The 57326-nt window shown below is 69.2% G+C and carries 52 protein-coding genes and 2 pseudogenes (2 of these 54 cut by a window edge); 26 read left to right on the top strand and 28 right to left on the bottom strand.

Annotated elements, in window-relative coordinates; genetic code table 11:
- Together OO52_RS26125 and OO52_RS26115 are read left to right on the top strand one after the other, a co-directional pair.
- Window positions 1-201, top strand: the final stretch of a protein-coding gene (locus tag OO52_RS26125) for a hypothetical protein (RefSeq protein ID WP_030647101.1). 267 nt of this gene lie to the left of the window's left edge; only the last 201 of its 468 coding nucleotides appear in the window; its start codon lies off the left edge, out of view; it ends in the stop codon at window positions 199-201.
- A 425-nt stretch (window positions 202-626) separates the two neighbouring features.
- Complete coding sequence (locus OO52_RS26115) at window positions 627-1268, top strand: uracil-DNA glycosylase (protein ID WP_030647106.1); 642 nt, start codon at window positions 627-629, stop codon at window positions 1266-1268.
- A gap of 495 nt (window positions 1269-1763) precedes the next feature.
- On the opposite strand, the gene OO52_RS26110 is transcribed toward OO52_RS26115, so the two are convergent.
- The 3 genes from OO52_RS26110 to OO52_RS26100 form a co-directional block, all read right to left on the bottom strand.
- The gene (locus OO52_RS26110) at window positions 1764-2786 is read right to left on the bottom strand and encodes an LLM class flavin-dependent oxidoreductase (RefSeq protein WP_030647108.1); all 1023 of its coding nucleotides are present in this window, start codon (window positions 2784-2786) and stop codon (window positions 1764-1766) included.
- A gap of 274 nt (window positions 2787-3060) precedes the next feature.
- A complete protein-coding gene (locus OO52_RS26105; protein WP_030647112.1) occupies window positions 3061-4104 on the bottom strand; it encodes a zinc-binding dehydrogenase in 1044 nt (347 codons plus the stop codon).
- Window positions 4105-4578: 474 nt separating this feature from the next.
- On the bottom strand, window positions 4579-5367 hold the full coding sequence (locus OO52_RS26100; protein WP_030647116.1) for an SDR family oxidoreductase: 789 nt from the start codon (window positions 5365-5367) through the stop codon (window positions 4579-4581).
- 188 nt (window positions 5368-5555) lie between these two features.
- Between OO52_RS26100 and OO52_RS26095 the strand changes: the two genes are divergently transcribed.
- Window positions 5556-6443 carry a helix-turn-helix transcriptional regulator gene (locus OO52_RS26095; RefSeq protein WP_037629505.1) on the top strand — a complete coding sequence of 296 codons (888 nt, stop codon included), beginning with the start codon at window positions 5556-5558 and terminating at the stop codon, window positions 6441-6443.
- A 520-nt stretch (window positions 6444-6963) separates the two neighbouring features.
- Window positions 6964-7863, top strand: a complete 900-nt coding sequence (locus tag OO52_RS26090; protein WP_030647122.1) for an aminoglycoside phosphotransferase family protein — start codon at window positions 6964-6966, stop codon at window positions 7861-7863.
- A 366-nt stretch (window positions 7864-8229) separates the two neighbouring features.
- Here OO52_RS26090 and OO52_RS26085 read toward each other — a convergent pair whose 3' ends face one another.
- Entirely contained in the window at window positions 8230-9699 is a 1470-nt protein-coding gene (locus tag OO52_RS26085) for a hypothetical protein (protein ID WP_158712565.1), read from the bottom strand.
- Window positions 9700-10506: 807 nt separating this feature from the next.
- On the opposite strand from OO52_RS26085, the gene OO52_RS26080 reads away from it, so the two are divergent.
- Together OO52_RS26080 and OO52_RS26075 are read left to right on the top strand one after the other, a co-directional pair.
- Window positions 10507-11130, top strand: a complete 624-nt coding sequence (locus OO52_RS26080; protein ID WP_078876981.1) for a YrhB domain-containing protein — start codon at window positions 10507-10509, stop codon at window positions 11128-11130.
- Entirely contained in the window at window positions 11130-12137 is a 1008-nt protein-coding gene (locus OO52_RS26075) for a hypothetical protein (protein ID WP_030647129.1), read from the top strand. Before OO52_RS26080 ends, OO52_RS26075 begins: the two co-directional genes overlap by 1 nt.
- Before the next feature lie 546 nt (window positions 12138-12683).
- On the opposite strand, the pseudogene OO52_RS26065 reads toward OO52_RS26075, so the two are convergent.
- Window positions 12684-13025 (bottom strand): annotated as a pseudogene (locus OO52_RS26065) (phosphatase); the annotation flags it as partial.
- A 797-nt stretch (window positions 13026-13822) separates the two neighbouring features.
- On the opposite strand from OO52_RS26065, the gene OO52_RS26060 reads away from it, so the two are divergent.
- The 3 genes and pseudogenes from OO52_RS26060 to OO52_RS49945 form a co-directional block, all read left to right on the top strand.
- Window positions 13823-14098: a hypothetical protein gene (locus OO52_RS26060; protein ID WP_030647135.1), complete on the top strand. Its 276-nt coding sequence runs from the start codon at window positions 13823-13825 to the stop codon at window positions 14096-14098.
- A 345-nt stretch (window positions 14099-14443) separates the two neighbouring features.
- On the top strand, window positions 14444-14650 hold the full coding sequence (locus OO52_RS26055; protein WP_030647138.1) for a hypothetical protein: 207 nt from the start codon (window positions 14444-14446) through the stop codon (window positions 14648-14650).
- Between the two features lie 301 nt (window positions 14651-14951).
- Window positions 14952-15113 (top strand): annotated as a pseudogene (locus OO52_RS49945) (IS1380 family transposase); the annotation flags it as partial.
- 154 nt (window positions 15114-15267) lie between these two features.
- Here OO52_RS49945 and OO52_RS26050 read toward each other — a convergent pair.
- From OO52_RS26050 to OO52_RS52175, 4 genes are all read right to left on the bottom strand, one after another.
- The gene (locus tag OO52_RS26050) at window positions 15268-15735 is read right to left on the bottom strand and encodes a signal peptidase II (RefSeq protein WP_234337799.1); all 468 of its coding nucleotides are present in this window, start codon (window positions 15733-15735) and stop codon (window positions 15268-15270) included.
- 156 nt (window positions 15736-15891) lie between these two features.
- Window positions 15892-16188: a transposase gene (locus OO52_RS53040; protein WP_234337798.1), complete on the bottom strand. Its 297-nt coding sequence runs from the start codon at window positions 16186-16188 to the stop codon at window positions 15892-15894.
- Complete coding sequence (locus tag OO52_RS53035) at window positions 16086-16712, bottom strand: hypothetical protein (RefSeq protein WP_234337797.1); 627 nt, start codon at window positions 16710-16712, stop codon at window positions 16086-16088. The genes OO52_RS53040 and OO52_RS53035 overlap by 103 nt, the downstream gene beginning before the upstream one ends.
- A gap of 24 nt (window positions 16713-16736) precedes the next feature.
- On the bottom strand, window positions 16737-16988 hold the full coding sequence (locus OO52_RS52175) for a helix-turn-helix domain-containing protein (protein ID WP_199819965.1): 252 nt from the start codon (window positions 16986-16988) through the stop codon (window positions 16737-16739).
- A 502-nt stretch (window positions 16989-17490) separates the two neighbouring features.
- Between OO52_RS52175 and OO52_RS26040 the strand changes: the two genes are divergently transcribed.
- Window positions 17491-18963, top strand: coding sequence for a sialidase family protein (locus OO52_RS26040; protein WP_030647143.1), 1473 nt, complete (start codon window positions 17491-17493; stop codon window positions 18961-18963).
- A gap of 289 nt (window positions 18964-19252) precedes the next feature.
- Here the strand turns inward: OO52_RS26040 and OO52_RS26035 are convergent, their stop codons facing one another.
- Window positions 19253-20110 (bottom strand): hypothetical protein, encoded by an 858-nt coding sequence (locus tag OO52_RS26035; RefSeq protein ID WP_030647145.1) that lies wholly within the window; start codon window positions 20108-20110, stop codon window positions 19253-19255.
- A 236-nt stretch (window positions 20111-20346) separates the two neighbouring features.
- Between OO52_RS26035 and OO52_RS53030 the strand changes: the two genes are divergently transcribed.
- The 4 genes from OO52_RS53030 to OO52_RS26020 all read left to right on the top strand — a co-directional run bounded on the left by OO52_RS53030 (window position 20347) and on the right by OO52_RS26020 (window position 25126).
- Complete coding sequence (locus OO52_RS53030) at window positions 20347-20613, top strand: ferritin-like protein (protein ID WP_234339760.1); 267 nt, start codon at window positions 20347-20349, stop codon at window positions 20611-20613.
- Between the two features lie 64 nt (window positions 20614-20677).
- Window positions 20678-21052 (top strand): hypothetical protein, encoded by a 375-nt coding sequence (locus OO52_RS53025; protein WP_051818609.1) that lies wholly within the window; start codon window positions 20678-20680, stop codon window positions 21050-21052.
- 1661 nt (window positions 21053-22713) lie between these two features.
- Entirely contained in the window at window positions 22714-23613 is a 900-nt protein-coding gene (locus OO52_RS26025) for a DMT family transporter (protein WP_030647148.1), read from the top strand.
- 256 nt (window positions 23614-23869) lie between these two features.
- Window positions 23870-25126, top strand: a complete 1257-nt coding sequence (locus OO52_RS26020; protein ID WP_030647152.1) for a L,D-transpeptidase — start codon at window positions 23870-23872, stop codon at window positions 25124-25126.
- A gap of 501 nt (window positions 25127-25627) precedes the next feature.
- On the opposite strand, the gene OO52_RS26010 is transcribed toward OO52_RS26020, so the two are convergent.
- The 3 genes from OO52_RS26010 to OO52_RS26000 all read right to left on the bottom strand — a co-directional run bounded on the left by OO52_RS26010 (window position 25628) and on the right by OO52_RS26000 (window position 28142).
- On the bottom strand, window positions 25628-26158 hold the full coding sequence (locus OO52_RS26010) for a GNAT family N-acetyltransferase (protein WP_030647159.1): 531 nt from the start codon (window positions 26156-26158) through the stop codon (window positions 25628-25630).
- 240 nt (window positions 26159-26398) lie between these two features.
- Entirely contained in the window at window positions 26399-27118 is a 720-nt protein-coding gene (locus tag OO52_RS26005) for a hypothetical protein (RefSeq protein WP_030647164.1), read from the bottom strand.
- A gap of 544 nt (window positions 27119-27662) precedes the next feature.
- Entirely contained in the window at window positions 27663-28142 is a 480-nt protein-coding gene (locus OO52_RS26000; RefSeq protein ID WP_051818611.1) for a winged helix-turn-helix transcriptional regulator, read from the bottom strand.
- 59 nt (window positions 28143-28201) lie between these two features.
- Between OO52_RS26000 and OO52_RS25995 the strand changes: the two genes are divergently transcribed.
- Both OO52_RS25995 and OO52_RS25990 read left to right on the top strand, forming a co-directional pair.
- Window positions 28202-29668 carry an MFS transporter gene (locus OO52_RS25995; protein WP_078876986.1) on the top strand — a complete coding sequence of 489 codons (1467 nt, stop codon included), beginning with the start codon at window positions 28202-28204 and terminating at the stop codon, window positions 29666-29668.
- 218 nt (window positions 29669-29886) lie between these two features.
- The gene (locus tag OO52_RS25990) at window positions 29887-31113 is read left to right on the top strand and encodes a PP2C family protein-serine/threonine phosphatase (RefSeq protein ID WP_030647173.1); all 1227 of its coding nucleotides are present in this window, start codon (window positions 29887-29889) and stop codon (window positions 31111-31113) included.
- 719 nt (window positions 31114-31832) lie between these two features.
- Here the strand turns inward: OO52_RS25990 and OO52_RS25985 are convergent.
- Window positions 31833-32315, bottom strand: a complete 483-nt coding sequence (locus tag OO52_RS25985) for an Lrp/AsnC family transcriptional regulator (protein WP_234329018.1) — start codon at window positions 32313-32315, stop codon at window positions 31833-31835.
- Between the two features lie 88 nt (window positions 32316-32403).
- Between OO52_RS25985 and OO52_RS25980 the strand changes: the two genes are divergently transcribed.
- Together OO52_RS25980 and OO52_RS25975 are read left to right on the top strand one after the other, a co-directional pair.
- Window positions 32404-33423 (top strand): DMT family transporter, encoded by a 1020-nt coding sequence (locus tag OO52_RS25980; protein WP_051818613.1) that lies wholly within the window; start codon window positions 32404-32406, stop codon window positions 33421-33423.
- A 489-nt stretch (window positions 33424-33912) separates the two neighbouring features.
- The gene (locus tag OO52_RS25975; protein WP_030647182.1) at window positions 33913-34818 is read left to right on the top strand and encodes a YceI family protein; all 906 of its coding nucleotides are present in this window, start codon (window positions 33913-33915) and stop codon (window positions 34816-34818) included.
- 578 nt (window positions 34819-35396) lie between these two features.
- Here the strand turns inward: OO52_RS25975 and OO52_RS25970 are convergent.
- Window positions 35397-35684, bottom strand: a complete 288-nt coding sequence (locus OO52_RS25970; protein ID WP_030647184.1) for a DUF4190 domain-containing protein — start codon at window positions 35682-35684, stop codon at window positions 35397-35399.
- A 591-nt stretch (window positions 35685-36275) separates the two neighbouring features.
- On the opposite strand from OO52_RS25970, the gene OO52_RS25965 reads away from it, so the two are divergent.
- Together OO52_RS25965 and OO52_RS25960 are read left to right on the top strand one after the other, a co-directional pair.
- Window positions 36276-36482, top strand: a complete 207-nt coding sequence (locus OO52_RS25965; protein WP_037629511.1) for a hypothetical protein — start codon at window positions 36276-36278, stop codon at window positions 36480-36482.
- 7 nt (window positions 36483-36489) lie between these two features.
- Window positions 36490-37056: a hypothetical protein gene (locus OO52_RS25960; protein ID WP_234339762.1), complete on the top strand. Its 567-nt coding sequence runs from the start codon at window positions 36490-36492 to the stop codon at window positions 37054-37056.
- 541 nt (window positions 37057-37597) lie between these two features.
- On the opposite strand, the gene OO52_RS25955 is transcribed toward OO52_RS25960, so the two are convergent.
- Entirely contained in the window at window positions 37598-38071 is a 474-nt protein-coding gene (locus OO52_RS25955) for a MarR family winged helix-turn-helix transcriptional regulator (RefSeq protein ID WP_030647193.1), read from the bottom strand.
- Between the two features lie 182 nt (window positions 38072-38253).
- Between OO52_RS25955 and OO52_RS54275 the strand changes: the two genes are divergently transcribed.
- Both OO52_RS54275 and OO52_RS54270 read left to right on the top strand, forming a co-directional pair.
- Complete coding sequence (locus OO52_RS54275) at window positions 38254-38643, top strand: alpha/beta fold hydrolase (RefSeq protein WP_324608294.1); 390 nt, start codon at window positions 38254-38256, stop codon at window positions 38641-38643.
- Window positions 38606-38959, top strand: coding sequence for an alpha/beta fold hydrolase (locus tag OO52_RS54270; RefSeq protein WP_324608295.1), 354 nt, complete (start codon window positions 38606-38608; stop codon window positions 38957-38959). Before OO52_RS54275 ends, OO52_RS54270 begins: the two co-directional genes overlap by 38 nt.
- 136 nt (window positions 38960-39095) lie before the next feature.
- Here OO52_RS54270 and OO52_RS25945 read toward each other — a convergent pair whose 3' ends face one another.
- The 9 genes from OO52_RS25945 to OO52_RS25905 form a co-directional block, all read right to left on the bottom strand.
- Entirely contained in the window at window positions 39096-39659 is a 564-nt protein-coding gene (locus OO52_RS25945; protein WP_030647196.1) for a dihydrofolate reductase family protein, read from the bottom strand.
- A 193-nt stretch (window positions 39660-39852) separates the two neighbouring features.
- Window positions 39853-40164 carry a hypothetical protein gene (locus OO52_RS25940; RefSeq protein ID WP_158712564.1) on the bottom strand — a complete coding sequence of 104 codons (312 nt, stop codon included), beginning with the start codon at window positions 40162-40164 and terminating at the stop codon, window positions 39853-39855.
- Between the two features lie 629 nt (window positions 40165-40793).
- The gene (locus tag OO52_RS25935; RefSeq protein WP_030647205.1) at window positions 40794-41114 is read right to left on the bottom strand and encodes a DUF6191 domain-containing protein; all 321 of its coding nucleotides are present in this window, start codon (window positions 41112-41114) and stop codon (window positions 40794-40796) included.
- A gap of 379 nt (window positions 41115-41493) precedes the next feature.
- Window positions 41494-41898, bottom strand: a complete 405-nt coding sequence (locus OO52_RS25930) for a hypothetical protein (RefSeq protein WP_030647208.1) — start codon at window positions 41896-41898, stop codon at window positions 41494-41496.
- Between the two features lie 124 nt (window positions 41899-42022).
- Window positions 42023-44950 (bottom strand): glycoside hydrolase family 2 TIM barrel-domain containing protein, encoded by a 2928-nt coding sequence (locus tag OO52_RS25925; protein WP_030647211.1) that lies wholly within the window; start codon window positions 44948-44950, stop codon window positions 42023-42025.
- A complete protein-coding gene (locus OO52_RS25920; RefSeq protein WP_030647215.1) occupies window positions 44947-45810 on the bottom strand; it encodes a carbohydrate ABC transporter permease in 864 nt (287 codons plus the stop codon). The genes OO52_RS25925 and OO52_RS25920 overlap by 4 nt, the downstream gene beginning before the upstream one ends.
- Before the next feature lie 14 nt (window positions 45811-45824).
- The gene (locus tag OO52_RS25915; RefSeq protein ID WP_030647218.1) at window positions 45825-46781 is read right to left on the bottom strand and encodes a carbohydrate ABC transporter permease; all 957 of its coding nucleotides are present in this window, start codon (window positions 46779-46781) and stop codon (window positions 45825-45827) included.
- Window positions 46781-48067: an ABC transporter substrate-binding protein gene (locus OO52_RS25910; protein WP_030647220.1), complete on the bottom strand. Its 1287-nt coding sequence runs from the start codon at window positions 48065-48067 to the stop codon at window positions 46781-46783. The genes OO52_RS25915 and OO52_RS25910 overlap by 1 nt, the downstream gene beginning before the upstream one ends.
- A gap of 54 nt (window positions 48068-48121) precedes the next feature.
- Entirely contained in the window at window positions 48122-49144 is a 1023-nt protein-coding gene (locus OO52_RS25905) for a carbohydrate kinase family protein (RefSeq protein ID WP_030647223.1), read from the bottom strand.
- A 127-nt stretch (window positions 49145-49271) separates the two neighbouring features.
- Between OO52_RS25905 and OO52_RS25900 the strand changes: the two genes are divergently transcribed.
- The 4 genes from OO52_RS25900 to OO52_RS25885 are packed head-to-tail and all read left to right on the top strand — an operon-like array spanning window position 49272 to window position 55719.
- Window positions 49272-50042: a DeoR/GlpR family DNA-binding transcription regulator gene (locus OO52_RS25900; RefSeq protein WP_030647225.1), complete on the top strand. Its 771-nt coding sequence runs from the start codon at window positions 49272-49274 to the stop codon at window positions 50040-50042.
- Window positions 50039-51376, top strand: coding sequence for a 6-phospho-beta-glucosidase (locus OO52_RS25895; RefSeq protein ID WP_030647228.1), 1338 nt, complete (start codon window positions 50039-50041; stop codon window positions 51374-51376). Before OO52_RS25900 ends, OO52_RS25895 begins: the two co-directional genes overlap by 4 nt.
- 44 nt (window positions 51377-51420) lie before the next feature.
- Window positions 51421-54465: an alpha-mannosidase gene (locus OO52_RS25890; protein WP_030647231.1), complete on the top strand. Its 3045-nt coding sequence runs from the start codon at window positions 51421-51423 to the stop codon at window positions 54463-54465.
- Between the two features lie 3 nt (window positions 54466-54468).
- Window positions 54469-55719: an alpha-L-fucosidase gene (locus OO52_RS25885; RefSeq protein ID WP_030647234.1), complete on the top strand. Its 1251-nt coding sequence runs from the start codon at window positions 54469-54471 to the stop codon at window positions 55717-55719.
- Between the two features lie 192 nt (window positions 55720-55911).
- Here the strand turns inward: OO52_RS25885 and OO52_RS25880 are convergent, their stop codons facing one another.
- The 3 genes from OO52_RS25880 to OO52_RS25875 all read right to left on the bottom strand — a co-directional run.
- The gene (locus tag OO52_RS25880) at window positions 55912-56598 is read right to left on the bottom strand and encodes an SDR family oxidoreductase (RefSeq protein WP_030647236.1); all 687 of its coding nucleotides are present in this window, start codon (window positions 56596-56598) and stop codon (window positions 55912-55914) included.
- 281 nt (window positions 56599-56879) lie between these two features.
- The gene (locus OO52_RS51015; protein WP_158712563.1) at window positions 56880-57035 is read right to left on the bottom strand and encodes a hypothetical protein; all 156 of its coding nucleotides are present in this window, start codon (window positions 57033-57035) and stop codon (window positions 56880-56882) included.
- A gap of 126 nt (window positions 57036-57161) precedes the next feature.
- Window positions 57162-57326, bottom strand: the 3' portion of a protein-coding gene (locus OO52_RS25875) for an ADP-ribosylglycohydrolase family protein (RefSeq protein WP_030647238.1). Its footprint extends 765 nt past the window's final position; the window shows 165 of its 930 coding nt (coding positions 766-930); the start codon falls outside the window, past its right edge; its stop codon occupies window positions 57162-57164.

The raw sequence follows: 57326 nt of genomic DNA, 5'->3' as shown, positions 1-57326 counted from the left end.
TTCGCCACACTCGCCGTAGTGGTCCCCTGCTGCGGCACCGCGACGTCGCTGGACGCACTGGACTACGACTGGCCTTGTGGCTTTGCTCGATTCGAGATCGCCATCTGGAACCCCGAGCGTGTCTGGTTCAGCGACGATGAACTGACTGCCATAGGGCACGCACTCGGACATCCGGTCCAGCAAGTCAGGGCCCATATCTGACGCACGTCAGCCCGCGAGGAACCCGACATGGTGGAAACGGCCACCGCGTGGTGCGTTTTCGGCATCGGGCTCCGTCACAGCCCATAGCCGTGGTCCTGCGCATCCTCACCAGCTGGGCCACCGGCACCGCCCCGGACCCCGGCCGTCCCGGTCACGGGGCCCCAGGCCGCGGGCAAGGGTGCCGACGAGGCCGTGGGCGGCGACAACGAGCAGACGGTCGTCGGGGAGGAGAGCATCAAGTAGACCCGGTCGTCCACATCAGTGAGGGGTAGCGTCATTGCATCAGCGTGTTGTTCACGAGGGTTCGCGACGGCACCCAGCTCAGAGGCAGCCCGCTCACTCGACATTCCGCGCCCTCTGCCCATGCCAGTGGCATAGCCGGCAGGGCGCGTCGGTACCACGTGGACTCACTGGAGGAGGGCTTCATGAAAACGGTCGACACCGAAGAATTCTGGACGCTCTTGCATAGTCTTCCTGTCCCTGACGATGCCGAATTCCTCTATGGTCCGCAGGAGGACGGCCAGCTGCGGGAGCGCAACCTCCGCCTGTACCTAGAGCTCATGGAGGAAGCCGGGTCCAGCATCCTGCTCGTGGGCGAGGCCCCCGGCTACCGAGGACACTCCGTTACGGGCATCCCGTTCATGAGCGTGCGCGAGCTTGCTGCCCGGCCGGGTCTCATCACCGGCAACGAGGAGGGTGATGGATTCGAACTCCCCGTAGCCCCCGCGGCGCAGTGGGAGTCCTCGTCGGCCACTGTGTGGAAAACCATGGCAGGGTGGCGCGGTCCCTTGCCGATCTTCTGGCCGGTCTACCCGAACCACCCTCATGAGCCGGGGAACCCCGCCACCAACCGCGCTCCACGAGCCGAGGAGATCACGGCCGGGACGCCTGTCGCCCTGGCCTTGGCCGAAGCTTTCGGTGTCACCACCATCGTCGCCGTGGGCCGCAAAGCGCAGACTGCATTGCAACGCAGCGGCGTCGCCGCCGAAACCGTGCGTCATCCAGCCCAGGGCGGCGCACGGGTCTTCGCCAGCCAGCTCGCCGCACTCAATGAGGCCCTGTCCTAGTACTCCAGGCGAAGTCCTGTATTTGTGCTGGTCAACGGGCTGGGTGTGGGGAATGTTGCGAAGGCACGGTGTGCGTGGGACGGTCTTGGGCCTGCCGTCCCACCAACGTGTGGCGCGCCGCATGTAACGGGCCGCACTCGTTCTTCGGGCTCGGGAATTGAGCTGGGTGCGACCGTCGTAGGCCTGGTGCGCGTTGCCCGCCGCCGCTGGAAGCCCGAGAAGTGAGCCCGACCGTGACCGTTGCTGCCGCACGCTCCGTGGTAACGCTGAAGATTGTTCGCCGGGCGTCCGGCTCCGGCCCGTACAGGAGCCCGGTGCAGTTTCCGCAGAGGCGTCGCTGAGCACCACGTCGACATCACCTCGCGGGCACACCATCCGATCGACATGTGCGTGATCACCAGCCGGAGCACCCCGCACGAAGGGCACAGTCCGTGTCCGAGGTGGGGCCGCACCGCTGGTGCGGGATGGCGCGTCGGCCGGTGACGGTGATGGTGGTCAGCGCCAGCCCAGTTCCGGTGCCACGTGCGTGAGGATACTTTCCAGTACGTGGGTGTTGTAGTCGACTCCAAGCTGATTGGGGATGGTCAGCAGGAGGGTGTCGGCGGCTTGGATGGCTTCGTCGTTCCGCAGCAGTTTCACGAGTACGTCCGGTTCTTCGGCGTACGAGCGGCCGAAGATGGAACGGGTGGTGTCGTCGAGCATGCCGACGTAGTCGTGGGAGTCGCGGTCGCGGCCGAAGTAGGCGCGGTCGAGGTCGTTGGTCAGGGCGAAGATGCTGCGACTGACCGACACCCGTGGCTCGCGGGTGTGGCCGGCTTTGCGGTAGGCCTCACGGTATGCCTCGATCTGTTTGCGCTGCTGGACGTGCAGTGGCTCGCCGGTCTCGTCCTCCTTGAGGGTCGAACTCTGCAAGTTCATGCCCAGCTCGGCGGCCCAGACGGCGGTCGCGTTCGATGCGGAGCCCCACCAGATCCGGTCGCGCAGTCCTTCCGAGTACGGTTCGATCCGCAGCAGTCCGGGCGGGTTGGGGAACATCGGCCGCGGGTTGGGCCGGGCGAAACCTTCGCCGGTGAGGACCTGGAGGAACGCCTCGGTGTGGCGGCGGGCCATGTCGGCGTCCGTCTCGCCCGGCGCGGGGCTGTAGCCGAACAGCCGCCAACCGTCGATCACCTGTTCCGGTGAGCCACGGCTGATGCCCAGTTGCAGCCGCCCGGCCGAGATGAGGTCGGCGGCGCCCGCGTCCTCGGCCATGTACAGCGGGTTCTCGTAACGCATGTCGATCACGCCAGTGCCGATCTCGATCTTCGAGGTCCGCGCACCGATCGCGGCCAGCAGCGGAAACGGGCTGGCCGCCTGCCGGGCGAAGTGGTGCACCCTGAAGTACGCGCCGTCCATGCCGATCTCCTCGGCGGCCACGGCGAGGTCGATGGACTGATGCAGGACGTCCGAAGCCGACCGGGCATGGGAGTGCTCGTTGGGCGACCAATGACCGAAGGAGAGAAAACCGATCTTCTTCACCATGTGTCCAGCGGTTGAGGTTTGTGTTTGATTCCCACCCCTGGTCGTGGTCCCGGGTGTACGTCGGGTTCGGGTGCCAGGTTCTTTCGTCCCGTGTCCGTCCCGTGTCCCTCCCGGTCGGCCGGCAAGGAGTCTCGTCCGGTGGGTTGTTGAAGGGAACGGTGACGGCGGCGGGGCCAGGTGGTGACCTACAGTGCTCCTCCCGGTTCCGTGTGCGGGAGCGCGGCGGGGTCGGGGGTGCGGTCTGCGCCGGCACCCCCGCCTGCGTCCGGGGTCAGGGTTTGACGAGTACCTTCAGGCTCTTGCGGTCGGCCATGTCCTTGTAGCCGGCCGGGACGCCGTCGAGGTCGGTGGTGACGTCGAAGACCTTCCCGGGCTCGATGGTGCCCTCCAGGATGTCGGGCATCAGCTCCTCGATGTAGGCCCGGGCGGGTGAGGGTCCGCCGGCCAGGCGGATGTTGTGCCGGAAGAGGCTGCCGAAGCCGATGGGTGCTTCCTCGTACTGGGGGGCGCCGACCCGGCTGATGACACCGCCCGGCCGGACGATGCCGAGGGCCTGCTGGTAGGCGGGCATGGTGCCGACGGCTTCCAGGACCACGTGTGAGCCGTGCCCGCCGGTGAGCTCACGGACCTCCTCGATGCCTGCTTCGCCGCGGGCTGCGACGACGTCGGTCGCGCCGAACTCGCGGCCCAGGTCGGTGCGCACCTGATGGCGGCCCATGAGGATGATCTGTTCAGCGCCCAGCCGCTTGGCGGACAGGACCGCCATCAGGCCGACGGCTCCGTCACCGATCACGGTGACTCGGGTGCGCCCGTCGACACCGCCTGACACGGCGGCGTGGTGACCGGTGGCGAAGGCGTCACAGAGCGTGAGCAGTGAGGGGATGAGGGCCGAGTCCGCGGCGACGGGGAGCTTGACGAGGGTGCCGTCGGCCAAAGGGACGCGGATGGCCTCGGCCTGGCCGCCCTCCTCCGCCTCGCCGTCCCAGAAGTTCGCCTCCGGGTGGGCACACGAGGTGTGCAGGCCCTCGCGGCAGAACTCGCAGGTGTTGTCGGAGATGGTCCAGGGAGAGACGACCAGGTCGCCGCGCTTGACACTGGTCACCTCCGAGCCGGTGTCCTCGACGATGCCGATGAACTCGTGGCCCATCCGTGCGGGACCGTCCTCGGGCTTCATCGAGGCGTACGGCCACAGATCGGTGCCGCAGACACAGGACGCGGTGATCCGGACCAGGGCGTCGGTCGGGAGCTTGATGACGGAGTCGGGGACGTTCTCGACGCGGACGTCACCGGCGCCGTACATGAGGGCTGCGCGCATGAGTCACGCTCCATTCCAGGTGGTACTCGAGGGATGCACTCCGGTTGCTGAAAGCAGGATCCGGCCGGTGGTCTTGCGGCATCGTCCCCCTCACATGACAGGGATGTACTTACGGGACGCTGCGACCACTCCCACCCGCTTGACCGCCCGAGCGGCAGGTCGAAGCGGAGGCCGGGGCGGAGGTCCGGCGCGCGATGTGGACGGGCCGCGGGCCCGGAACCGGGTCGGTACCAGGGCCGAGGAGGGCCGCCGGGGTGTCCCGCACGGCGCTGAGCTCTGCGGGCGCATGCGTCCTCGGGGGCGGGCGGGCGTCGGTGGAGCGTCAGTGCCGGAGGCGGATGTACGAGCGGCGCGGGCTGAGGGCCCGGCTCACCGGTCGACCGTCTCATGCCGGACAGGACCACGCGCGCCCGGTGAGCCTGCCGTGCCCGGCACAGACGTCGGCGTACATGCCGGGCATGACGGGCCCCGGTGTCAGCTGGGCTGGGCGGTCGGCATGATGAAGACCTGCGGCAGATTGACCCGCAGCGGCATGGAGGCGATGAAGCCGACCGTCTGCGCGATGTCCTCCGGCATGAGCCAGTCGATGGTGTCCTTCGACCCCTCCAGCCACTCGCGGGCACCGGTGTCGGTGACGTGGTCCTGCAGTTCCGTGCCCACGATGCCGGGCTCGATCGCGGAGACCCGCACGTTCTTCGGGCCCAGCTCGATGCGTAGGTGCTTCGACAGGTGCGAGACGAACGCCTTGGTGCCGGCGTAGACGGCGAAGGTCGGGTAGAGGTTCTGCGCGGCGCTCGACGAGGTGTTGATCAGGTCGGCCACGCCGCGCTCGCCGGCGGCCCGGACCAGCTGCGGGGTGAACGCGCCGATGACCTTCATCAGCCCGGAGATGTTCAGGTCGATCTGCTGCTGCCACTGGTCGGCGCGCAGTTCCTCGACGGGGCCGGGCAGCATGACGCCGGCGTTGTTGAAGAGCAGGTCGGCGCCGCCCAGCTCCGCTTCCACGCGGTCGGCCGCGGCCTGCACCGCGGCGGCGTCGGTCACGTCGACGGCGATGGCCACGGCGGTGCCGCCGTTCTTGGCGATGCGCGCGACGAGGTCGTCCAGCCGCTCCGCGCGCCGTGCCAGCACGGCGACCTTCGCACCCAGAGACGCCAGGTGCTCGGCCGACGCCTCCCCGATGCCGCTGGACGCGCCGGTGATGACGGCCACCCGGCCGTCCAGGGGCCCGGCCCAGGCCGTGGCAGAGGTCTCGGTGGTCATGGGGTGACACCTTCCGGAAGATGAGCGGGTATGGCAGGGGCCTCGAAGGTCGCCTCGCGGTCCCTCTGCCTTCAAGCACACCACCGCGGGACCGACCCGGACGGCCCGGAGGTGGCCCTGGCGAAACAGGTACTGGCAGGGCCACCCAGCGCGGGGCGAGCAGCATGCGGGCGGTTCAGACTGGGTGTATGGACCGCAGCAGCGAGATCGCCGCCTTCCTGCGCAATCGTCGTGCGCGGGTGAGCCCCGAGTCGGCGGGGCTGCCCGCCGACGGGCGCCCCCGACGCGTGCCCGGCCTGCGCCGCGAGGAGGCCGCCCGCCTCGCGGGCGTGAGCACCGAGTACTACACCCGGCTGGAGCAGGGTCGGGCCGCGCACCCCTCGCCCGAGGTGGTCGAGGCCCTGGCCCGCGCCCTGCGCCTGGACGCCGCCGAGCGCGAACACCTCACCAACCTTCTCGCCCGCCCGGGCGGGCGCCGGGCGCCGGTCAACCCGCAGCGGGTCCGCCAGGGTCTGCACCTGATGCTCCAGACCCTGGAGCAGGTGCCCGCATTCGTCATCGGCCGGCGCACCGACGTCCTTGCCTCGAACCGTCTGGCCCGCGCCGTCCTGACCGACTTCGAGGCGCTGCCCGTCCAGCGGCGCAACCTCGCCCGCTACTACCTGCTCGACCCCGAGGCGCGCGAGCGCACCGGCGACTGGGAGCAGATCGCGGCCGAGACCGTGGCCATGCTGCGCCTGGAGGCCGGCCGCTGCCCGCAGGATCGCCGACTGGCCGACCTGATCGGCGAACTCACCCTGAAATCACCGGAGTTCAGCACCTGGTGGAACGACCACCGCGTGCTGCGCCGCAGCCACGGGACCATGCACTACCGGCACCCACTCGTCGGCGACCTGCACTTCTCCTACGAATCGCTGCAACCGCCCGGCGACGACAACCAGACCCTGTGCGTCTACATCCCCGAGCCAGGTTCCACCACAGCCCAGTCCCTGCGCATCCTCAGCAGCTGGACCACCGGCACCGCCCCAGCCCCCCATCCGGCCGGTCCCGGCGAAGCAGCCGCCCCCTGGGCCTGAGCAGTCCCGGGCACCGGAGGGGCCGGGCCGGCGGAGCCCGGGACCCGCGGCGTACCGGGACGTGCCCGGGCGGCAGTACGGATCGTGACCCCGGCGGTACGGCCGGCTCGCCGCCGACCGCGCCGCCCTCCACCGCGACCTGCTGGGCTCCGGGTCAGGGGCGCCCATCCGGAGCCCCGATCCCGCTGAGCGGAGGCGGCGGCACCGAACGGCGCCCCTCTGCCCGACCGTACGCCCGACAGGGTCAAGGCCGCTCTGCCCGGTGAGGCTGAAGGTCGTCACCATGAGGCATTCCCGAGTCATACAGCGGCACAGTTCTCTGTGTGCATTTTTTGCCCACGTCGAGTGATCCCCGGCCAGGCGTGAACGCGGTCGACTCACTGCCTCGGTCGGTGGACCGGGCGCAGCCTGCGTCGCTGGGCGGTGGGTCCTTCGTGAGGGCTCGGGATTCCAGTCGGGGAGGTGGAACCCCCCGAGGAACGAGGGCCTCCTCCGCGGGCACCAAGTAATGTGACTCCGCGTGATCGAATCCGAGATTGAGATCAGCGAGGATCTGGTCCGCGACCTGCTGCGGGACCAGCATCCGGACTTGGCCGCGCTGCCCATCCGGGAGGTGACGGGCGGCTGGGGCAACCAGATGTGGCGCCTCGGGGACGAGTTGGCGGTGCGGATGCAGCGGATGGACACCAGCCCGGATCTGCAGCTCAAGGAGCGCCGGTGGCTGCCGACCCTGGCCTCGCGCCTGCCGCTGCCGATCCCGGTCCCCGTGCGGGACGGTGCGCCCTCCGAGCGCTTCCCCAAGATCTGGACCGTCATGACCTGGGTTGAAGGCACGCCGCTGGACCACGGCTCGATCACCCGCCGCGATCACGCGGCCGACATGCTGGCGGCCTTCCTCAAGGCACTGCATGTGGAGGCGCCCGCGGAAGCACCGGACGCCTCGGACCGCGGCGGTCACCCCAAGGAGTGCACGGAGGGCTTCGAGCGCTTTCTGTGGGCCGTGGACCTCGGCCACTTCGCCGAGGCCGACATCCGGGCCGTGTGGGACGACGCGGCCGCGGCTCCCGGGTGGGAGGGCCCGCGAGTGTGGGTTCACGGCGACCTGCATCCCGCGAACGTCGTCGTCGCGGAGGGGACACTGGCGGGCGTCGTCGACTTCGGCGACGTCTTCGCCGGCGACCCGGCCTGGGACCTTGCGTCCGCCTGGGTGCTGCTCCCCGCGGGCGGCGCCTCACGGTTCTTCGACAGTTATGCGCGGGCGGACGAGGCGGCGGTCCGACGGGCGCGTGGGCTGGCCGCGATGAAGAGCCTGTTCCTGATGCTGATGGGCCAGAACGGGGACCGCGGCCTGCCGGGCGGCAAGCCGAACTGGGGGCCCGCAGGCCGCTCGGCGCTCGAGCGCGTCCTGAAGGGCCTTTGACGTCGGCATCGCACGACCGACGCAGCACGCCCACGGCCTCTGGTGGGGCCGGGGCCGCTGCGTGAGGTTGTGGGTCAGCGGACGTCTGGGCGGAGCGGGACGGCGTTCCCGAAGGAGACTTCTCCTTGAGTCCGCACGGCGTATTTGCAGGGCCATCCGGTGGACGTCGGCTTCGACGGCGAGGGCAGCGACGGTGAGGCTGCCGTTGGAGCGTGTGGGCTCGCCGGCCATGAGCCGGTCTGTCGCCGCGCCGATGTGTGAGCTCTCGTCCTGCTGCTACTGGGTCATGCGATGGTTCCGGCTCCCACAACGGCCGGGCCATCGGGCCGATCGGCGCGCCCATGTGCCGATGCCGGAACCTCCGGCCTAGAAGTGGCCGCCGACGCCGAAGCTGGTCGGCCAAGTGGTTGCGTGCGGGGTCGACTTCCGGTCACCCGCCGGCGACGGCTTGGCGGGCGGCCATGGGTCCGGGCGCCCCGCCCGCTCCGCGACGGTCCGGAAATGCTCGTGCTCATACCGGTAACGCTTCTCGGCGAGGACGGCGCGTAGCCTCGTGCCGTTCGGGTCTTCGCGGTCGTACCGCTCGAACTGTTCGGTGAGGAAGAGCAACGGCAGTAGCTCCTGGTCGTCGTCTTCGGGCAGGTAACCCGCGTCGACCACGGCCGCGACCGCCTCCGGCTCGAGCTTGATCGCGCGGGCCAGGATGGCCCTTCGCATAGCCCAACGTCTGAGGTCCTCGACCGAGGGCTCGCCCAAGGGACCGAGGTCGCGCAGAGACCGCCGTACGGCTGCGGCCACGTCGTCCGGCAGGTCCGTGTCCAGGGTTGCCAGGATCCGGTCGATGATGACGTCTTCCCTGATCCGCAACCCGTCGATGGAGCACGTCAGTTGCACGACCCGCCCGTTCGGATCGGCCTCGCGATAGGCCGAGAGCTGCCCGGTGAGCAGCAGGAAGATGGGAGTCAAGGCGGGGTCGCCCGGCCGGTAGCCGGCGTCGCGGGCCGCGGCCACCGCCTCGGCGTCACCGAGCATGGCCTGGTCACACACCGCCGTGACACCCTCGCGGGCCGACAGGTGACGCAACGCGCGGCGGCACCGGTCGTGGACCTGTTCCGGCAGCCAGGTGCCGAGATACTCCAACAGCCGTACGGCCAGGGCGTTCTGGTCAAATGCCGGCAGCAGATCGGGCCGGTCCTTCAGGAGCGCGAGCAAGGACAGGTCGATGTCCTCGGGCTGGGCGGGCGGCCGGGGCAGGTTCGGGTTGGCGCAGACGATCTTCAGGAGCGCATTCGGCTCGCCCCCAAGCCACAGGCCGCACCGAGTCTCGTGGCCGGGCGGTGCCGCGCCCATGTAGGTCGGGCCCAGCCGAGCACGCGGCCGGAACTCGGTTTCCAGGGCGTCCAGCAGGCCGGGCTGGTCGGTGACGGACAACAGGTCGGCCAACCGTTGGCGCAAGCTGGGATCGGGGAACCTCAGCGCGGCTTCGACCAGCAGCGGAACCTGCGGATCGCCCATGTACACGCCCTTCGGCGGGTCGGCGGCGGTCTGCGGGAGACAGGCGGTCAGCCGGACCTGCGGCCGGTACGGGGACGTGGGGTCGGCCTCGAGCAGGAACTCCAGCACCGGAACGACTCGCTCCGGCCGCTCGTGGTTGCCGAACCTGAAGTCCGCCGCCGTCAGCAGGAACCACGCCCCACGCCAGACTTCGTCGCGGTGGGCTCCGCCGGCCTCCCACCACCGGTCGATCCGCTCACGGGCCCGGGTGTTGCCCTCGTAGAGTGCAGCAGCCAGCACGTCCTGACCGCGTTCCTTGGCGCGCCACCGACGGAACCTCATCGATCCATGATGCATCGCCTGCACGCCGATTGGCCATGCCGAAGGCTCATTACCGCAGCCTCAACTAGGCAGAGATGGCTCGGCGTTGATGACCAGGACCACTTTCCGGCCCAGGCGCAAGCTTGTGGCCCCTGGGAAACCACTGGCCCGAAGTGGGCACCGGTAGCTATGCGTTCTGGCGCCGTATGAGAATCAACTGAGGTGTCGTCGGCGCATCGCGCTCGCAGCCAAAGCCGGATCGCGGCCACCGTGACAGTGCCGACCTCTCGGTCCCGTCAGTCCCGCAGCCCCCTGGCACCCGCGGTCGGCCCCCCTGCCACGCGCCTGACCGGCACCAGGCGGCACTCGCTGCCGCTCTGACCCGCCCCGCCGACGGCCCACTGCCGGCATCCCGAAGATGCGGTGTTCCTCGCAGCGGCGGTGTTGCTGCTCAACCAGGCGACAGAGTTCTTGAGAGACCGGACGGGGAGCGATCTGCCGCCCGCCACGCTCGTGCCGTCAGGCTGCTACCCCCGCCGCGCGGACATCCGATCCGGTTGGCCGGGCTGTCCGGTTTCAGCCCGGCCACCGGCCCGAAGGCTCTGCGGTGCACCGGTCAGCAGCGAGGTGCTGTCGGCCGGTGAGGATGAGCTGCCGTGGTCGACGAGGTCCTGGCCGCGGCGCTGCCCCAGCCGCCCACCGTGAAAGCCCGGCTCGCACGCCGGCTCCCGGACGCCCCGGCTCGAGGTCCGCCAGTGCTCTCGCCCGTGGCGCTGAGCCGTTCGAATTCGCTGGTCTACAGAGGGGCCGGTACGGGATGCTGCACGCGTGATCGAGCGAGAAGTCGCCGTCCGGACTGTCGAAGAACAGTTGGAGCGCGACTATCAGCAATGGCGGGCTGCGAGTGCGGACGCGAAGCGGATGGCTGTCGTCCACGTCGAGGAGCACGAGCTGGTGTGGATCGTCTCCTGGCAGTCCGAGGAGTTCGTACGCACTCGGAAATGGGAGCACTCGCTGGTCGGCAATGGGCCGTATCTGGTCGACCGCGTCGACGGGGGACTGCACAGCGTCGGCGTCGTCTCCGTGAAAACAGGGCAGTGGGAGGCCGACTACCGGGCTCGGATACGCGGGTTGCCGGCGCGTACCGCAGTAGACGATCTACACGATGAGCTGTGCGGAGTCGCCGCTACACGCGGACGCATGCATGCTGTGCGGACACTGCGGCAGTGGCTGCCCATGCTCTCGCCTGCGGAGGCCATCGAGTACGTGAGGGCGTTGCTGGACGGTGATGACACGACGGATGACTGGAAAGCCGGTCGGGCATGCCGATCGTGCACCCGGTCCCGTTCCTACGATTCGGAGCAGCTCGTCGATGCAGCATGCTGCCAAATCCGTCCGGCCGCGGGCCCTGCCGCCCCGACCCGCCCACCTCTTGTAGGAAACCTCGGCTGATGCCCCGTACGACCCCACCGCGCCCTGTCGACATGGAAGCGATCGTCGCCGAACTGGTCGCGCTGCGCCGCACCGTGACCCGGCTGCACCCACGCCGCGGCACGCCCACGGCCCTGGAAAGCTCCGTCGGCGGCCCGATGCTCTGGCCCGCCGACGAGCCCTGGCCCGTGTGTACCCTCCCCCACAGGCGGGACCGCGGCCACCGCTACGCCGATGTGCTGCGCGAGCGGGAGATCCTGGAACGGGCCTGGCGGCGCGATCCGCGCTCCGGCCCCAACGCCGAGGAGGCCGACGAGCTCTCCCGCTTCAAGCGAGGCCGGCACGCACCCCACCTGGCCGACACCGACCCCATCCCGCTGATCGGCGTGACCCAGCTGTACCGGCGGGACGTGCCCGGTCTGCCCGACAGCGGGGCAGGGGACCTGCTCCAGGTGTTCTGGTGCCCCTTCGAACGGCACGGCGAGAGCCGCCACGAGATGCACGTGGAATTGAGGTGGCGGCACTCGGGGGAGACCGGCACACCGCTGACCGAGCAGCCGGTTCCCGGGGTCGTAGGCCGTCCCGAGCTTGTCCCCTCGCCATGCGTGCTGCACCCCGAAGAGGTCATCGAGCACCCATGGTTCGAAGAGCTCCCCGAGGACGTGCAGGAGCGCATCGAAGCGTGGGAGGGACAGGAAGAGAACGAGAGCGAGGAGCCGGACGAACAGTACGTCTGCAACCTGTCCACGGCCCCCGGTTGGAAGGCCGGCGGCTACATCGCCTGGGCCCTTACCGGACCCGTGCGCCTGGCCTGTCCGGTCTGCGACGCAGCGCTCACCCCGCTGCTCACCATCGACCAGCGCGAATGGGACCCCGGCACCACCAGTTGGATCCCCTACGAGGACCGGCAGGACAGCCGGGTCATGGGCGCCAACGTTCCGACAGGCGTCTCACCGGGCCGGGGTCGGCTGATCATCGCCGTATGTCCCCGGGACCCGCACCACCCGTTCCGCCTCGTCACACAGTGAGCGGACGCCTTCTTCCGGTCGGGGCGACGGTGGGTGGGGTGGTGTTCGCCCGTGTCGGCGTCCAGGCCGGGGAGGACGTCGATGTCGCCGGTGTCGATCACGCGCAGTCCATTCCATCGCCCCGGGAATGCTGGCCGGGCGGGTGCTAGGCCGAACTGGTCGATGGGCCGTTGGACGGACCGCTGTTCGACATCACCGGCTGGACGCAGGACGAGGTGGACATCGGCGCCGCGCTGACCACTGAGCTGGGGCAGGGTTAGGTGCCGGCGGTCGGGCGACGTACGACCCGCGCCTCGGCGGCCGGCTCGCTTTGACTGGACCGGTGGTGGTCCCGGACCACCTGGTCTACCGCAGGTCATCGCCCGCTATACGGCGCTCACGGCTCAGTGCAGCATGCGCCCCGTGTGCCACCCCGATTCCGCGTCCGGCGGCAAGGGGTTCCTCCTCACATTGCCGTCCCGCGCAGCCCGCACGGGCCGCACACGGCCACTGCGCCGCTTACCAAGGCGACCAATGGGCCTTCGCTTCACCGCCGTGCTCATGGTCGGCGAACGTGCCCCCCACGCGCCAGGACTTCAGTGGCAGGCCGTGCAGCAGCTCCGACGCACCGTCGAACGCCGCGTAGACGCCGGATCGGACGTCTTCATCCTCCAATTCATGCAGCGTGGCCAGACACTCGCGCGGATCTCGGCCCGCAGCGACCTGGGCGAACGTCTCTGTAGGTCGCGTCCGCAGAGCCACCCGGTACACCTCGTCCGCGTCCAGCCCGTACCGCTCCGCCCAAGTTCTCCAGACGGTGCGCTGGTTGCTCACCGCGTCGATCAACGTGCCGTCGACGTCGAACAGGACGTACTTCATGCGGCTCGGCCGCGATGGTTCACTGGACACCCGTCGATCATGCCAGGTTGTGTGACAAGTGATTGAGGGACAGCTCTTACTGGCTCTGACAGGAAGTCGTTGATCATGTGACTGTCGGGCTACCTGCTCGTTCGTGCGGGCGTCGGGAAGCTACAGCCGCGACCGTGGATCACCGCGGATGAACTGTGGTCGCTGATCGAACCGTTGTCGCCGGCCGGGCCGAGGCTGGTCACGGGCCGGCCACGGGTGGCGGACTGGCAAGCCCCATTCGGGATCTTGTGCTGCTGACGAAGCTACGGTCGGCGGACAAACTCGACTGGCCCCGATGGCTGATCGACTCATCCCACCAAGCAAGCATCACGTCCTCAGCGGCGCTCGGGGCATCCCGCTCGCGGTGCTCCTGACCGGCGGCAATCGCGACGAACGCCACTCAACTGCTGCCTTTGCTGGACAAGGTTCCCACCGTTGCCGGTCACGTCGGCCGCCCACGCCGACGGCCGGACGCACTGTCGGCCGACCGCGGCTGCGAGCACGACAAGCTCGGCGCGGCCTCCCCCGGGTGCCCAGGACGGGCGGGGGAGAGGATGCGACGCTGGAGTGAGGGGCCCGCGAGTGGAGGTCCGTGTGCGTGTCGTCCGGTCCGGTGCCCTTCGGCCTGGCAACCATGTCCCGGTGCGGCTCATGGGACGCGATGCGGAATCGTGCGGTCAGCCCGTGAGCCCGTCGGCCGGGGCCCCACTCACCGAGCGTCGCCAGGCGGCCCACCGCGCGGATCCGGCCCGCCGGGACCAGGACCGCGCGACCGATCCGGAAGGCAGGTGCGTCCCATGCGCACGTCGACCCGTATCGCCGGTGCCCTCACCGGCCTGACCCTCACCCTCGGCGGTGCGGTCCTCGCCGCTCCCGCGGTCCGGGCGGACATCCCCGCCTGCACACAGATGGCCGAACTGGCCGGTGCCACCGCTTCCGACTCCGTCACAGCGGCCTGCAGCCGTGGCGTGGTCGGAGACCTGCAGAGTTGTGTGACCGGGCTGACCGAGGCCGGAGTGGCAGGCGGCGCCGCGACCGCTGCCTGCCGGGCGGCGGCCCACGAACCGCGTTAGCGGACCGCGCGCCGCAACCGTCCGCCGGCATCGGTCGAAGGCAGTACGGACCGCCCCCGACCCCCGGCCTGCCCGGACACAACACGGCCCCGGTGGGCAGTCCCGACGCCAACGACATCGACGTCGCCCTGCTCCCAGCGACGCGCACGCGGCGTACCGATGCGGCCACTCGAGGTCGGTGACGTCATGCCTCTTCGGGGCCGGGCAGTCACTGCCCGGGCGCGGCGCCCAACCTCGCCTCGCGGGCCTCATGCGGAGCGCCCATGCTGAGTAAGAGGGCGCCGTCGTCTTGAGACTTGTCCTTCCCGCAGGCCGAACGAAGGCGCCTGAGAGGAGGAGGAAGTCATGCGCATCCGCAGAATCCTGGGCTTGGTCCTGGCCGCGGCGACCCTTGCCGGCGTGAGCACCGTCGGCGCTGTCAGCGCCGGTGCCGCCTCGTCTCCGAACATCTCCAGAGACGACTGCACGGCCGCCGGCGGACAGATCATTTCACGCCCCTACGCCGGTGAGGCCTGCGCGCTGCCTGACGGGACCACGCAAGCGATCACTTGACCGGTCGGCGCGCGGCTGGGCAACCAGTCCGGCCGGTGCACCCGGGGTGGTGGGTATGGGGTGACGGCACCCGGTCACCATTGGGCGGGTCGCCTCCGCCCGTCCCGACACCGCGGCACTCGCGGTGGTGGACACCGACCGTCTCGAAGCCAAGGCCGTCACCGCTACGCGACGGTCCGCGCCGTGCTGAACACCGCGCTTGCCGCCTGTGACCGACGAGGTCGTTCACATTTCCTAGTGGCTCGTCTCGCATCGTTGACCGAGTAACCGACGTGCCGCCCGGCGGCCAGCAGACTATCTCGCCGAGCCGAACAAGCTCCGCTACCGGCTGCTGCATGCAGCCGCTCGCATCACCCGGGGCGGTCGCCGCTTCCATCTGCGCATCTCCGCAACCTGGCCCTGGCGAAACGACCTGACCAGCGCGTTCGTAGGCCTCACAGCCCTGCCCCGGCCAGCCACCTGAAGCATGCAGCGCCCCTGCCCGCCCACCACCCGAGGAACCCTGGAGCACCCGACCCGCGCGTCGGGCCACGGCCATGCCCGCCGACGAAAAGCAGCCGAACCACCACTGCACACCAGCTCAGACCGGCTCAGCCACTCGAAGCGAAACAGGGAGGTTAGGCGGATTCTTCGCCCGGCACCTTAACGAGTTGCACACCACGCAGGCTGAGCAGCACCAACCCAGCGCACCCGCAGACGAGCGCGATGTCGGCGACGTTACCCACGAACGGGCCGTAGTCGATGAAGTCCACAACATGCCCGCGGCCCAGGCCGGGCTCGCGGAGGAGTCGGTCGCCCAGGTGGGATACCGCACCGCCGAGCAGCGCGCCCAGCACGAGCGCCCAGCTCGCCGAGGCCAGTCGGCGTGCGGTGTAGAGAATGCCGGCCACTGCCGCTGCCGTTGCCAGGGTGAACACCCATGTCGCCTCGATGCCTATGGAAAACGCGGCGCCAGGGTTGTACAGCAGCCGGAAGTAGATCAAAGGCGGGATCACGGCGACGCGCTCGCCGTCGGACAGCGCGGAGACCGCCCACAGCTTGGTGAGCTGGTCCGCGAGCAGGACTACCGCCGCCAGTATGAGCATCACGCCGTACAGTCGGCTTGAACCCCGCGCCAACCGCATCATCATGGCCTCCGTGCGTAGCGATATCCGAACCAAGATTCCCCGAGACTATCGGCCCCTTCGCCATGGCAGGGTGCACGTTGCCGCCGTGGGGCAATCGACTGAGCTCGTGGCTTGTCACGCAGCCTTGGCCGGGTATTCGGTCCACTGACGGATCGATGACTCGGGCGCGAAGCGGGTCTTCGGCTCGGCCCGGCTGTTCCGCCAGCGGATGTAGGCGGCGATGGCGGCGTTCTGCTCGTCGTGGGTGCGATGATCGGTGCCGTTCAGCGCGAAGTAGCGCAGGGCTGCGAACTCGGATTCGATCCAGTTCAGCCAGGATCCGTAGGTCGGCAGGAAGACCAGCTCGACGTCGTTGTCGGCGGCCCAGGCGCGTACCTCGGCGTGCCGGTGTGGGGAGAAGTTGTCGAGCACGATGTAGAGCTTCTCCCCAGGCCAGCGCTCCGCAGGGCCTTGAGCAGGCCGAGGAACTCGCGCCACCGTTTGCGCTCGCGGATCCGGTAGTAGATCTTGCCCGTGGCCAGGTCGAGGGCGGCGAGCATGTGCATCACCCCGCCGTAACGGTTGTAGGTCGCCCGCAGGCGGTGGGGCCTGCCGGCCGGGCGCCAGGCCTTGCCTTTGCGTGGCTGGAGGTTCAGCGGGCCGAACTCATCGACGCATATCACCCGGCAGTCGGTGGGCGGGGTGTCGTATAAGGCCAGGATCCGGTGCATCTTGGCGATGAAGTCCGGGTCGGTGGAAGCTTTCCAGGTGGTCGTGGTCTGCCAGGAGACCTTGCCCTCGCGCAGGATCCGCCGGAGTGTTTCACGGCTGATGCGGGGGACCACGTGCCGTTCGGTCAGGTGGTCGGCGAGCTTGGCCAGGCTCCAGGTGGCGAAGCCGGTGATGCCCCAGTCGGCGGGGGACGTCCGGGCGATCAGACGGATGTGCTCACGCACCCGCTCACTGATCCCCTTCGGGCGTCACCCGCTCCATTTTGGGTCCAGGGCGTCGAACCCCCGCTCGTTGAACGCGTCAATCACGTCACGGACGTAGTCTTCGCTGACCTGCATCAGCGAGGTGATGTCCTTGACCGTCTGGCCCTGGGCGGACATCAGCACCACGATCGCCCGCCGCAGCCGCACCGGATCCTTCGACGTCCGGCTGACCCGTTGCAGCCTGCGGCCCTCCTCCATGCTGACCGGCGGGACGAACACACTCGGTCGACGCCCCACGACCACCTCCAAGATCGATCACTGGAGACAGCGTGCTGTCCGCCGGACAGCACGTCGATTATTCGGTCAACGATGCGAGACGAGCCACTAGCTGTATTGATTTAGCTGTATCCATTTTCGGATTTCCCAGCTGATTTGATCACGAGCGTTGTTGACACTCGGCAGGTCTCGAACAGGCTCACAGTAACGAGCGTTCCGCCTGCCTCGAGCCCGGATGTGCCGACGGTGACGGAGTCGTCCTTCTGACGCGGGCGACGACCGCGCCGTCACGGCAAGTCCAAGGAGCCGACCGGCACGGTGCCCCCGCCGGTCGGCTCCGCCGTGCTCCTCGACGGCCCCGGGGATGACTCCGTCGTTCGGCCCATCAAGGGCACCTGCCGCAACGCCGAAAAGGACCAAGCGGAGTCACCCCACCCTCGTGTTCCGGTACGCCTCCGTGCCCCAGGCCGCCCTGATGACGGCGGTCCCGTACCCCGGCCGACTGGCCCGGAGGAGGTCCCGGATGCGCGTCTTCCTGCCCCTGACCGCCGTCACCACCGCCGCGCTCCTACTCGTCACGGTCACCGGCGCGACTCCCGCCGCAGCAGACCGGAACCCCGACGGCACCCCACTGGTCAAGGTGTCCCACGGCGACCCGTACGCGAAGTGCACCATCGGAGCGAGGTCCCCCGACAGCGTCGTCTACCCGGGCACCGAGGTCGAGCCGTATCTGTCCGTCGATCCGCGCGACCCCAAGCGTGTGGTCACCGTGTTCCAGCAGGACCGCTGGAACGACGGCGGCGCCCGTGGCCTGGCGGCCGGCTGGACCACGGACGGCCACACCTTCCGCCGGAGCACGCTGCCGTTCAGCCTGTGCGCCCCCGGTGGCGCGGACTACGAACGGGCCTCCGACCCCTGGGTGAGCACCGGACCGGACGGCACGGTCTACGCCGGGGGAGAGGGCGTCGACTTCACGAAGAGCACACGCAGTGCCCTCCTGGCAGTCACGTCCCGCGATGGTGGCCGCACTTGGCAGAACCTCACCACCACGCACGTCGACGAGCAGCCGTTCTTCAACGACAAGCCCTCACTCACCGCCGACCCGATCCGCAGGGGCACCGCCTACCAGGTCTGGAACCGCCTCGACAACGACCCACCCGGCCCCAGCTCCCTCGACGGTCCCGGCTACATCTCCCTCACCCGCGACGGCGGCCGCACCTGGAGCAAGGCCCGGCGGTTCGTCGACACCAGCACCGTGCCCAACACCCAGACCATCGGTCATCTGATCGTCGCCGACCGGCGCACCGGCACCCTGTACGACTTCTTCGACCGGATCACCTACTCCGACGACCTGAGCACCGTCGTCGAAGCCCGCTACGAGGTGGTCACCTCGACCGACGCCGGAAAGACCTGGAGCGCCCCGGTCACCGTGGCCCGGGACACTGCCGTACCGGAGGTCGACCCGAACGACCCCACCAAACTGCTGCGCGCCGCGGCCACCCTGCCGAGCCCGGCCGTCGACCCCAGGACAGGCACGCTGTACATGGCCTACGAGGGCTCGGACTTCTCCGGTGGAAAGTTCGACTCCGTCCAGCTGGTGCGGTCCACCGATGGCGGACGCACCTGGGGGTCCCCGGAGCTGATCAGCCCCAAGGGGGTTCCGGCCTTCTCACCGTCGATCGCGGTAGCCGAGCGCGGCACGGTCGCGCTCACGTACTACGACCTGCGCTTCCTCAAGCCCGGGAACACCACCACCCTGCCCACCGCCTACCAACTGGCCACGCTGCGGCACGGAAACCCGAAGCTCCGGACCGAACGACGGATCTCGCGCGTCTTCGACTGGCTGCAAGCGCCGTTCGCCGGGGGCCACTTCCTCGGCGACTACCAAGGCCTGGTGGCGGACGGCAAGGGAGTACGGGCGGTGCTCACCGAGACCCACTCCGGCGCACCGCAGAACCGTACGGACGTGTACACCAGCAGTCTCCGCACCGGCTGACCGACGCGTTCACCGTCGGCCGACCCGACCGCCCACGTTGAGGTGTGCGCACAGGTGGTCGGGGCGGGACGGCTGACCGGCGCGGCGGTCGGGGAAGAGCCGGCGGGATGCCGGGTTGGGTGGCGGTGTTCATGTGGTCCCGGCCGGCGATGTGCTCCAGCAGCAGGGCGGCGACCGGCGCGGTGCCGGGTCAGGCTGGCTCCCCGAGCCGTAGCTGCATGGTCCGCCGTCTTGGATCACGTCCTCGACGGTGAGCCTGACTATGCGCCTCATGAGACGGTTGCACGGATCACCACTGGTAGAGGTACTGCTGCCAGGTGGTGTGGTTCCCGGTCCCGTAGTACGTCCATGTGTCGGTGTCGAGCAGCAGCACGTGGCCACCCCAGTACACCGATTCGTCGAGCTGGAAGACGGACCACCATCCGGTGTTGCGCATCGGGGTGCGGCTCGTGCGCACGGCTCGGTTCTGGAACCAGGCCCACATGTCCCGCGCCCGGATCGGCCGACGGGCGGGGGTGTAGCACCGAGCGTGGATGTACGGGTTGGCCATGGCGAGTTCCGTGTAACCCGCGCGGATGAAGGCGTCGGAGAGGAAATGGGCGCAGTTGTTGGCGAACATGTCGCCGCCCAGGCAACTGGCCGTCCAACAGCTCCCCACGGAAGACAGGGACGGAAGGACCCTGGGCACCGTCACCTGGGCCGTGTCTCCGCCGGCGTAACGCGGGGCGCCCGCCGGCTCCTCGGTCGGCGGAGGGGCGATGTGCTCCATCTGCTCGGCGGTCACCGCCCCGCTCGCGGGGATCGGGTCCCCCGCCAGTCGCGGGGAAGCCGGCGGCGCGATGTTCTCCATGGCGACCGTGAACGAGTCCTGGGACTCACCGGCGCGTATCCGGCTCAGGCGGAAGGCGGTGGCTCCCGCCCGCACCCACACCCTGACCCGGTCCTCGCCGAGTTGCTCACGTTCCATGATGTCGGACTTGGCGAACGAGTAGACGCATTCGTCGGACGACGCCACCATGATGTTCCCCGGGATGTTGCCGTCCTCCCGGCTGTAGCCCTCGAAGGGGACGGTCGTATTACGCCGCGCGGCGCGTTCCATCAGCGAAGTGAGATCGCTTTGTTGCGCCTTCATAATGTTCTCGGCCATATTGATTTCCTTCTCAACAATGCACTGCCGTAATGACGTCACCGTTTTTCTTCCCCCTTTTCAGCCTGCGCCTGCACGCCGATTTGCGCCACCCATGGCGTTGTGCTTGAGCGGGGCAGTGTGCGGCTCTGCGACGTACGATGAAAAGGGCTGTGATTCGAAGCCCGATACCGAAACGAACCTTACGGAAGTCGAAGCGGACTTCGTGTCCGGGGGCTCTCCAATTGAGGGAGTCGTTGCAGCAAGCCGTTCTGCTGGAACTCGCCACGCTCCCACCCTACTTGTGCGGACTGTGGTCGATCGAGGACCCGAGCCAGGACGAGGGCGTCTTCCACGCCATTCGAGAGATCGCCTTCGACGAGATGTCGCACCTGGGCCTCGCTGACAATCTGCTCACCACCACTGGCGGCGTCCCCCGCCTCGCCGACCTGGACATGTACGCGCGCATCGAGGAACCCGATCACCCGATCACGGCCGCCAGGGCGACCACGCGATCGGCGTGATCAAGGAACAGGGCGAGGCACCTCGGCGTCGCCGGAGAATCCCCATCCCGGGGAGGCCCACGAGTTGGCCCACTTCTATGTCTTCCGGGAGATTTACCACGGCCACAAGCTCGTCAAGACCGCCGAGAACCCGGACCGGTGGGAGTTCGTCGGCGACGAGATCCCCATGCCTCGCTGCCGGCCCATGGCCACCGTGCCGTCCGGTGGCTGGGGAACAACGGGCCCATCGGCGCCCGACATTGTCACGAGGAGACTCCTGGACGACTTCAACCGCTCCTACAGCGACATGCTGCGGTTCCTGGAAGCGGCTTGGCAGACCGATCTGCCGGCGAAGGCCAAGGAGTTGTTGAACAGTGCCGTGGGCCAGATATTAGACCTTCACCAGCCGGCTTCCACGCTGATGGAGCGTCCGCTGCCCGGCGGCAGCGGCGAAACCTAGGGGCCGGAGTTTCGGTACGTCCCTGTTCAGCTTCCTGGCTAAAGCGTAGCCGGGGTCACCGATGGCGATCTGACTGCACGTCGAGCTCGGGCAGCGGGTCGCAGCCAGGTGTGAGGGTGCTGACGTGGTGGATGTGGTGGACGCGGTGGGCTGCGACGCGACGATGGGTCGGTTGGGGTGAGGATGGGGGCAGTCGAGGTGACGGCGAGGTCGTGGCGCTCCCCGTTGTTCGCATCGGGGCAGTCAACGCCGAGGACGGGGCGGGGCGGGGCTGGGGAGAGCGGTTTGTGGTGTCGCGGTGGACCGTCGGAGCGGTCCGGACGGAGATGTCACCTCGTTGCGCGTACTTGCGCACGGCACGCTCCACATAGCGGTCGTAGTGCGACTTCGCCGATCTCGACGATGTGCGGTAGTCCGGGCCGAGCACGGCGGTGCACAGGGAGCGCACCCAGGGTGGTCGACGAGGGCTACGAAGCCCCTCATCTGTGGCAGAGAGATCGCCGCACCGGGCGGCTCGGCCCCCCGGGCCACCGTCGCACCGGAGCTTGGTCGCGGATCTTGCCGGCGCCCATGCGGCCGATGAAGGTCAGCCGGCCCGCCACACCCACCCCCTCCCGGAGGATGTCCCCGCGTCGGCGCCGCAGCACACCCAGCTCACCGTGCTCGACGGACCGACGCGCTCGTGGCTCAGGGCCGTCACCGTGCTGCCTGCGCACCCCGAGCCCCGGGCCCCGCAGGAGGTGCTCGCCGGAGGGCTGATGAGGCTGAGCGACCGAACCCGACGGACCGAACGACCCGCGCCGCCTGTGGGTGCATGCCCGGACGGCATTACGCCGGGGGTGACGGGTTCATCGACGCTCGGGTGACGGGCATCGCCGTCCCCGTACGGGGGAGGAACGCCCGGCCGGTCGCGGCGATCGGTGTCGTCGTCCCGGTCGGCGAGGCTCGGCGGCCCATGCAGCCGTGCCGGCCGGGCCGCGGCATCAGGCGGGTGCCGAGCCCCGCGCCCACGGGCGCCTCGCTTGCCCGGACACCGCGCCACCTCCACGCCCGAGCTGGACATCGCACCGACCGCGGGCTCCCGGGATGCCTCCGCCGGATCGCGGAGATGCGGGCGGCGGCTCACCCGCCACCCGTAGGCCGAGCCGGGCAGACCGTCGCCCGCACGGCCACGCCTCCCCGTGCCCGCACAGCCCGCCGCCACGAAGCCCGCCCCGACCACCAAGGAGTCGCGGTGACGGACCCGGCCACGCCCGCCGTTCAGCACGTGCCGGACCGGCAGCGTCACGAGGTCGAGGCCGACGGCAGGACCGGCGTCACGACCACCACGATCATGGCGACCAGCCGATCTTCGATCCCCCCACCGGGGTCGCCGGGAAACTCACCGGACGGGCCAGCGCGCCCCGGCTGGTGCACGACGCCCCGACCGACGCACGGGCGGCGGGCAAGCGCGTCGTCGCCGAGCGCCCGTGCGCACGTACGTCGAGAAGTACATGTCCCGGCACGCCGAGCCCGCCGACCTGGCCGAACGGGTGACGCCGGAGATTCCGCGATGGCACGGTACGGAACAGAACGCCCGCGGAATGCCATGCCGACTGCGTTGGTTGTTCTCAGCCACAGCGGTGGACGGTACCCCGGGGCTGGTAAGGAGAGCAGCGGCCATGATCCTTTCCGTCGTTCTCGCCGTTCTCGCGGCCTGCAGCAATGCGCTGGGAACGGTGCTGCAGCGGCGTGCGGCGCTGACCGTGCCCGCGTCGACGTCATTGCGTATCGGGCTGCTGGCCGACCTGTTGCGGACGCCGGTCTGGCTCGCGGGCATAGCCGGTGTGACGCTGTCGGCGATCCTCCAGGCACTGGCGCTGGCCTCCGGTTCGCTGGCCGTCGTGCAGCCGGTCTTCATCCTGGAACTGCCACTGGCGCTCGTGATCGGCGGGATGGTCTTCCACGTGCGTCGATCACGCAGGTCCTGGGCCTCGGTGGCGTACATCGCCGTCGGGCTCGCCGTCTTCCTGCTCTCGCTCGCGCCTTCCGGGGGACGTGAGCGGGTACCGGTGGTCTGGTGGCTGCCGACCCTCGTCGTCATCGGCGCCATCGGAACGGCACTCGTGCTCTCCGCCCTGCGTCGGCCCTTCGGCCTGACGCGGGCGGCCGCCCTGGCCGCCGGCGCTGCTCTCGGCAACGCGCTCGCCGCGGCACTGATGAAGACGGCCATGGACGTCCTGGGCGATCAGGGACTCGTGGCGTTCCTCCTGTCCTGGCAGACGTACGGCTTCGCGGTGATCGGCGGTACCTCCCTTTTCCTGCTGGGCGCCGCGATGCAGGCCGGACCGCTCATCGGCTCACAGCCCGCTCTGACCCTCACCGACGCCGTGACCGGTGTCGTGCTGGGAGTGACGCTCTACGCCGAGCAGCCCCGCACGGGGCCGTGGATCCCGTCGGCCCTGCTCGGCTTCGGCCTGCTCACCTACGGTGTCCTCCGGCTCTCCCGGACGCGTTGCCTGGCTGAGTGCCTGAACGCCGACGAGGAGGCACCGGGCCAGGCGGAGAAGGCCGCGGTGTAGCGCCGTTCGGTGCGGGTCAGCCGGTGCGGAGGTCGGCGATCAGGCTCTCGCGCAGGCGGAATGTCATCGGTCCGGTGCCGTTGCACCGGGCGCCGGTGACCTCAGCGTGACGCCCGTAAGCGTCCCGATCGGGGCCGCGACAATGCGTGGTCTTCACCACAATTTGCCTGTTTTTGGGTATCGGTATGCCTATAAGTGATGGCATGGCTGGTTGCACCCCCTCGGCGATCAGCGCAGGAATGCACAGACCAGTGACATGGAGAAGCGCTTGATCACGCTGTTCACAAGTCGCACCGGCCTGGTGGCTACGACCGGCGTACTCGGCGGCGTACTCGCAGTCACGGCCCTCGCGGGTACAAGCAACGCCGCCGCCAGCGGCAACGACGCCGGGAACCAGCCGAAACCGCAGGCGTCGGCCAGTCAGGCAGGCACCCAGGAAGCTTCAGACGCGCGAATAGACATCACGCCGGGGCAAGGCGCCTACGGTGTCGCGATCAACGGTCCGGTCAGTGTGACCGTCAGCAAGGGCAAGCTCACCAAGGTGACCATGACCGCCATCGCGACCGGTGCCGAGACCCCGGGCGCTCTGTCCGCGGACGGTACTTCCTGGAAGCCGAACGGCCGGCTGGAGCGTGCCACCCGGTATCAGATCACCGCAGAGGCCGAGGACGCCAAGGGTCGCTCCGTCACCGGTAACGCCACGATCACCACGGTCTCCCCGAACGACTTCATCGGGCACCTCTCTCCTCAAGACGGCTCGACCGTCGGCGTGGGCATGCCAGTGACGGTCAACTTCGACAAGGCGATCGGGGACAGCGACAAGGCCGCCGTGGAGTCGGAGATCCACGTCAGCTCCAGCAGCGGCCAGCAGGTCGTCGGGCACTGGCTCAACGCCCACCGCCTGGACTTCCGCCCCGAGAAGTACTGGAAGCCCCGCTCCACCGTCACCGTCACGCTCAACCGCCACGGCATCCAGAAGACGGTCACGTTCAAGATCGGCCGGAGCCAGATCAGCACGGTCGACGCCAAGACCAAGCAGATGACCGTCGTACGGGACGGCAAGACGATCAAGACCATCCCGATCTCGTCCGGCAGCACCGAGCACCCGACGTACAACGGTCAGATGGTGATCTCCGAGAAGTTCGAGCATGTCCATATGAACGGTGCGAGCGTCGGCCTCACGGAGAAGGACGGCAAGCCCTCGTACGACATCAAGGCCGTACCGCACGCCATGCGCCTGACCGACTCGGGCACGTTCATCCACGGCAACTACTGGGCTGCCGACTCGGTCTTCGGCAAGGTGAACACCAGCCACGGTTGCGTGGGCCTGAAGGACGACAGGGACGGCGGCGACGGCAAACAGCCCGCCGCGTGGTTCTTCGACCAGTCGATGATCGGCGACGTCGTGATCGTCAAGAACTCCGACGACAAGACCAGGCTGGCCCCGGACAACGGCCTCAGCGACTGGAACATGCCGTGGGAGCAGTGGGTCGCGGGCAGCCCGACCGCCTGACGCCACGCCAATCTCCAGTCAGCCGAACCGCAGCCCTTGCGCCAGACGGTGGCCGGCACCATGTCGGCCACCGGCCAGGGGACCCGCACCTGGTATGCGGCGACGGGTACGCCGGGTTCCACCCTGGTGCGTAGGCGGACCGGGGGTGACGAGCAGGGGGTCGGTGAAGACCAGGTCGTGCTTCGGGTCGGCACCGGCCTCCCGCGGCTGCCCCGCCCCACGCCGCTCACTAGGCTCCGACCCGCGCCGGGCGAGCCGCAGCTGGACCAACTCTTCGGCCAGACAGCTGAGTTGTGCATGTGATGCGCTGCAGAAGGCAGGATGGGTCAAGGCAGCACGGGGCGACTTCGTCTTGGTCACATGCGAAGAACCTGTGCGGCCAGTGCCAGATCAGGATTGCCCGCCGGTGATCAATAGGTGTGGCCCTTCTGTGGGGGCTGTCCGAGCTGGGAACTTGCCCGCGCAGGAGCGAACGTGGCCGGCCGAGCACAGGCCCGAGCGTCAGGGCCTCAGCAGTCCGCCCACCCACCAGTCGTGCGGCTTGCCATCGTTGGCGATGCCGCGATGGCGCAGTGTCCCTTCGACGGTGAAGCCGAGTTTCTCGGCGACGGCACGAGATCCGGTGTTCCCGGCCATGGCCCACCACTCGATGCGGTGGACATCGAGGGTGGCCCAGCCCCAGTCGCACAGGGTCCGAGCGGCTTCCACCGAGTACCCGCGTCCGCGCTGTTCCTTGACCGCCCAGTAACCGAGCTCCCAGACGCCGCGGCTGACGAGGGTCAGGCAGTACGAGCCGACCAGGGCGCCGGTGTCCTTGCGGAACGCGCCGAGGGTGTAGTCCTTGTCCTCGGCCCACTGAGCGGGCAGCTTCTCGCCGACGAGCTTCTCCGCGTCCGCACGCCGGTACGGCACCGGCACCGGGGTGTAGAACTGGATGTCCTCGTCCTGGCAGGCTTCGTACACCGCATCCACGTCGGCAGGTGTGAAGGCCCGCAGCACCAGACGGTCGGTCTCGAGAGTCACTGGATCCATCGCGGCAGTATGACCACCATCAACAAGCGGCGACCAGCAAATATCCCGACAGAGCGCCGCCCATAACAACGCCCCGAGGTGGTCACAGTCATCGCAACACCCCAGATCGGCTGACCCGAGACGCAGCTACACCCACAGGTTTCCTCTTCGCGAGCGATGACCTCAGACCAGTCTGTGCTCGCACGTCCCTTGGCTCATCAGTCCGCGTCATCTCACCGAGCAGGTGTTGAGCTCCTGGGGTCAGCTGAAGTGCAGATCGTCGAGGTCGATCGAGACCATGACCTGATCGAGGACGGGACGGCCATCAGCATCGCGGCGGTAGGCCCGGCGCTTGGTGGGCAGCACGATGCCGTCCGCTTCCACGCAGTCGTAGACGTACTGTGCGGCGGCGAATCCGCCTGCGACGTCGACGTGATAGTCGTGTCGGCGCAGCAACCGGTCGTGGCCGAAGTAGAAGTCCTGGTGAGTGCTGTGGCTGGCGATCTCGGGTGGAAACGTGGCTCGCAGTCCTCGCCAGAGTTCGTCTCCTTCCCGCCACGGCTCGATCTCGGTAACTGTGAAACCGGGCATGGCCAGCAGGAACGGGGTTGTGAGGTAGGTCCACAGGGCGTAGCCGTTGAAGTACGCGCGATCCAGCGGGTCCCAGGGGGTCTGCAGAGTATGGCCGCTGAAGGATGATCGTGGGTCCTGGCGTTCGGCCACCACGCGCCCGTCGAGCTTGTCGATGCTCACGCGTCCGGGCGTGAAGTCGGTCTTCTGGTCGGGGGCCCCGAAGGGCCTGACCGAGGCGTGCTCCTCGTGGAGAAGAATGGTCATCTCGCGCGGCGCGGGATCCTGTGGCAAGCCCTTTACGGCGAACAGATGACCGCCGCTGACCAGGGTGGCACGCGCTTGGGTCAACTCACGCCAACGTGTGATCCCGCCGTGGGCTTCGACTGCCTCGGCTAGTAGTTCGTGCATCTGTGTCTCCAGAGGTGCGGCGACCGCGGACAGCCGCGGGCTCAAGGCTGATGGATGAGGCGGTCGACAGGCAGTTCGTCGACGGGTGCGGAGGGGAAAGCGCCTTACCCACCGAAATCTACGGGCAGGGGCGGCGGCGTCAGTGCAATGCGGCCTCGCCCGTGTGGATGGCGCGCAGAGCGCGTTCGGGGGTCTGGTCTCCTGGTTTTCGCCGACCGGAGCCACGTAGTCAGGGCGTCGCGTGCGGCCGTTTCCCCGAGCGCCCGGGCGATCATCCAGGTGGCGAGGTACCGGGACGCCAGTCAACCACCCGCCGTGGCGATGTTCGCCTCGGCGTGGTTCGATCTGCACCCTTCCCCGGCGCCGTTCCGGGGGAGAGAGTCGGTCATCGGCCGTCGACGTGCCGCCACCCTGCGTCTCCCATGCCACCACCCGCCCGGCTCCTGGGAAGCCACCGGGAGATCCGCGAGACTTCCGGCCGACGACCGACCGCACCGAGGTCACGCGCCCCGTTCCGGGGCGGGACCGACGACCGCCGCACGGTCTACGGGGCTTGCACCGGGCCGGACTGGTCCCAGCCGGGGGTGAGCTCCTCCCGGTGGATGTCCTCGCCATGGACCTGCTCACCACAGGTCTCGCAGACCGTGTGCGTGACGAGTTCGTGGTCTCGGTGACGGATCCGGCTGGGCGGAGTGGTGACGGCCCAGCGGTCACCCCAGCCGATGAGCTCGCGGGTGATGTTTCCCAGATCGCGCCCGGCCTCTGTCAGGTAGTAGCCGTTGTGGTGTGTGCCGTCCGGAAGCGGGCGCCGTTCGAGGATGCCGCTTTCCACCAGCGCCTTCAGGCGCGCCGCCAGCCGGTCCGTGGGGGCCCCGGTGTTCCTGGCGATCTGTCGGAACCGGTGGTTGCCGAGCATGACCTCGCGGATCGCCGGCAAGGCCCATCGGTCGCCGATGACCTGCAAAGCGGCAGCGAGCGAGCAGGGCCGGCCGGGCATGTCCTGGGGGTCGATGCGCGTGGTCATGACCCCATTGTCCCCCCAAGTGGTTTGATTTCCAAACCGGCCTGTGCTTGGCTTGCGCCATGGCTGCAATGCTTGGATTTTCAAAGCACTCTCGAACGGCCGTCATCGTTGTCCTGGTGGCCGTTTTCATGACCAACCTTGATCTGCTGATCGTCAACGTCGCACTTCCGGCGATGGGAGAGACCTTCTCCGGTGGGGGCGGCGGGGGCGCGAGCCTCGGTTCGCTGTCCTGGGTCCTGAATGCCTACGCGATCACCTTCGCCGCGTTGCTGGTGGTGGCCGGGCGCGTCGGTGACCGCATAGGCCAGCGGCCGGTCTTCCTCACCGGAATCGGCGTCTTCACCCTCGCGTCGCTGGGCTGCGCCCTCGCCCCGAACCTGGAGACCCTCGTCGTGGCCCGGATCGTGCAAGCCGTCGGGGCGGCCGCCCAGATTCCCACGTCCCTGGCCCTGCTGCTGGCGACCGTGCCGGCCGAGCGTCGTACCCATGCCACCCGGAGCTGGGCTGCGGTCGGCGGACTCGCCGCGGCCGCGGGACCCGTCGCCGGCGGTCTCCTGACCGAGGTGGACTGGAGGTGGGTGTTCGCCGTCAATCTGCCCATCGGGATCGCGGCGCTCGTCGCCGGCCGATCGGTCCTGCCGAAGCCGGCCGCACGGGAGGCCGGCCCGCTGCCCGACCTCCTCGGCGCCCTGTTGGTCGTCACCTCGGTCACTGCGTTGTCCGGGGCACTGGTCCAGGCGTCGGACTGGGGTTGGACGAGCGGCAGGACCGTACTGCTCCTGGCCGTTGCCGTGATCAGCGGCGCCGCGTTCGTCCTCAGGTCCCTGCGACACCCCCGGCCGCTGTTCGAGCTGGACCTGCTACGGCTGCCGCGCTTCGGAGCGGCGAACGCGGGCAGCTTCGTGTTCGGCGTCGCCTTCGCGATCATGCTGCTGTCGAATGTGCTGTGGTGCCAGGAACTCTGGCACTGGAGTGCACTGCGCACCGGTCTCGCCCTGGTCCCCGGTCCCGCCCTCGTACCGATCGTCACCCTTCTGACCGCCCGCGCCGCGCAGCGCTTCGGACACGGTCCGCTGGTCGCCACGGGCGGCTTGCTGTTCGCCGGCGGCATGGTGTGGTTCGCGTACTTCGCATCCGTCACCCCGGACTACTGGCGTGGCATGCTGCCCAGCCAGTTGTTGACGGGTGCGGGTGTCGGTCTGGCCCTGGGCACTCTGGTGGCCGCCGGTGTGCACGCCGTTCCAGGGCACCGTGCGGCGACCGGGTCGGCGCTGGTCAACTCCGTCCGTCAGATCTCCACCTCGGTCGGCGTCGCGGTCCTGGTCGCTGTGGTCGGCTCCCACGTCGGTGCCGCGTCCCTCCACGACTTCCGGGTCGTCTGGTGCGTCGCCGCCGTACTGGGCCTGGTGACATCCGCGTTCGGTGTGCACCTCAGCCGTGGCGGCGGCTCGGCACAGATGGCTTCCGCCGCGTCGAAGCAGACCGAGGTGGACGCGCAGCCCCTGACGGATGCATCAAGACCGTAAGACCAACCGCTGTGCACGAGCTTCACATGAACGAGCTGCTCACCACGGCGATCGAAGCCGCCCGGGGAGAAGCTGTTCGAGGAGGTGTACCACTGGTCGCGGCCGATGCCGGACGCCGAGTGCACCTATGGCGGGACGGCCCACCGGCCGCGGACCGGGGGAGCGTGGAGCGGTGGCAGCGGCTGGGCGTGGAGGACAGGATCAGTGTGAGAACGGGCATGGAAGGAGTGATCCCCGTGTCGGGCCCACCGCGCGAGCCCTCCGCTCACGACCCCGCCGTCGAGGAGAGCCGGCTCGAACAGCTGATCACCGAGGCGCAAACGGCCCTGCCGGTCGAACTGCCCGTCCTGGCCGATCGATGCGCCTCGGCCCTCGGCCTGGACACCGCACTGATCTACCTCGCCGACCTGCAACAACGGCTGCTCGTCCCACTCGACGAAGCCTTGGAGCCGCTTTCGGTGGACCACTCGTCGGCCGGATGGGCGTACCGTACGGTCTCCTCGCGGGTGGACGATGCAGGGGACGGCTTGATCGTCTGGATGCCTCTTGTGGACGGTGCGGAGCGGCTGGGCGTGCTCGCGGTGCGTGCCGCCTCGCTCGACGGGCCGCTGATGCGTCGCAGTCGGATGCTGGCCCATCTGTTCGCCATGCTGATCACTTCCAAGCGTACTTACAGCGACTGGCTCGCAGCCCGCACCCGCACCGCTCCCATGCGGTTGCCCGCCGAGATGCTGCGGGCCTTCCTGCCGCCGCGCACCATCGGCAGCAGCAGGTGCGTCTCGACCGCGGTCCTGGAACCGGCGTACGACATCGCCGGCGACGCCTTCGACCACTCGGTGGTCAAGAACGTGCTGCACACCATGATCCTCGACGGCATGGGCCACGATCTGACCGCCGGCCTGACCACGTCGGTCGCCATGGCGGCGGCCCGCAACACCCGCCGCGGCGGTGGTGAGCTGGCCGACATCGTCGGCTCCGTCGACCAGGCGCTCGCCCAGTGGCTGCCCGACCACTTCTGCACCGGTGTGCTGTGTCGGCTCGATGCTGAGACCGGGGTGCTGCACTGGGTCAACTGCGGTCATCCCCCACCGCTGCTGATCCGTGACGAGCGGGTGCTCTGCGGGGCGCTCGACAGTGCCCCGCAGCCGCCGCTCGGCCTTGTCGGCCCACTCGCCCCGGCGGCCCGGCAGATCCACGAGACGAAACTGGAACCGGGCGACTGCGTTCTTCTCTACACCGACGGTGTGGTGGAGGCCAGGGACGCGCATGGTGCGGAGTTCGGGCTCGACCGGTTCACCGAATTCATCATCCACTCCAACGCCGCAGGTCAGCGCCCGGCCGAGGTACTGCGACTGCTCATCCACGCCATCCTCGACTACCAGCGCAACCAACTGCGGGACGACGCGACCATCCTGCTCTTCGAATGGCGGCCGCGGTCGCAGTAACGCGGTACGCCGCGAGCCCCACCGTGTCCAGCACCACGGCGACTCGCCCCGCGGCGCCGCTCTGGCCGGACGGGCGCCCGCGACTACGCCGAGGCCATCGGCGGCGCGCTCGACGCCGAGAACACCCCGTGGCGGCCTGACCTTGGCGCCCGCTGTATGGACGGCACCGCAGCGGTGTCCACAGCAGCCGGACGGCCGTACCTGAAGAGCTCAGGCTTCGAACGGCCTGCCCAAACGTCGATCGTGATCGCCGCGGCCGGAGTGCGGCGCGCGGCGAGTTCCCCGCCGGGCGGCTCCCAGGCCGGCACCGGCCAGAGCTCGGCCCCGCGCCGCCGGGCCCCTCCCCGGCGGTCCGGGGCAAGGCGGTGAGGCTGCCCGGAGAGCCGCTCACCGTCACCACGGCGCGAGCGGCTGAAGGGTGCGTCGGGCTGGGACGCACCTCCCGCTGCGCCGGCAACTCCAGCGCTGCCTGCCTCCCCGCCGACGTTCCTCCTACGACCATCCACCACGTCCGCACACCTGCCCCGGCAACCTGCACGACCTCCCCTCTCCGACGGCACGACCTGAAACCCGGTCTCACCGGTTTCGCCGAACCCGCTCCGCCCGGAGAACGTGATGCCGTTCCTGCCGGCCGGCCCGGGCGCGCGTCAGCTGATCGACGCCCAGCCGGCCGACTGAGGAGAGGGCTGCACGGTGCCGCGACGATCAGCCCCGTGACTTCAGCGGTGTCGTCGGGTAGGGCGGGTCTGTTCGGGGGCGGTAGCCGGTTCGATGACGCGTGACTGGACGTGTTCGTACGCCATGGTCGTCTGGACGTCGGCCACCTCCCGCCGTTCGGTGAGCCGGTCGATGACGAAGGCGTAGACCCCGTTCACGTCCGGCACCGCGATGTGCAGAAGGAAGTCGTAGGCGCCGGAGGTGACGAACATGGCGATGACTTCCGGCAGTCGCTGCGCCCACTCCCGGAACCCCTCGATGACCGGCCGGGCCGGAGGACGGATCCGTACCGAGATCAGCGCCTGTACGGGCCGTCCGGCCGCCTCCAGGTCCAGGGCGGCGTGATAGCCGGTGATCAGACCGCGCTCCCGCAGCAGCCGCACCCGCTCCAGTGACGTCGACGGCGAGACACCTGTCTTCGCGGCGAGGTCCCGGTTGGTCTGCCGTGCATCGTTCTGCAGTTCCCGCAGAAGAGCCCTGTCCACCGCATCAAGTTCCACACTTCTTCCCCTCTGCCTTATGGTGTGCGCTATTCGATCCTTCAAAGCGAATCTTTGTCTAGCGTGTGCCGACATGAGGCAACAAAAGCGAGGTTTCTCCAACGGTGCCGGGCTGATCCTCGGGGCCGCGCTGTTGTGGGGCACCGTCGGACCCGCGCAGGCCCTGGTCGGCACCTCCATGGGCCCGGTCGCCCTCGGCGGCTGGCGGCTGGTCGTCGGCGGCACGGTTCTGGCCGCCTGCGCCCGTCGCCACCTGCCCGCCCTGCTCCCCGCGCTGCGACACGGTCTGGCCCGGCCGGTGCTGGTCTGCGCCATCGCCACGGGCGTCTACCAGGCGGCGTTCCTCTACTCGACCGCCCGCACCGGCGCCGCGCTGGCCACCGTCGTCGCCCTGGGCACCGCCCCCGTCGCCACCGGCCTGATCGCCTGGGCCGTATGCGGTGAACACCTCACCCGGACATGGATGGTCTCCACCGCCGCCGCCGTGACCGGCTGCGCCCTGCTGATGGCCCCCACTGGAACCGGTGTCGACGCCTCCGGACTACTGGCCGCCACCGTCTCGGGTGTCTGCTACGGGGTCTACACCGTGTACGCCAAGCAACTGGCTACCGACCACCCGGACGTCCACCTGCCGACGGTGTCCGCCCTCTCTCTGCTGCTCGGCGCCGTTCCGCTAGTGCCATGGATGGCCGCGGGCAGCGCCGCGCTCGGGCAACCCGCCACCCTCGGCCTCATCTCCTGGCTCGGGTTGGCCACCACCGCCCTGCCGTACGGCCTGTTCTCCATCGGCATCACCTCCACCAGCGCGGTGGCCGTGGGCACCCTCAGCCTCGCCGAACCCCTCGCGGCGTCCTTCCTCGGCGTCTTCGTCCTGCACGAACACCTCACCGCGACCGCCGCGCTCGGCAGCCTGCTGATGCTCGGTGGACTGGCCGCGGCCTGCCTGCCCTCGGCCCGTACCCGGCCCACCACGCGACCGGGCGGGCAGTCCTCCGCTCCACCCGGTCATCCCGGGCCGTCGGCAGGACACGCCGCTGCCACGCCCCCTTCCGCAAGTAGCAGCCGCGTCCCCGCACGAACCGACCACCGGTGACGTCTCTACCGGCCTGGCCACCACATGTCTCCGCGAAAGTGCGTGTCGATGCCTGGACGGGTGATCACCGCTGCCGTGTCCGTCCGGTCCGCGGCGCCGGCGCGAGCAGTAGGTACGCAGCTCTCCCGAGCCCGCGGTCGGGGCGCGTCGCCTGCTGTCTGTGTCAGGTCCGTGGTGAAGCCGCAGAGCGGTTGTGAATATCACGGTCCCTTTCCGTTACTTCACCACAGCATTGCTGCAAAGCATCGCTGTCGAGGTGTGGCGATATGGCCGGTCGATGTCCTGATATGTGATCCGACGTCCACCGGCAGGGGAGGCGGGCAGCATTGAGGTCGCGGTGAGTCGCCTGCGCCTGAGGGGCTTTATGATCTTCTACGGAAACTACTGGCCCCGCGTCCGTCTTCCCGTCGCCGACGATTCTTGGCGACCGCGAACGTAATCGTCTGAGCGGATCGCGTGACGGTGACGCAGGTGAAGAAGGGTGAATCCATGGCTCTCGGGCTGCTCCGACGTCGGCGTTCCCACGGTGCCGGGCCGAGCATCTCGGTCCCCCTGCCGCCCGGTGCCGGTGCGTTCGGCTTCGAGGTCGTCGATCCGATCGAGCAGCCCATGGGCGGAGCCGAGATCACTGTGACCGCGCTGGACAGCCACAGGGTCGTGACGCGCGGCACCACGGACCCCCACGGCTACTTCATAGCGACGCTGCCGCCGGGCTCCTACAGCGTGATGATCGCGGCCGAGGGCCTGTCACCTGCCCGCGAGACCCTCGACATCGCCGCCGGGGTGGCTCTGCCCCCGGTGCGCGTCGCGCTCCAGCCGGCCCGCCAGATGGAACTTCCGACAGCCGGAACCTGGCTGTTCGACCCCCCGCACACCGCTATCCGGTTCATCGCCAAGCACGTGGGCATGGCCCATGTCCACGGGCGGTTCACCCGCTTCCAGGGCGGCATCCGCATCGCACCGAACATGGCCGACTCAAGTGTCTCGGTGCGCATCGACGCCTCCAGCGTCACCACGGGCAACAACACCCGCGACAACCACCTGCGTTCCGCCGACTTCCTGGACGTCGAACGCTACCCGTACATCGACTTCACCAGCACCCGTTTCGCCCACCGCGGCGGCTCCAAGTGGACCCTGCACGGCACACTCACCATGCACGGCACCAGCCGCTCCGTCGGCCTCGACACGACCTACCTCGGGATGGTCAACGGAGGCTACGAACAGGAGCTGCGCTGCGCGGCTCTCGCGAAGGCGGAACTCCATCGGGAGGACTTCACCCTCAACTGGCGCTCCATGCTGGCCCGCGGCATCGCCGTCGTCGGTCCGACCGTCCAACTGGAGCTGGACGTACAGGCGATGTACCGCACCCACGACACGCCCACGCCGCCGCAGTAGGTCTTCTCCCGGAGGCCGCGCCCCGGGGGGTTGCGCTCGGCCCGGCCTTCGGGTCGCGGGTCGACCTCGTCATCCGTGTCACCGACGCCGACACGGGGCGTGCTGTCCTCTGGTCCACGGGAACCGCGCCACCCGGGCAGAAACGGGCAGGCGTGTCCGCAACGGGTTGCAGATCCTCTTCGCTCCGTCGTCGCCGTTTCCCGTCCGGGCAAGGACCGTAAGCGCATCTCCACCGGCCCACTTGGCGCTCCCCGGAAGCGCCGTGCAAGTCGACGGCGCCACCGAAGAGCGTCGGCGCGTACGGACGCGGAACTGACAGCGCACGCGTCCCGCAGTTCCCGCAGGACTCCGTGTGCACCCCCCACCACGCGCGGCTTCCATTGCGGCGCTGCCCTGAATCGGCGCTCGGGCGGTCGCCGAGGGAGTGCCCTCGTCGAGCCGCTGGCGCCTGCCCCGAGTTGGGCCGCGCCCGTACCCTCCGGTGGTCGGCAGCCCCACTGATATCGGAGATCGTGGTGGGTACACCTGTACGGCCCGCCGGTGCAGCGGGCCGCACATATGGGGGCACCTCGGGCCGGTCAGCCGCCCACGTGCCAACTGAAGCCGCCGGTGTTGGCGGCGACGGCGAGCAGCACGAGCCACAGGACGACGTCGACTATGCCCAGAACGATGCCGGCCTTCGCCATGCCCGCCCCGCCCTTGGCAGCCGACTGCCGCAGTCCGACGGCGCCGAACACGACGGCCAGCGGGCCCAGAATGATGTTCAGCAGGAAAAGTCCGACGATGCCGCAGCACAGACCGGCGATCGCCAGGCCGTTGGTGCGAGAACGAGTGGGTGCGGTGGAAGACCCGCCGTAACTTGTCATAGTTGCTCCCGCGCTGATGACGATCGGGCTCAACACTCTTTAGCCCTCTTTGGTTGTCTCTTGGTCAGCCGTGTGCCCGGCGCGAACCGTTCTATGTCATGCCCAGGAAAAGCAGCCGGGAGTGATGGGATTCGGCGGGGCCGTCCCGTCGGGCTGCGGCCAGAGTCTGATCGAGGCGAGGATGACGGCGTCGTGGAAGACATCGCGGCAGCGGCAGCGGTCAGGGTCGAAGCCGGTGGGTCTTCCACCAGCACTTCCTATGCGTCGACGCTTGGCATGTTGGTCCAATCTATGGCGCATCGGGTGCCGCCGCCGGTGACCCACATGCCCCGGCCCCCGGTCGGTCCGCCGCCCCGCCAAGGCGGCCGTTGGCAGCGTCGGCGGGCGTCGTGCCGGCCGGCGCGACGAGTCGATCGACCGAGAGAGACCTGATGTCCCCGGACATCACCATCGTCGTCAGCGGCGGGAAGAGCCACATCCAAGACCACTTCGGGATACCTCCCGGTGCCCCGATGATCAGTCAGTTCCCAACGAGGTCTCTGTGACGAGGGCCAGTCAGTTTCGTTCACCCTGACGGCACGGCCTGTCCCGGTGGGCGTCACCGCTAGCCTCGCCGTCGACGGCGGCGCACTCGGCGCGGTACCCCAGGTCAGCACCAGACTGGGTCATGAGGCCTCGGTCGCCATGTTGAGGTCCGCTGACGTCACGGACGAGTCCGGACTGATCACTGTGCGCGACGCGTGGGGCGTCCGGCCTGGTCTCTTCGTCCACCCCTGGGAGAGCGAGGATCCCAAGTAATACGAGGGTGAACCAGTCAGCTCGTGCAGACGATCAGCGGGCGTTTCGCAGCCAAGTGCAGATGCATGTGCTCAGCTCTGGTCTGGGATCTGACCACTGCATGGAGGTCCATAAAGCTTTGCTGGAACGATCCGACCTCGCCTACGGTGCGACGACGTCGAGTCGGCGCCCAGCGAGCGGCGCCTGGAGTACGGGGGCGGTCGTCGTGGGCGTGTTTGTCCGGATCAGGGGCTGGCTGGAGTGCGATGACCGGCAGCTCGTTCAAGTCAAGGAGATAGTCGGAGCGGACGATCCCGATCGGACGTATGGCGGGGGCTGGGCCTTTCCCGCGAGGCAGTACAACTTCACCAATTGGGTCTTCTTCGGGGCCGAGATGCACGCGCAGTCCGCCGACTGGTTCCTGGATCAACTGCACCGCGTGGCGCGGGTCCCAGCTTCCGACGACGACAATGACCTGATCACCGGCCTGTTCCTCGTCAGCCTCGAGTCCGATGGCATGAGTGAGTGGCGGGTCCGCGACGGCATCGTGCTGATCGGAGCCCCGAGCGGGGAGTATCGGTTCCTGGACGAGTAGGGCCTGTGAGAAGCCCTCGGCTCAGGCCGCGTCGGTGTCATCGCGTTCGATGGCGGTGAAGCGTTCCCTCAGACGGTAGCTGGGGCCCTGGGGCCGTTGATGATTGGTGATGACGCTCTGAACGGTGTTCGGTGGTGTGGCAGTCGGAGTCGGCGGCCAAGATCGACCGGAGCGGGGCGCTGCTGTCCCACACAGTGGCCTCCACAACACCCTCGCGGATCTCCAAGCTCAGCAGGCACGGGCCGGGGGCGTACTCGCGGGCGCTGGTGACCGTCTCGCTGACGACCAGCCGCACCATGCCCATCGTCCGTGCGGACACCGGGAAGCCGTGCAAAGCCTACGCACCGGACAGGAAGACTGACCGTCCCCCTCCCAGCTCATCCACCCCGGCCTCGCCCAGATACGACGCCTGATCACGCCCCTCACCGACCGCCGACCCACACCCGTCGAGCACATCCTGCGCTGGTCGACCTGGCGCCGACCGCGACAACACCAGGCCTGCACCAGCCACTGCAAGCGGCGCGGCACAGCTCCTGAACTGCTAGGGCACGTCTACATCGTCGAAGAGCGCGAGCATCCGGGTCAGGACGTGTACGCACGCATCCACGTCCGCGCCCGTGAGGTTGCCGCTCACCTTCCGCAAGGCCGCGTGTTCGCGGGCGTGTACCGCGGTGATGGCCGCCGTGCCGTCGGCGGTCAGCCGGATCAGCGAGGACCGCTTGTGGCTGGGGTTGGGGATGGCCTCGACCAGATGCTGCGCGGCGGCATCGTTGACCGTGCGCTGCACGAACTGCCGGCTGAGTGTCTGGGCGCGGCCCATCTGAGGGACGGTCATGGGCCCGTGCCGGCGCAGCATGTCCAGCACCGCGCGTACGCCGACGGACAGCCCCTCGATCGGCTCGGCCTGCTCCACCTTGCGGTGCACCCGCCGGTACAGCGGCCCCACCAGGGCGAATACCTCCGTCAGTCGGTCGGCGAGTTCGTCGGGCGGCAGTGGGGTGTCGGTGCCTGTCATGCCACAAGAATGACACCTCGGTTGCCAACTTTCGACGATGATGACACCTTGGTTGTCATGTCTGCTTTCGCGGAGAACTCCGAGACGCGTTCGTTCACGACCTGCGACGGCTCCCTCGCCTATCGCGACGCCGGCGAGGGGCGGCCGCTGGTGTTGCTTCATGCCGGTTCTTCGATCACAGCATGTGGGACGAACAGATGCGGGCGTTCGCCCCGCACTACCGGGTCATCGCACCGGACGCCCGCGGACACGGAGCCTCCTCGAACGCGACCCGTCCGTTCCGCCCGGCCGACGATCTGGCAGCGCTGCTGCGTCATCTCGATGTCGGGCCGGCGGTGCTCGTCGGGGTCTCGATGGGTGGGGGCACCGCGGTCGACACTGCGCTCGAGCATCCGGAACTGGTTCGTGCCGTGGTCGTCAGCGGTGTGGGGACCAGCGAGCCGTACTTCGAAAATCCCTGGAGCCTGGAGGTTCTCCGGGAGGCAGAACGGTGCGCTGGCAGCCGGCGACATCGAGGGCTGGCTGAACGGGCACGTGCGTTTCGCGGCAGGCCCGCACCGCTCGCTCGGTGATGTCGATGCGGACATTGCGAACCGTCTGCGCGCGATGGCGTTCCGGACGATCTCCAAGCACACGGCCGGGGAACCGGACCATCGTGTACCGGTTCCGCAGACCTGGCGGCGCGCGGCGTCCATCGACGTTCCTGTCCTGGCAATAAACGGTGCTCTCGACGTGAGCGATCACATCGCGATGGCCGAGCGTCTGGTCCGCGCGGTACCCGACGGGCGCGCGGTGTCCGTGGAGAACACCGCGCACTTCCCCAATATGGAGGCGCCGACCGAGTTCGACGCCCTCCTGGTCAGGTTCCTCGAAACCCTTCCGAATTAGCGCCTGTACAAGCGATGCCCCGGCCGCTCATGCGCAAGCGTGGATGCCCTCGAACGAGGAACGCCGCATCGCTTCTGTTCCCTGAGCAGACCTCACTGACTGGCCCGCTCTTGCCAGGGCTCGGCAGGCGAGCAGGTCAACGCGCCACGCTGTAGCGGACGTAGACGACTCTTGAGCTGAAGGTGCGGGTTTCGACGAGTTCCAGAGCCACCCGGCGCTCGTGTCGGGGAAAGAACGGAATGCCACCGCCGACCAGCACCGGGTGGACCACGGCCCGGTACTCGTCGATCAGGCCCAACGCGGCCGCCTCGGCGGCGAGAGTCGCGCCGCCGATCGCGATGTCGCCTTCCCCCGGCTCGGCTCGCAGCCGCTCGATCTCCTCCGCCAGGCCGCCGGAGGCGAGGCGGGCGGTGCCTTGCACCGCTGACAGCGTGGTCGAGAACACGATCTTGGGGAGCGGCTTCCAAAGCGCGGCCCACTCGAGTTCTGCCTCGTCAAGTGATGGATTCTGGTCGGCGGTCTCCCAGTACAGCATCGTCTCGTACAGCCGTCGTCCCAAGAGGTGGACATCGACCCCTCGAATCTCGTCGATCCAGAAGCGAAAGACCTCTCCGTCGGGCTCCGTCCAGTTGAAGTCGCCGTCCGGCCCGACGATGTAGCCGTCGAGTGAGACGTTCATCGAATAGGTCACGCTGCGCATCAGAAGTCCTCCTCGGTAACCGGTTCGACGGTACGACTTCCGGACGCCGCAAGACTCATCGCGGCTCGCGGGATCCATTGTTCCGAGTGACCTCACGAGAGCATTCGTTCGAGAAAGCTTCGGTGGGGCTGTCGTGACGGTTGTGGAGAAGCGGCGGGCCCGTTCGACCAGGGCTTCGGCTTCTGGGGCCGAGCTACTGACGTTGAACTCCTGTTTTTGCCAACCGCGAAGTGACGGTCGCCACGAAGTGCTGCAAGACGGCGAACGGCAGAGTCTGTGTGTCGTCGAAGAAGACCTCTGCCGGCTTTTCCTCCTCGGGGGCGTAGACAACCACCGTCACGGCGGCCGGCCCGGCAGCGGGTGACACAGGAGTGGAAGGGGCTCCGCCCGGAACCATGCGGGCCTCGCTGAGCTCGAAATGAATGGTCCGGCCCTCGCCCGCACCAGTCTCGGTGGTCAGAGCGCAGTACAGATCACCGTCGTAGTCCCAGGTCAGCAAAGACATGACGGTGATGCTGCCATACCTGCCGCAGCCAGCGTCGGGCACAAGGGCCACCGCATCCGTCAACAGGCCGGATCGAGGATCAGGCCGGCGCCGGCGAGGCAGCCGTCGACCAGCTGCGGGCGGTACTGGGTCTGGTTGAGCCGGCGTTTCACCGCCAGGGTGATCTGGTCGAGGCCGGGCTGAACCCGCTACCGGGCCGCCGCGCCGTACGAGCGGGCCGCCTCGCCTCCGGCGCGTTGACCGCCCGGGTTCACGCGGTGTGCCGTTCGGACCGTCTGGGCTCTCGCAACCGGGGCACACCGCCGCCGTGCCCGCCGCCCCGAGGCCCCGCCCGCGGCCATCCCGCACGGACCGGAAGGCCGGCCGCGGCCAGGAGCGGACGACTGACGTCGCGACGCTGGAGCTGAACCGCCGGGCGTTCGAGGCCGCCGCCGAGCTGGCCGTCAAGCTCCAGGACGGTGTCCGGGAGGGCGCCGTCGCCCACGGCCCCCGACCAGAGCACGCCCCGGCGCCGACCACGCCGCACGCTCAGCACCCCGGCGGGGTGGTGGTGGGCAAGGGGGCGTTTTCGTCGGCGTGGTGCCGGTGGTGGTGTGACAGCAAACCTTGAGTACGTGCCGTCGAAGGTCCTACCGGGCGGCCGGTGGCATCCGGACCACCGCGGTCCCTCCGTCCAGATCCACCGTTGTCCGGTTCGGTGGCGCCCCGTCGTCCTCGTCGTCGCGCATCAGGAGTGCCGACTGGCGCTCCTTGAGCTCGTTCTGCTTGCCAGGCGAGAGGCTCGCGTGCAGTTGCTCGAACCCGGTCGCCGATATCTGGCCCTGACGTGCTCCGTTGCGCCACGGAAGGACGCCGGCCCTGCCCGCACGCAACAAAACCTGATCGACGAAGGCCAGGGCGGTCAGCAGGATGACCAGTCCGGGCAAGGTCATGAAGACGAGAAACGTCATGCCCTCAGTATCCAGACGAGGCTGACTCGGGCGCCCGGTGGTTCAGTGAGCCTCCGCCGACTCGAAGTCGCAGACCGAGGGGCTGGTGCGCCCGTCTGCCGGGGTGCTCGCGCTGGTCGTGGACGGCTGTGATCAATAACTTGTCCCGACGCTTGATCAGCCCCCAGGCAACTCCGCCAAATGATCTACTCCGCAGCAGAGGTAGCGATCAGGCAGGGTGGGAGGATGCACGAGTCGTCCTTGCCCGGGGGTTCCGTCAATGCGGTCGTTCGTGTCGGGGACACGGTGTGCCGTCCAGCCTCGACGCGCACGAAGCCCGGCCCCAAGTCCTCGCCGCTCGCCGGCCGTGAGCAGGCCGGCAGGACGCCGCTGGCCCAGCTCACGACTCCAGGTAGAAACCCTCGTCCTCCTCGTTCGGCTGCAGCGGTGCAAACTGCCTGAGTTCGTTGCCTCGGATCATCCACATGCGGAAGAACGCCTCTTCCTGATCCATCACCAAGAGCTGGACCCGGTTCGGCTCGCGCCATGGCGTCTCGAACACTCGCCGCTTGAGGGCGTTGAGGTCGGCATGATTCAAGGCACCCGCCCATACCTCGCACTCGGGCTGCTTCCAGCCGCCCCACTGGTTGGTCTCCGTGCTGGTGATCAGCTTCAGGAAACCCACCCCACGGACCTCCGGTTGAGCACGCCGAGGCGCTTCAGTCCGCAACCACTCGCTCAGCGCCTCAACACTCGCGCTGTCGGCCATGTCAACCGAGATCATCACGTTCGCCACCCAACTCATAGCGATCGTTGTACCGGAACGGCCAGCGGTGCTGCTGACACTTTCCGCGCAGGAGGATTCGCGGACACTGGAGATGTCTCGCCAGCTCCTTCGCCGCCCGCGAACCTCATTCTGAAACGATCAGTTACACCATGCGCAGACTCCAGCTCCAGCGGTGCACCCCCGGTGTGACGAGGTAGGCCGGGAAGGTGTCGGGGCCGCAGGAGGCCGTGCCGAGGCCCCGGTGTGCGGCGTCGATGTGGACCACACAGCCGGTCCGCGGCGTGAGTTCGTCGTGGTGCGTGGCGGCGGTGAGGTCGTCGGCGCGGTAGCGGGTGACGGAGACCTGGCGGGGCTCGTCCAGCTCGACCGCGAGTCCGGTGGCGTAGGAGGACGACAGCGTGAACCGCCGTACGCCGTGCCGGCCGCCGCTCTCCTGGGGCCGCAGGTACGGGGTGAAGAGGTCGTCGACGGGCAGTGCGTGGTGGCCGACCGGTGCCCCGGCGGCCCGGTCCGGATACGACTCCCAGGGACCCTGTCCGAACCACTCCATCAGATCGAGCCCGGCCACCGTCTCGAAGACCGAGCCGATCCGGGGGACGTCGTGGAACTCCTCGGGCAGCTCGGCCGACTCGTCGACCCGTACGCCGCCCTCGACAGGCGTGAATTCCTGCCGGTGCCGTACCACGCCGAGGGTGCAGGCGTATGCGGCCTCCACGGTCACCCGTTCGCCGTCCCGGTGCACGGAGACGACCTTGCGCACCATCCGGTCCAGGCCCCAGGCGCGCCAGCGCAGCGCCATCCCGCCCAGCTCGTCGTTGTCGGTGGGCGCCCGCCACAGCGACAGCGTCGGGGCGCTGGTCAGCAGCGGGTGGTGCAGCAGGCCCTCGGCGTCCACCTCGACGGCCGGCCCGGCCACGACCGGCTGTCTCGGCGAGTCCGCCGCCCGCAATCGGATCCGGGGCGCGCACACCTCCGTACCGGCCGGTGCCCACGCCTGGTCCCCGGCCGTCGTCACCCGAAGCGTCAGCCACGCCTCGCCGCCGTCGGCAGGCACCACGAACGGCAGCGGTACGGCCGCAGTCTCACCCGGCCGCAGATCGGGCAGTTCGGCCGGGCCGGTCAGGGTACGGCCGTCGGACAGCGCCAGCTCCCAGGTGCCGCTCAGCCAGTCCAGGCCGCGGAAGTGCTGATGGTTGGCGAGAACGATGCCCTCGTGCCCGAAGGATCGGATGCGGACCGGCGCCGCGATCTCCCGGTGCTCGTACATCGCGGGCTTGGCGGTGCGGTCGGGGAAGACGACCCCGTCCGCGACGAACGCCCCGTCGTGCACGGTCTCGCCGAAGTCACCGCCGTACGCCCAGCGGTGGCCGGGTGCGGCGACACCATTGTCGTAGAGTCCGGCGCCCGCGCGCCCGGCCGGCCGGCCGTCGCTCAGGCGCTGGAGGATTCCGTGGTCCCAGAACTCCCAGATGAATCCGCCCTGGAGGCCCGGAGTCGACTCAATGGCGGCCCAGTGGTCGGCCAGCGTGCCGTTGCTGTTGCCCATCGCATGCGAGTACTCGCACTGGATCAGGGGCTTGGTCTGCTGCCCGGACAGCGCGTGTGCCAGGCAGTCCTCCAGCGGCGCGTACATGGGGCAGGCGATGTCGGATGCCACGTCCGGGTCCGCCCAGCCTCGCTTGGCCGCGCCCTCGTACTGGATCGGCCGGGTGGGATCGTGCCGGCGCACCCAGCCCGCCGCCGCGTCGTGGTTGGCGCCGTAGTCGGACTCGTTGCCCAGCGACCAGACGATGATCGAGGGGTGGTTCCTGTCGCGCAGCACCATGCGCGCGACGCGGTCCACGAAGGCGTTCAGGTAGCGAGGGTCGTCGGCGATCTCATGGGCGTGGTCGTGGGACTCGATGTCCGCCTCGTCGACGACGTAGAAGCCCAGTTCGTCGGCGAGGTCGTACAGCCACGGGTCGTTCGGGTAGTGCGCTGTGCGGATCGCGTTGAAGCCGAACCGCTTCAGCAGCACCAGGTCCGCGCGCATGTCGTCGTACGAAACCGTCCGCCCGGTCAATGGGTGGAAGTCGTGCCGGTTGACGCCCCGGATGAAGACCCGCTCGCCGTTGACCAGCAGGTTCCGGCCCACGATGTCGACGTCACGGAAGCCGATGCGGTGGTACGAGGAGTCGGCGACCGTGCCGTCCGAGCGGTGCAGCCGGACGGTCAGCCCGTACAGCTCGGGCTGCTCCGCGTTCCAGGTGCGCACCTCGGGCACGACGGCGTGGATACGGGCCTCGCTCAGGAAGTCGGAGACCCGCTCGTCCTCGGCGTTGAGCCGGTCGAACTCGGCGTCCTGGGCGAGGAGGTCACCGTCCAGATCAGCGGTGACGTACCAGCCCTCGGGCAGCGCCCGGTCGCCCGCCGCGTTGCGCACCAGGCAGTCCACTCGCAGGTCGCCGTCCTGGCGTGCCCGCACGGTCACGTCCGCGAGGTGCAGAGGGTCGGTCGTGTACAGCAGCACGGAACGGGTGATCCCGCCGTGCCACCACTGGTCCTGGTCCTCGATGTGCGTGGCGTCGGACCACTTGACCACCGTCAGCCGTACGACCGAGGGCTCACCGGGGCGTACGACGTCGGTCAGGTCGAACTCGGCGGCCAGGTGGGAGTCCTTGGAGATCCCGACGGGCCGTCCGTCGACGTGCACCAGCAGCACGCTCTCGGCGGCCCCGACCTGGAGGACGATCCGGCGGCCGGCCCAGTCGGCGGGGACGTCCACGTGTCGTTCGTACACACCGGTGGGATTGGCGGCGGGTGACTGTGGCGGGAATTCCGGGTACGGCATGCGGACATTGGTGTACTGCGGCAGGTCGCCGGTGTCCTGCATGGTCCACGCGCCCGGGACGTGTGCCGTCGACCAGGTGCCGTGGACCGGCGCCTCCGGCGTCGGCAGCAGCTGGAAGCGCCACTCGCCGTCCAGGGAGAGGGCGCCGGAGCGCCGGTCGACGGCGTTCATCGGCAGCCGCCCCCAGGATGTCACCTCGGGTGCCTGCCAGGGGCGGAGGGCCAGAAGCGGGTCCATCATCGGATGGCTCCCTTGCCGAGGTCGCCGATGATCTGCTTGGCGCCGATCGCGAAGACGATCAGCAGGGGGATGAGGGCGAGGAGCGCGCCGGTCACGACGATTCCGTAGTCGGTGGTGCCGTGCGTGCCGTTGAGCTGGGACAGGGCCACCTGGAGGGTGACGTTGCGGGGGTTGGTGAGGGCGATCAGGGGCCAGGCGTAGTCGTTCCACTGGCCCATGAAGGTGAAGATGCCGAGGAAGGCCAGGCCGGGCCGGACGACCGGCAGGGCGACGTGCCAGTACTGGCGGAGGAAGTTCGCGCCGTCGATGCGGGAGGCGTCGAGGAGTTCGTCGTGGATGGCGCCCTTCATGTACTGGCGCATCCAGAAGATGCCGAACGCGTTGGCCGCGGCCGGCACGATCAGCGAGGTCATCGTGCCGATCCAGCCCAGCTTCGCCATGATCACGAACTGGGGTATGGCCGACAGCTGCGCCGGCACCATGAAGATGACCATGAGCAGTGCGAACAGCACGTTCTTGCCGGGGAAGTGGAACTTGGCGAAGACGAAGGCCGCCAGCGAGTCGAAGAACAGGACCAGGAAGGTCACCGAGCCCGCCACCAGCAGCGAGTTCCCCATCGAACCGAAGAAGGCGACGCTGTGGAAGAGGTTGCGGACGTTCTGGAGGAAGTGCGAGCCCGGCAGCAGCTTCGGCGGGTAGGCGAAGATCTCCGACGACGTGTGCGTCGACATGATGACGGCCCAGTAGAACGGGAAGGCCGACAGCAGCAGACCGACGATGAGTACCGCGTGCAGCGCGATGCCCCGGGTGCGGGTTCCCCGGATGCGCTTGGGCCTGCGGATTCCTTGGATGGATGCCATGGTGACCGGCCTTCCTAGTCTTCGCCCCGACGCTGCACCAGGCGCCAGTTGACGATCGAGAAGAGGATGACGACGAGGAAGACGCCCCACGCCACGGCGGCTCCGTAGCCGAAGTCGTTGTTGTCGAAGGTCTGCTGGAAGAAGTAGAGGACCATCGTCCGGCCCGCGTGGCCGGGACCACCGGAGAACGTCGACTCGTTGGCCGTGTTCTGCAGCAGCACCTGCGGTTCGGAGAAGCTCTGCAGGCCGGTGACCGTGGACACCACGAGCACGAACAGCAGCACCGGCCGCAGCATCGGCAGCGTGATCCGGAAGAAGGTCTGCACGGGACCGGCGCCGTCCACGCGGGCCGCCTCGTACAGCTCGCTCGGGATGGTCTGCAGGCCGGCGAGGAAGATGATCGCGTTGTAGCCGGTCCACTGCCAGGTCATCAGCGTGGCGATGGCGACCTTGATCCCCCACGGCGTGTTCAGCCACGCCACCTGATCGAGGCCGACCGCCTGCAAGAGGGCGTTCACCAGGCCGAAGTTGGTGGAGAAGACCGAGCCGAAGACGATCGCGATGGCCACCACCGAGGTGACGTTCGGCAGGAAGTAGGCGAAGCGGTAGACGTTCTTGAAGCGGACCGCCGAGTTCAGCATCACGGCCGTGACCATCGCCAGGAAGATCATGGGAAAGGTGGCCAGTGCCCAGATGACGATGGTGTTTCCGACCGACTGCCAGAAGTCGCTGTCGCTCAGCAGGTACTGGTACTGCGACAGACCCGCCCACTCCATCGAGCCGAGGCCGTCCCAGCGGTGGAGGGAGACGTAGAGCGAGAAGCCGACGGGGATCAGGCCGAAGCAGAGGAAGAGGAGGTAGAAGGGGGAGATCGCGGCGTAGAGGTGCCAGTACTTGCGCAGACCCGTGCGGGGGCGGCCGGCCGGGAGGCTTTCCACGGTCGGCGCGGGCTTCTCGAGTGCGGTGGCCATCAGTAGCTCACCCCCAGGTGCTTGGCGATCCGGCGGCACTTGCTCATGGCGTCACTCCAGGCCTTCTTCGGGTCCTTGCCGAGGACGCCGACGTTCTTGATCTCGTCGAGGAGGGGCTGCGAGAGCGCCACGTCGTACGGGCTGTTGTAGGCGACCGCGATCTTCTGTGCGGCGGGGCCGAAGACGTCGGTGGTGACCTGACCGCCGAAGAAGGGGTCCGGATCCCGCAGTTGCTTCATGTCGTACGTGGCGGGCGTGGACGGGAACAGACCCGCGTCGACGTACCCCTGCGCCTGGTTGGCCGCGTCCAGGATCCAGGTGATGATCTGGAACGCCTGCTCGGGCTCCCGGCACGCCTTGGTGATCGACAGGAACGATCCGCCGCTGTTGGAGGGCCGGACCGGCATCTGCGCCACGCGCCACTTGCCCTTGGTCTTCGGCACCCCGCTCTTGAGGTCGTACGTCGCCCAGGAGGCGCCGAGCTGGCTGGGCAGCTTGCCGTCCTGCACGGCCGACAGCTGGTCCGGTGTGCCGGTGACCAGGTCGGACACGATCTTCCGCTGCTTGGCCTCCACGGCCAGCGCCCAGGCGTCGCGCACATGCGCCTGGTCGCCGATGAAGTGCCGGTCCTTGTCGACGTACCGCTTGCTGCCCTGCTGGACCACGTTGGTGAAGACGGACGTGATGTCGGTGAGCAGACAGGTCCCCGGGATCCTCTTCCGCAGCTGCTCGCCGGCCGCGAAGAACTTCTCCCAGGTGTTCAGCTGCTGGGAGACGTCGTCGGGCTCGTAGGGCAGCCCCGCCTTCTGGAAGACGGTGTACTGGTAGAAGTGCGCGACCGGCCCGCAGTCGATCGGAAACCCGACCATCGTGCCGTCGTCGGCGAGACCCTGCTCCCACTTCCATGACAGGTACCGGCTCTTGTACTTGTCGGCGCCCAGGGTCCTGAGGTCGACGAACTGGTCGGCGTTGGGCAGGTAGGACGCCATGTCCTCGCCCTTGAGGCCCGCGATGTCGGGGATGTGGGCCCGGCCGGTCATGGTGGTGAGCAGTTTCGACCGGTAGTAGCCGCCGATCTTGATGGCCTGCAGGTCGACCTTCGCGTCGTAGCGGGCCGTCGCCTTCTGGACGACTGTGTCGCTGAGCCCGCCGTCCCAGTACCACAGGACCATGTTCCGGCCGGTGGAACCGGTCGGAACGGCACAGCCGGACGCCAGGCCGCCGAGCGCCGTGGCGGCCGTACCGGCCAGGCCCGCGCGCAGCAGGCCTCTACGTGAGAGCCGCACAGCTCCCACCGCCTTTCGGGTGTTTTCGTGACTTCGCATGAGCGTGGGGATGGGTCAGTGCTGCCGTGCGGGGGGAGTGACGGGCGCGTACCGCACCGGTGGTCCGGGGTCGGCGGGCAGCCGGTCCGCGAGGAAGCCGTAGGCGCGCCTCAGGTCGGGGTCGGCCGGCGGGCAGCGCCACCAGCGGTCGACGCCGTACCAGCCGGGGGCGGCGAGTGCGCCGCCGTGGTGCCGGACGGACAGTCCGGCGGCGAGGACGGCGAAGCGCAGCCGTTCCGCCAGCGGCCAGCCGCCCAGCGAGGCGGCGACGAAGCTCGCCCCGAAGACGTCCCCGGCGCCCGTCGCGTCGAGGACGTCCACGTCGAGGGCCGGGACCTCCGCGTACTCGCCGGTCGTCTGGTCGACGGCCACCGCGCCGTGACCGCCGCGCGTCACCACCGCCACCGGGACCAGCTCGGCGAGGGCGCGCAGCGCGGCGGCCGCGGTGTCGGTGCGGGTGTAGGCCATGGCCTCCTGCTCGTTGGGGAGGAAGGCGTGGCACAGCGCGAGCTGGTCGAGGAGGTCGCGGGACCACTGCTGGGTGGGGTCCCAGCCGACGTCCGCGTAGACGCGGGTGCCGTTCGCGGCCGCCTTGGCGATCCACTCGCGGGGCTCGGCCTCGAGGTGCACCAGGGCGGTGCGCGCCTCGGGCGGGTCGCCCATCAGCGCGTCCTGCGAGTACGGCGGCTCCTGACCGTGGGTGATCAGGGCGCGGTCGCCGCCGTGTGCGAGGGAGACGGTGACCGGGGTGGGCCAGCCGTCCGCGGTGCGGGAGAGCGAGAGGTCGACGTCCTCCTGGTCGCGCAGGACGCCCCGGCAGTGCTCGCCGTAGAAGTCGTCGCCGAAGACCGTGGCCAGCGAGGTGCGCAGACCGAACCGGGACGCGGCCACCGCGAGGTTCGCGATCCCGCCGGGGCCGCAGCCCATGCCGGCCGTCCAGATCTCCTCACCCGGTGTCGGCGGCTTCGCGAGCCCCGTGAGGACGAGGTCGTAGAAGAGCAGCCCGGTCAGCAGCACATCGGGCCTGTCGTCGTCCACACGCCACCCTCTCGTCAGAAGTCGTCAATTTCGATGACCGGAATCGTGCGCCGCTTGCCGAGATTGGTCAATAGTCGAGCAGAAGTGAGCATGGATTTGATTGAAGATGAAGAGTAGTGTTCACGTCGTGCTGGCAGAACGACGACATCAACTCATCCTGCGGGCCCTGCGCTCGGGTGGTCCCGCCGCCGTGACCGATCTCTCCGAGCAGCTGGGCGTGAGCCCCGCCACGATCCGGCGCGACCTGGTCAAGCTGGAGGAGGACGGGCTGCTCACGCGGGTGCACGGCGGCGCGGTCGTGGAGGAGGGCGACCAGCCCTTCGCCGAGGTCGCCGAGGTGCGCGTGGCCGAGAAGGACGCCATAGCGGAGCGTGCCGCGGCCATGGTCGCCGACGGCCAGTCGGTGCTGCTCGACATCGGCACCACCGCCTACCGGCTGGCCCGCCAGCTGCACGGCCGCCGCCTCACGGTCATCACCAGCAACCTGGTGGTCTACGAGGAACTCGCCGACGACGAGGGCATCGAACTGGTGCTCCTCGGCGGCATGGTCCGGCGCGAGTACCGGTCCCTGGTCGGCTTCCTCACCGAGGACAACCTGCGCCAGCTCCACGCCGACTGGCTCTTCCTGGGCACCAGCGGGGTCCGTCCGGGCGGACAGGTGATGGACACGACGGTCGTGGAGGTGCCGGTCAAGCGCGCCATGATCAATGCGAGCGACAAGGTCGTGCTGCTCGCCGACGCGGCCAAGTTCCCGGGTACGGGCATGGCGAAGGTATGCGACCCCGAGCACCTGGACATGGTGGTGACCAACGCTCCCATCGACCCCGCGACCCGGTCCTCCCTGGAGGAGGCCGGCGTCGAGGTGGTCATGGCAGGAGCAGGAAAGGTACGGACGTGAAACTGACGATCCTGGGCGGCGGCGGATTCCGGGTGCCCCTGGTGTACGGGGCACTGCTGACGGACCGCGGCGAAGGGCGGGTGACCGAGGTCGTCCTGCACGATCTCGACGACAGCCGGCTGCGGGCGGTCGCCCGTGTGCTCGCTGAACAGGCGTCGACCGTCGACGACGCCCCCACCGTGACCGTCAGCACGTCCCTGGACGAGGCCCTGCGCGGTGCCGACTTCGTCTTCTCCGCGATCCGCGTCGGCGGCCTGGAGGGCCGCGCGAACGACGAGCGGGTCGCGCTCGCCGAGGGCGTCCTCGGCCAGGAGACGGTCGGCGCGGGCGGCATCGCATACGGTCTGCGGACGGTCCCCGTCGCCGTCGACATCGCCCAGCGGGTGGCCCGCCTCGCCCCCGACGCCTGGGTCATCAACTTCACCAACCCCGCCGGCCTGGTCACCGAGGCCATGTCCCGCCACCTCGGAGACCGCGTCATCGGCATCTGCGACTCCCCGGTCGGACTCGGCCGCCGCATCGCCCGGGTCCTCGGTGCCGACCCACGGGAGGCCTGGATCGACTACGTCGGCCTCAACCACCTCGGCTGGGTGCGCGGACTGCGCATCGCGGGCCGGGACGAACTCCCGCGCCTGCTCGCCGACCCCGGCCTGCTCGGCTCCTTCGAGGAGGGCAAGCTCTTCGGCACCGACTGGCTGCGGTCCCTCGGCGCGATCCCCAACGAATACCTGCACTACTACTACTTCAACCGCGAGGCCGTCCGCGCCTACCAGCAGGCCGAGAAGACCCGCGGCGCCTTCCTGCGCGACCAGCAGGCGCACTTCTACCAGCAGGTCGGCGATCCGGGCGTGAAGGCCCTGGACGCCTGGAACCGCACCCGCGCCGAGCGCGAGGCGACCTACATGGCCGAGAACAGGGAGACCGCGGGCGCCGGCGAACGCGACGCCGACGACCTCTCCGGCGGCTACGAGAAGGTCGCCCTGGCGCTGATGCGCGCCATCGCCCGCGACGAGCGCACCACCCTGATCCTCAACGTCCGCAACCGCAGCACCCTGTCGGTGCTCGACGGGGAGGCGGTGATCGAGGTGCCCTGCTTCGTCGACGCCAACGGCGCCCACCCGGTCGCCGTCGACCCGCTGCCCGACCACGCCACCGGCCTGGTCTGCGCGGTGAAGGCCGTCGAGCGCGAGGTGCTGGCGGCCGCCGAATCCGGCTCCCGCGCGACGGCCGTGAAGGCGTTCGCACTGCACCCACTGGTCGACTCGGTCAACGTCGCACGCCGGCTGGTCGAGGGCTACACCGCGGTCCACCCCGGCCTCGCCTACCTCACCTAGCCAGCCGCTCAGCAAGCGCTTCCAGCCCTCTTCTGGAGACCTCCATGCACGACGAACGCCGCCGGATCGAGGAGCGCGTAGAGCGCCTCCACAACCAGCGCATCAAGCCCGCGATCCACGCGGCCACCGTCCCCTTCGAGGTGGCGGCCTGGCAGGCGCCCGGGGAGCCGGTGCCCTTCGAGGAAGCCGCGGCCGCCCCGTACGAGCCGTTCGCCATGAACACCCCGTGGGGCCCGCCCTGGGGCACCACCTGGTTCCGGCTGCACGGCCGGGTGCCCGCCGAGTTCGCGGGTCGCCGCGTCGAGGCCGTCATCGACCTCGGCTTCGTCGGCGACTGGCCCGGCAACCAGGCCGAGGCCCTGGTCCACCTCACCGACGGGACCCCGCTGAAGGCGGTCAACCCGCTCAACCAGTACGTGCCGATCGCCAAGTCGGCAACCGGCGGCGAGGTCGTCGACTACCTGCTCGAGGCCGCCTCCAACCCCGACATCCTCGCAGGCGACTTCGCCGCCCCCACCCCGCTCGGCGACGTCCTGACGGCCGGCGACAAGCCGCTCTACACCTTCAAGCGCGCCGACATCGCCGTCCTCGACGAAGAGGTCTGGCACCTCGACCTGGACCTTCAGGTGCTGCGCGAGCTGATGCTGGAGCTCGGCGAGCACGACCCGCGCCGGCACGAGATCACGCACGCCCTCGACCACGCGATGGACCTGCTCGACCTGGACGACATCTCCGGCTCCGCGCCCGCCGTCCGCGAGGTACTGAAGCCGGTGCTGTCGAAGCCGGCACACGCGAGCGCCCACCGCATCTCCGGCGTGGGCCACGCACACATCGACTCGGCCTGGCTGTGGCCGATCCGCGAGACCAAGCGCAAGACCTCCCGGACCTTCTCCAACGTGACCTCGCTGGCGGACGAGTACGAGGAGTTCGTCTTCGCCTGCTCGCAGGCCCAGCAGTACGAGTGGGTGCGCGACAACTACCCGCGCGTGTGGGCCCGCATTCAGGAGTCGGTCAAGAAGGGCCAGTGGGTGCCGGTCGGCGGAATGTGGGTGGAGGCCGACGGCAACCTGCCCGGCGGCGAAGCCGTCGCCCGCCAGTTCGTGCACGGCAAGCGGTTCTTCATCGAGCACTTCGGCGTGGAGACCAAGGGCGTCTGGCTGCCCGACTCCTTCGGCTACAACGCGGCCTACCCGCAGCTCGCCAAGCTGGCCGGCAACGAATGGTTCCTCACCCAGAAGATCTCCTGGAACCAGACCAACAAGTTCCCCCACCACACCTTCTGGTGGGAGGGCATCGACGGCACCCGCATCTTCACCCACTTCCCGCCCGTCGACACCTACAACGCCTGCTTCAGCGGCGAGGAGATGTCCCGCGCGGTCCGCAACTACGCCGAGAAGGGCGCCGCGACCCGGTCGCTGGCCCCGTTCGGCTGGGGCGACGGCGGTGGCGGCCCGACCCGCGAGATCATGGAGCGCGCCCGACGCCTGAGGAACCTGGAGGGCTCCCCGCGGGTCGAGATCGAGCACCCGGATGCCTTCTTCGCCAAGGCCCGCGCCGAGTACGAGGACGCGCCGGTCTGGGTCGGCGAGCTCTACCTGGAGCTGCACCGCGCCACCTACACCTCCCAGGCCCGCACCAAGCAGGGCAACCGGCGCAGCGAACACAAGCTGCGCGAAGCCGAGTTGTGGGCCACGACGGCCGCCCTGCACGCGCCCGGCTACCAGTACCCGCACGAGAAGCTCGACCGGCTCTGGAAGACCGTCCTGCTCCACCAGTTCCACGACATCCTGCCGGGCTCCTCGATCGCCTGGGTGCACCGCGAGGCCGAGGCCGAATACGCGCGTGTCGCCCAGGAGTTGGAGGCGCTGACCACCGAGGCGATCGCCGCGCTGGGCACCGGCACCGCCCGGGCCTTCAACACCAGCCCCTACGCCCGCGCCGAGGTCGTCCGCGACGGCGCGGGTGCGCCGGTGTACGTCGAGGTCCCGGCGAGCGGCAGCGCGCCGCTGACCGGCGGCGCCAGGACTCCGCAGCCGGTGACGGTCGACGGACGGGTCATCGACAACGGCTTGGTGCGCGTACGGATCGCAGACGACGGCACACTGTCCTCGGTGTACGACCTGCGGGCGAACCGCGAGGTCCTCGCCGGCCAGGGCAACCTCCTGCGCCTGCACACCGACCTCCCGAACTACTGGGACGCCTGGGACGTCGACAAGCACTACAGGAATCGCTACACGGACCTGCTGGACCCCTCGGAGATCACGGTCGTCGAGCAGGACCCGCTCCTCGGCGCGATCCGAGTCAGCCGTTCGTTCGGCAACGGCTCGAAGATCACCCAGACGATCACGCTCCGGGCCGGCAGCCCCCGGATCGACTTCGAGACGGACATCGACTGGCACGAGGCGGAGAAGTTCCTCAAGGCCGGCTTCCCTGTGGACATCCGCGCCCCGCACTCCTCCGCCGAGATCCAGTTCGGCCACGTCCAACGGCCCACCCACACCAACACCAGCTGGGAGGCGGCCCGTTTCGAGGTATCCGGCCACCGCTGGGTGCACATCGGGGAGCCCGGCTACGGCGTCGCCGTCATCAACGACTCGACCTACGGCCACGACGTCTCCCGCACGGTCCGCGAGGACGGCGGTACGACCACCACCGTCCGCCTCTCCCTGGTCCGCGCCCCGCGCGTTCCGGACCCCGGGGCCGATCAGGGCCGGCACCGCTTCACCTACTCCCTCCTGCCCGGCGCGAGCATCGCGGACGCGATCGCCGAGGGCTACGCCCTCAACCTGCCGCTGCGGATCGCCGAGGCGGCGGGCGAGCCGCGGCCCGTCGTCTCGGTGGACGGCGAGGGAGTGACCGTCGAGGCGGTCAAGCTCGCCGACGACTCCTCCGGCGACGTCGTGGTCCGCCTCTACGAGTCGCGCGGCGGCCGCGCCCAGGGCCTCCTGCGCACCGGCTTCCCGCTCGCCACCGCCCAGGTCACCGACCTGCTCGAACGCCCCCTGGAGGCCGCGACCACCGACGGCGACACCGTGCCCGTCGAGCTGCGCCCCTTCCAGATCCTCACCCTCCGCCTGCGCAGGAGCTGACCCATGGCCATGCAACCCTGGTTCACCGACGCCAAGTTGGGGATCTTCGTGCACTGGGGCATCTACGCGGTCGACGGGGTCCAGGAGTCCTGGTCCTTCTACGACGACATCGTGCCGCACGACCAGTACATGTCCCAGCTGCAACGCTTCACCGGCGCCCACTACGACCCCAGGGCGTGGGCGGACCTGTTCGCCCGCGCCGGCGCCAGGTACGCCGTCCTGACCAGCCGCCACCACGACGGCGTCGCCCTGTGGGACACGGCGTACGGCGACCTCAACCTCGGCAGGGACTACCTCGGCCCCTACGCCGACGCCCTGCGCGACAAAGGCCTGAAGGTCGGCCTGTACTACTCGCACTCCGACTGGAACCATCCCGACTACGCGAGCACCCGCAAGCCGGGCCGTCCACCGGAGCTGGAGGACAACCGGTACTCGGAAGTGGCCGCCGAGGACGAGGACCTGGACGCCTGGGAGCGTTTCCTCGCCTACCGGGACGGCCAGATAAGGGAGCTGGCCTCCCGCTACCGGCCCGACCTGATGTGGTTCGACGGCGAGTGGGACCGCAGCGAGGAGCAGTGGCGCATCCCCGAACTGGCCGCGCTCATCCGCTCGTACGTCCCGAACGTCGTCTTCAACGCACGCATGCTCAGCGAGGGCGACTACGCCACCCCCGAACAGGGCGTCCCCGTCGTGCCCCCGGACGGCCCCTGGGAACTGTGCCTGACGATCAACGACTCGTGGGGCTACCAGCACCACGACCACAACCACAAGTCCCTCGCCCAGCTGATCCGCTACTTCACCGAGACCATCGGCGGCGGCGGCAACCTGCTGCTCGACGTCGGCCCCATGGAGGACGGCACCATCCCGCAGCCGCAGGTCGAGCGCCTGGAAGGGCTGGGGGAGTGGATCCGCACACACGCGGAGGCGGTGTACGGCACCGTGCGCGGACTTCCGGCCGGGCACCACTACGGTCCCAGCACCCTCTCTGCCGACCGGCGCACCCTCTACCTCACCGTGTTCGACGCCCCGCGCGCCGAGATCGGCGTCCGGGGCCTGGCCACCAAGGTCAACAAGGTCACCGTCCTCGGCACCGGCACGGAACTCGGCCACCGGGTGATCGGCGGACTCCACGAGGCGGTCGGGGTGCTGTGGATCGACCCGCCCGCCGAGTCCGACCTCGACCCGCACGCCACCGTGCTCGCCGTCGAACTGGACGGCGAACTGGAGCTGTACCGGGGGGCCGGCCGGTTCTGACCCCGGCGATGCCTGTTTTCCGGACGACGACGTACGGTACCCGCGTGAGCTCGGGCGGCTGCGCGGGTAGCGGCACGGCGAACAGACCGGTGTGCCGTCGACGACCGGTGGCTGGCCGGCTCACCGCACCGGAACCCGTCCGCCCCGCCGATGACGACGTACGGCGGCCGCTCCGGGCCGAGCCGGCCCCTCTCACCGTTCGACTGGTTGCGACAGAGCGCGCTTGACCTGTCTGGCCCGCTCGTCGGCGAGGACTTCGACCCGGTCGTTCGCCAGAGCGTCCATGGTCTGTTTCGCAACATCCTCCACGCTGATCTTCGGTGCGTCCGTGAAGGAGCTGAGATCCGTCTCCACGAAACCGGCGTGGACGCCGATCACAAGAGTGCCCTGCTCGCGCAGGCCCTCCCGCAGCGCGCCCGTCAAGGACCACTGGGCTGCTTTGGAGGCCGCGTACCCGGGATAGTCCGGGCGGGAGGCCCATGAGGCCGTCGACAGCATGTTGATCAGTGCGCCGCCGCCGTTGCGGGCCAGGACCGGGGCGAAGGCCCGGGACACGGCCCAGGTGCCGAAGTAGTTGATCTCCATCGCCTCGCGCGCGCCGTCGAAGGAGCCCGTCAGCAGCTTGGTGTCGAAACCTCCGACGCCCGCGTTGTTGATCACGATGGTGACGTCATCGGCTGTCGCGGCCGCCGCGGCGACCTCTTCCGGCACGGTGACGTCCAGACGGAGCGCGGTCAGGTCTCCGTCGCTCACGCTCGCCGGATCGCGGACACCGGCGTAGACCTTCGCCGCCCCGCGTGCGATCAGTGCGCGGGCGAACGCGTAGCCGATACCACGATTGGCCCCGGTCACCAGGGCAGTCGATCCTTCGATCTCCATCACACTTCCTTCCCGCTGCCGCCTGCCGATCGCAGCCGGCACCCGGCGAGGGACCCACTTCCTCTCCACCACCAGCGTGCATCGAACGCCGTACCGCCGCATGTGAGGCAGCGCTCGGCCACGGGCCCGATGTCACGAAGTGGCTCGGTGCCGTGTGCGGGGTCCTCGGCGAGCGGGACGGCCTCGGTGAAGCCTTGGAGCGGGAACGGCCGGCCTCGGGGAACGCTCGGCACCTCATCGGCGACGAGCCTGCGCACCTGGGACAGCGCCGGCAGCGCGTCCTAGGGTGAGGCGGTGCCGAACCAGCGCTTCAGCCAGGAGCCGCGGACCGCCTTGGTCCCGTAGCCGACCGAGCGTGCCTGGAGCGGGATCGCCAGAGCCGCCGGGCCGGTCCGCCGGTGGGAGGAGAGTGCGCCGTAGACCACGCCTGACCTCACGGAGCCAGTGCCTGGGACACCGCCCTCCTGGCAGCCCTGCCATCCGACGACAGCGAAGCCGCATCCATGATCGGCCACGGGGCCCATCCGGCTGGGCGAGGTCCGGCGCATTGAGTAAGACCCGGTTCAGCCTCCGAGGCGGTGTGCAAGGTCGAGCAGATCTGCCAGGTGCAGCACCCGCCCATCGAATCCGGGGAGGGGGACATGGAGCGGCTGGGTCCAGCGGTCGGGGATTGCGTCCAGCCCGTAGTACGCCCCCGCGAGGCCTCCGGTCACCGCGGCGACCGTGTC

The sequence above is a fragment of the Streptomyces flaveolus genome (assembly GCF_000716535.1).
Taxonomy (GTDB): Bacteria; Actinomycetota; Actinomycetes; order Streptomycetales; family Streptomycetaceae; genus Streptomyces; species Streptomyces flaveolus_A.
The sequence above is the reverse complement of the archived record's forward strand: the minus strand, read 5'-3'. Positions and strand labels throughout refer to the sequence as shown.

Bases quoted from the DNA above. Each gene is read 5' to 3' on its own strand.
- OO52_RS26115 (WP_030647106.1), top strand. From the start codon at position 627: ATGAAAACGGTCGACACCGAAGAATTCTGGACGCTCTTGCATAGTCTT.
- OO52_RS26105 (WP_030647112.1), bottom strand. From the start codon at position 4,104: ATGCGCGCAGCCCTCATGTACGGCGCCGGTGACGTCCGCGTCGAGAAC.
- OO52_RS26100 (WP_030647116.1), bottom strand. From the start codon at position 5,367: ATGACCACCGAGACCTCTGCCACGGCCTGGGCCGGGCCCCTGGACGGC.
- OO52_RS26095 (WP_037629505.1), top strand. From the start codon at position 5,556: ATGGACCGCAGCAGCGAGATCGCCGCCTTCCTGCGCAATCGTCGTGCG.
- OO52_RS26085 (WP_158712565.1), bottom strand. From the start codon at position 9,699: ATGAGGTTCCGTCGGTGGCGCGCCAAGGAACGCGGTCAGGACGTGCTG.
- OO52_RS26075 (WP_030647129.1), top strand. From the start codon at position 11,130: ATGCCCCGTACGACCCCACCGCGCCCTGTCGACATGGAAGCGATCGTC.
- OO52_RS26060 (WP_030647135.1), top strand. From the start codon at position 13,823: ATGCGCACGTCGACCCGTATCGCCGGTGCCCTCACCGGCCTGACCCTC.
- OO52_RS26055 (WP_030647138.1), top strand. From the start codon at position 14,444: ATGCGCATCCGCAGAATCCTGGGCTTGGTCCTGGCCGCGGCGACCCTT.
- OO52_RS26050 (WP_234337799.1), bottom strand. From the start codon at position 15,735: ATGCTCATACTGGCGGCGGTAGTCCTGCTCGCGGACCAGCTCACCAAG.
- OO52_RS26040 (WP_030647143.1), top strand. From the start codon at position 17,491: ATGCGCGTCTTCCTGCCCCTGACCGCCGTCACCACCGCCGCGCTCCTA.
- OO52_RS26035 (WP_030647145.1), bottom strand. From the start codon at position 20,110: ATGGCCGAGAACATTATGAAGGCGCAACAAAGCGATCTCACTTCGCTG.
- OO52_RS26025 (WP_030647148.1), top strand. From the start codon at position 22,714: ATGATCCTTTCCGTCGTTCTCGCCGTTCTCGCGGCCTGCAGCAATGCG.
- OO52_RS26020 (WP_030647152.1), top strand. From the start codon at position 23,870: ATGGAGAAGCGCTTGATCACGCTGTTCACAAGTCGCACCGGCCTGGTG.
- OO52_RS26010 (WP_030647159.1), bottom strand. From the start codon at position 26,158: ATGGATCCAGTGACTCTCGAGACCGACCGTCTGGTGCTGCGGGCCTTC.
- OO52_RS26005 (WP_030647164.1), bottom strand. From the start codon at position 27,118: ATGCACGAACTACTAGCCGAGGCAGTCGAAGCCCACGGCGGGATCACA.
- OO52_RS26000 (WP_051818611.1), bottom strand. From the start codon at position 28,142: ATGACCACGCGCATCGACCCCCAGGACATGCCCGGCCGGCCCTGCTCG.
- OO52_RS25995 (WP_078876986.1), top strand. From the start codon at position 28,202: ATGGCTGCAATGCTTGGATTTTCAAAGCACTCTCGAACGGCCGTCATC.
- OO52_RS25990 (WP_030647173.1), top strand. From the start codon at position 29,887: ATGGAAGGAGTGATCCCCGTGTCGGGCCCACCGCGCGAGCCCTCCGCT.
- OO52_RS25980 (WP_051818613.1), top strand. From the start codon at position 32,404: ATGAGGCAACAAAAGCGAGGTTTCTCCAACGGTGCCGGGCTGATCCTC.
- OO52_RS25975 (WP_030647182.1), top strand. From the start codon at position 33,913: ATGGCTCTCGGGCTGCTCCGACGTCGGCGTTCCCACGGTGCCGGGCCG.
- OO52_RS25970 (WP_030647184.1), bottom strand. From the start codon at position 35,684: ATGACAAGTTACGGCGGGTCTTCCACCGCACCCACTCGTTCTCGCACC.
- OO52_RS25955 (WP_030647193.1), bottom strand. From the start codon at position 38,071: ATGACAGGCACCGACACCCCACTGCCGCCCGACGAACTCGCCGACCGA.
- OO52_RS54275 (WP_324608294.1), top strand. From the start codon at position 38,254: ATGTGGGACGAACAGATGCGGGCGTTCGCCCCGCACTACCGGGTCATC.
- OO52_RS25945 (WP_030647196.1), bottom strand. From the start codon at position 39,659: ATGCGCAGCGTGACCTATTCGATGAACGTCTCACTCGACGGCTACATC.
- OO52_RS25940 (WP_158712564.1), bottom strand. From the start codon at position 40,164: ATGTCTTTGCTGACCTGGGACTACGACGGTGATCTGTACTGCGCTCTG.
- OO52_RS25935 (WP_030647205.1), bottom strand. From the start codon at position 41,114: ATGACGTTTCTCGTCTTCATGACCTTGCCCGGACTGGTCATCCTGCTG.
- OO52_RS25930 (WP_030647208.1), bottom strand. From the start codon at position 41,898: ATGAGTTGGGTGGCGAACGTGATGATCTCGGTTGACATGGCCGACAGC.
- OO52_RS25925 (WP_030647211.1), bottom strand. From the start codon at position 44,950: ATGATGGACCCGCTTCTGGCCCTCCGCCCCTGGCAGGCACCCGAGGTG.
- OO52_RS25920 (WP_030647215.1), bottom strand. From the start codon at position 45,810: ATGGCATCCATCCAAGGAATCCGCAGGCCCAAGCGCATCCGGGGAACC.
- OO52_RS25915 (WP_030647218.1), bottom strand. From the start codon at position 46,781: ATGGCCACCGCACTCGAGAAGCCCGCGCCGACCGTGGAAAGCCTCCCG.
- OO52_RS25890 (WP_030647231.1), top strand. From the start codon at position 51,421: ATGCACGACGAACGCCGCCGGATCGAGGAGCGCGTAGAGCGCCTCCAC.
- OO52_RS25885 (WP_030647234.1), top strand. From the start codon at position 54,469: ATGGCCATGCAACCCTGGTTCACCGACGCCAAGTTGGGGATCTTCGTG.
- OO52_RS25880 (WP_030647236.1), bottom strand. From the start codon at position 56,598: ATGGAGATCGAAGGATCGACTGCCCTGGTGACCGGGGCCAATCGTGGT.